This is a genomic window from Paracoccus aminophilus JCM 7686 (genome assembly GCF_000444995.1).
Lineage (GTDB): Bacteria > Pseudomonadota > Alphaproteobacteria > Rhodobacterales > Rhodobacteraceae > Paracoccus > Paracoccus aminophilus.
In genome coordinates, this window is record NC_022041.1 from 214851 (window position 1) to 271989 (window position 57139).

The 57139-nt window shown below is 61.0% G+C and carries 50 protein-coding genes, 1 tRNA gene and 1 pseudogene (2 of these 52 only partly in view); 30 read left to right on the forward strand and 22 right to left on the reverse strand.

Going from position 1 to position 57139, the window contains the following annotated elements; translation table 11 throughout:
* The 6 genes from leuB to JCM7686_RS01115 form a co-directional block, all read left to right on the forward strand.
* On the forward strand, nucleotides 1-562 hold the 3' portion of the coding sequence (gene leuB / locus JCM7686_RS01090; RefSeq protein WP_020949018.1) for a 3-isopropylmalate dehydrogenase. Its footprint begins 560 nt before the window's first position; only the last 562 of its 1122 coding nucleotides appear in the window; its start codon lies off the left edge, out of view; it ends in the stop codon at nucleotides 560-562.
* A gap of 4 nt (nucleotides 563-566) precedes the next feature.
* Nucleotides 567-1466, forward strand: coding sequence for a DMT family transporter (locus JCM7686_RS01095; RefSeq protein ID WP_020949019.1), 900 nt, complete (start codon nucleotides 567-569; stop codon nucleotides 1464-1466).
* A 161-nt stretch (nucleotides 1467-1627) separates the two neighbouring features.
* Complete coding sequence (locus JCM7686_RS01100) at nucleotides 1628-2932, forward strand: hypothetical protein (RefSeq protein ID WP_041527033.1); 1305 nt, start codon at nucleotides 1628-1630, stop codon at nucleotides 2930-2932.
* On the forward strand, nucleotides 2929-4107 hold the full coding sequence (locus JCM7686_RS01105; protein ID WP_020949021.1) for a glycosyltransferase: 1179 nt from the start codon (nucleotides 2929-2931) through the stop codon (nucleotides 4105-4107). Before JCM7686_RS01100 ends, JCM7686_RS01105 begins: the two co-directional genes overlap by 4 nt.
* Nucleotides 4108-4139: 32 nt before the next feature.
* Nucleotides 4140-4991: a sulfotransferase gene (locus JCM7686_RS01110; RefSeq protein ID WP_020949022.1), complete on the forward strand. Its 852-nt coding sequence runs from the start codon at nucleotides 4140-4142 to the stop codon at nucleotides 4989-4991.
* A 271-nt stretch (nucleotides 4992-5262) separates the two neighbouring features.
* A tRNA-Pro gene (locus JCM7686_RS01115) sits at nucleotides 5263-5339 on the forward strand.
* A gap of 238 nt (nucleotides 5340-5577) precedes the next feature.
* On the opposite strand, the gene JCM7686_RS01120 is transcribed toward JCM7686_RS01115, so the two are convergent.
* Nucleotides 5578-7320, reverse strand: coding sequence for a TniQ family protein (locus JCM7686_RS01120; protein WP_020949023.1), 1743 nt, complete (start codon nucleotides 7318-7320; stop codon nucleotides 5578-5580).
* A 363-nt stretch (nucleotides 7321-7683) separates the two neighbouring features.
* On the opposite strand from JCM7686_RS01120, the gene JCM7686_RS01125 reads away from it, so the two are divergent.
* The 3 genes from JCM7686_RS01125 (at nucleotide 7684) to JCM7686_RS01140 (ending at nucleotide 10850) form a co-directional block, all read left to right on the forward strand.
* Complete coding sequence (locus tag JCM7686_RS01125) at nucleotides 7684-8466, forward strand: hypothetical protein (protein ID WP_020949025.1); 783 nt, start codon at nucleotides 7684-7686, stop codon at nucleotides 8464-8466.
* A gap of 86 nt (nucleotides 8467-8552) precedes the next feature.
* Nucleotides 8553-9425 carry a pPIWI-associating nuclease domain-containing protein gene (locus JCM7686_RS01130; protein ID WP_201769413.1) on the forward strand — a complete coding sequence of 291 codons (873 nt, stop codon included), beginning with the start codon at nucleotides 8553-8555 and terminating at the stop codon, nucleotides 9423-9425.
* 337 nt (nucleotides 9426-9762) lie between these two features.
* A protein-coding gene (locus JCM7686_RS01140; protein ID WP_148292561.1) for an IS3 family transposase occupies nucleotides 9763-10850 on the forward strand; the annotation gives its coding sequence in 2 pieces (ribosomal slippage) (nucleotides 9763-10024 and nucleotides 10024-10850; 1089 coding nt in all).
* A gap of 39 nt (nucleotides 10851-10889) precedes the next feature.
* On the opposite strand, the pseudogene JCM7686_RS23780 reads toward JCM7686_RS01140, so the two are convergent.
* The 4 genes and pseudogenes from JCM7686_RS23780 to JCM7686_RS01165 form a co-directional block, all read right to left on the reverse strand.
* Nucleotides 10890-11455, reverse strand: a pseudogene (locus JCM7686_RS23780) (IS3 family transposase); the annotation flags it as partial.
* 254 nt (nucleotides 11456-11709) lie between these two features.
* Nucleotides 11710-13128 carry an exonuclease domain-containing protein gene (locus tag JCM7686_RS01155; protein ID WP_020949031.1) on the reverse strand — a complete coding sequence of 473 codons (1419 nt, stop codon included), beginning with the start codon at nucleotides 13126-13128 and terminating at the stop codon, nucleotides 11710-11712.
* A 7-nt stretch (nucleotides 13129-13135) separates the two neighbouring features.
* On the reverse strand, nucleotides 13136-13657 hold the full coding sequence (locus JCM7686_RS01160; RefSeq protein ID WP_020949032.1) for an ImmA/IrrE family metallo-endopeptidase: 522 nt from the start codon (nucleotides 13655-13657) through the stop codon (nucleotides 13136-13138).
* A 2-nt stretch (nucleotides 13658-13659) separates the two neighbouring features.
* Nucleotides 13660-14019: a helix-turn-helix transcriptional regulator gene (locus tag JCM7686_RS01165; protein WP_020949033.1), complete on the reverse strand. Its 360-nt coding sequence runs from the start codon at nucleotides 14017-14019 to the stop codon at nucleotides 13660-13662.
* A gap of 156 nt (nucleotides 14020-14175) precedes the next feature.
* On the opposite strand from JCM7686_RS01165, the gene JCM7686_RS23785 reads away from it, so the two are divergent.
* The 8 genes from JCM7686_RS23785 to JCM7686_RS01205 all read left to right on the forward strand — a co-directional run bounded on the left by JCM7686_RS23785 (nucleotide 14176) and on the right by JCM7686_RS01205 (nucleotide 25514).
* On the forward strand, nucleotides 14176-14397 hold the full coding sequence (locus tag JCM7686_RS23785; protein WP_084621006.1) for a DUF2188 domain-containing protein: 222 nt from the start codon (nucleotides 14176-14178) through the stop codon (nucleotides 14395-14397).
* Between the two features lie 71 nt (nucleotides 14398-14468).
* Nucleotides 14469-15602, forward strand: a complete 1134-nt coding sequence (locus JCM7686_RS01170; protein ID WP_041527037.1) for a ComEC/Rec2 family competence protein — start codon at nucleotides 14469-14471, stop codon at nucleotides 15600-15602.
* Nucleotides 15603-15604: 2 nt separating this feature from the next.
* Nucleotides 15605-17959 (forward strand): ThiF family adenylyltransferase, encoded by a 2355-nt coding sequence (locus JCM7686_RS23790; protein WP_084621007.1) that lies wholly within the window; start codon nucleotides 15605-15607, stop codon nucleotides 17957-17959.
* Between the two features lie 103 nt (nucleotides 17960-18062).
* Nucleotides 18063-18785: a hypothetical protein gene (locus JCM7686_RS01185; protein ID WP_051201494.1), complete on the forward strand. Its 723-nt coding sequence runs from the start codon at nucleotides 18063-18065 to the stop codon at nucleotides 18783-18785.
* A gap of 681 nt (nucleotides 18786-19466) precedes the next feature.
* Nucleotides 19467-20393 carry an AbiTii domain-containing protein gene (locus tag JCM7686_RS24255; RefSeq protein ID WP_148292562.1) on the forward strand — a complete coding sequence of 309 codons (927 nt, stop codon included), beginning with the start codon at nucleotides 19467-19469 and terminating at the stop codon, nucleotides 20391-20393.
* An 835-nt stretch (nucleotides 20394-21228) separates the two neighbouring features.
* Complete coding sequence (locus JCM7686_RS01190) at nucleotides 21229-22059, forward strand: Ntn hydrolase family protein (RefSeq protein ID WP_020949040.1); 831 nt, start codon at nucleotides 21229-21231, stop codon at nucleotides 22057-22059.
* 905 nt (nucleotides 22060-22964) lie between these two features.
* Entirely contained in the window at nucleotides 22965-24101 is a 1137-nt protein-coding gene (locus tag JCM7686_RS01195; protein WP_041527041.1) for a hypothetical protein, read from the forward strand.
* A 325-nt stretch (nucleotides 24102-24426) separates the two neighbouring features.
* A protein-coding gene (locus JCM7686_RS01205) for an IS3 family transposase (RefSeq protein ID WP_148292561.1) occupies nucleotides 24427-25514 on the forward strand; the annotation gives its coding sequence in 2 pieces (ribosomal slippage) (nucleotides 24427-24688 and nucleotides 24688-25514; 1089 coding nt in all).
* A 3-nt stretch (nucleotides 25515-25517) separates the two neighbouring features.
* Here JCM7686_RS01205 and JCM7686_RS01210 read toward each other — a convergent pair.
* Complete coding sequence (locus JCM7686_RS01210; RefSeq protein WP_051201495.1) at nucleotides 25518-25940, reverse strand: DUF6634 family protein; 423 nt, start codon at nucleotides 25938-25940, stop codon at nucleotides 25518-25520.
* 54 nt (nucleotides 25941-25994) lie between these two features.
* Nucleotides 25995-27089: an AAA family ATPase gene (locus JCM7686_RS01215; RefSeq protein ID WP_020949044.1), complete on the reverse strand. Its 1095-nt coding sequence runs from the start codon at nucleotides 27087-27089 to the stop codon at nucleotides 25995-25997.
* A 387-nt stretch (nucleotides 27090-27476) separates the two neighbouring features.
* On the opposite strand from JCM7686_RS01215, the gene JCM7686_RS01220 reads away from it, so the two are divergent.
* The 3 genes from JCM7686_RS01220 to JCM7686_RS01230 all read left to right on the forward strand — a co-directional run bounded on the left by JCM7686_RS01220 (nucleotide 27477) and on the right by JCM7686_RS01230 (nucleotide 30852).
* Nucleotides 27477-27908 (forward strand): MarR family winged helix-turn-helix transcriptional regulator, encoded by a 432-nt coding sequence (locus tag JCM7686_RS01220; protein ID WP_020949045.1) that lies wholly within the window; start codon nucleotides 27477-27479, stop codon nucleotides 27906-27908.
* A gap of 167 nt (nucleotides 27909-28075) precedes the next feature.
* Nucleotides 28076-29797, forward strand: coding sequence for an efflux MFS transporter permease (locus JCM7686_RS01225; RefSeq protein ID WP_051201601.1), 1722 nt, complete (start codon nucleotides 28076-28078; stop codon nucleotides 29795-29797).
* Nucleotides 29794-30852, forward strand: a complete 1059-nt coding sequence (locus tag JCM7686_RS01230) for an HlyD family secretion protein (protein ID WP_020949047.1) — start codon at nucleotides 29794-29796, stop codon at nucleotides 30850-30852. Before JCM7686_RS01225 ends, JCM7686_RS01230 begins: the two co-directional genes overlap by 4 nt.
* Nucleotides 30853-30924: 72 nt before the next feature.
* Here JCM7686_RS01230 and JCM7686_RS01235 read toward each other — a convergent pair whose 3' ends face one another.
* On the reverse strand, nucleotides 30925-31128 hold the full coding sequence (locus tag JCM7686_RS01235) for a hypothetical protein (RefSeq protein WP_041527042.1): 204 nt from the start codon (nucleotides 31126-31128) through the stop codon (nucleotides 30925-30927).
* A 111-nt stretch (nucleotides 31129-31239) separates the two neighbouring features.
* Here JCM7686_RS01235 and JCM7686_RS01240 point away from each other — a divergent pair, with 111 nt between their 5' ends.
* Nucleotides 31240-32136, forward strand: a complete 897-nt coding sequence (locus JCM7686_RS01240; protein ID WP_020949048.1) for a LysR substrate-binding domain-containing protein — start codon at nucleotides 31240-31242, stop codon at nucleotides 32134-32136.
* Nucleotides 32137-32150: 14 nt separating this feature from the next.
* Here the strand turns inward: JCM7686_RS01240 and JCM7686_RS01245 are convergent, their stop codons facing one another.
* Nucleotides 32151-32948: a helix-turn-helix transcriptional regulator gene (locus JCM7686_RS01245; RefSeq protein WP_041527043.1), complete on the reverse strand. Its 798-nt coding sequence runs from the start codon at nucleotides 32946-32948 to the stop codon at nucleotides 32151-32153.
* Between the two features lie 151 nt (nucleotides 32949-33099).
* Here JCM7686_RS01245 and JCM7686_RS01250 point away from each other — a divergent pair, with 151 nt between their 5' ends.
* From JCM7686_RS01250 to eutH, 3 genes are all read left to right on the forward strand, one after another.
* Entirely contained in the window at nucleotides 33100-33867 is a 768-nt protein-coding gene (locus tag JCM7686_RS01250) for an SDR family NAD(P)-dependent oxidoreductase (protein WP_020949049.1), read from the forward strand.
* A 27-nt stretch (nucleotides 33868-33894) separates the two neighbouring features.
* On the forward strand, nucleotides 33895-35166 hold the full coding sequence (locus JCM7686_RS01255; RefSeq protein ID WP_020949051.1) for a D-arabinono-1,4-lactone oxidase: 1272 nt from the start codon (nucleotides 33895-33897) through the stop codon (nucleotides 35164-35166).
* A 61-nt stretch (nucleotides 35167-35227) separates the two neighbouring features.
* Nucleotides 35228-36430 carry an ethanolamine utilization protein EutH gene (gene eutH / locus JCM7686_RS01260; RefSeq protein WP_020949052.1) on the forward strand — a complete coding sequence of 401 codons (1203 nt, stop codon included), beginning with the start codon at nucleotides 35228-35230 and terminating at the stop codon, nucleotides 36428-36430.
* 44 nt (nucleotides 36431-36474) lie between these two features.
* Here the strand turns inward: eutH and JCM7686_RS01265 are convergent, their stop codons facing one another.
* Nucleotides 36475-37656: an MFS transporter gene (locus tag JCM7686_RS01265; RefSeq protein ID WP_020949053.1), complete on the reverse strand. Its 1182-nt coding sequence runs from the start codon at nucleotides 37654-37656 to the stop codon at nucleotides 36475-36477.
* Between the two features lie 117 nt (nucleotides 37657-37773).
* Here JCM7686_RS01265 and JCM7686_RS01270 point away from each other — a divergent pair, with 117 nt between their 5' ends.
* Together JCM7686_RS01270 and JCM7686_RS01275 are read left to right on the forward strand one after the other, a co-directional pair.
* Nucleotides 37774-38712, forward strand: coding sequence for a LysR family transcriptional regulator (locus tag JCM7686_RS01270; protein ID WP_020949054.1), 939 nt, complete (start codon nucleotides 37774-37776; stop codon nucleotides 38710-38712).
* 136 nt (nucleotides 38713-38848) lie between these two features.
* Complete coding sequence (locus JCM7686_RS01275) at nucleotides 38849-39349, forward strand: cell wall hydrolase (RefSeq protein ID WP_020949055.1); 501 nt, start codon at nucleotides 38849-38851, stop codon at nucleotides 39347-39349.
* An 89-nt stretch (nucleotides 39350-39438) separates the two neighbouring features.
* On the opposite strand, the gene JCM7686_RS01280 is transcribed toward JCM7686_RS01275, so the two are convergent.
* The 3 genes from JCM7686_RS01280 to JCM7686_RS01290 form a co-directional block, all read right to left on the reverse strand.
* Entirely contained in the window at nucleotides 39439-42261 is a 2823-nt protein-coding gene (locus JCM7686_RS01280) for a DNA translocase FtsK (RefSeq protein WP_020949056.1), read from the reverse strand.
* A 2-nt stretch (nucleotides 42262-42263) separates the two neighbouring features.
* Nucleotides 42264-43469 (reverse strand): aminotransferase class I/II-fold pyridoxal phosphate-dependent enzyme, encoded by a 1206-nt coding sequence (locus tag JCM7686_RS01285; protein ID WP_020949057.1) that lies wholly within the window; start codon nucleotides 43467-43469, stop codon nucleotides 42264-42266.
* A gap of 167 nt (nucleotides 43470-43636) precedes the next feature.
* Nucleotides 43637-44965, reverse strand: a complete 1329-nt coding sequence (locus JCM7686_RS01290; RefSeq protein ID WP_020949058.1) for an amidase — start codon at nucleotides 44963-44965, stop codon at nucleotides 43637-43639.
* A 121-nt stretch (nucleotides 44966-45086) separates the two neighbouring features.
* Here JCM7686_RS01290 and JCM7686_RS01295 point away from each other — a divergent pair, with 121 nt between their 5' ends.
* Together JCM7686_RS01295 and JCM7686_RS01300 are read left to right on the forward strand one after the other, a co-directional pair.
* Complete coding sequence (locus JCM7686_RS01295; protein WP_020949059.1) at nucleotides 45087-46310, forward strand: UbiH/UbiF/VisC/COQ6 family ubiquinone biosynthesis hydroxylase; 1224 nt, start codon at nucleotides 45087-45089, stop codon at nucleotides 46308-46310.
* A 115-nt stretch (nucleotides 46311-46425) separates the two neighbouring features.
* The gene (locus JCM7686_RS01300) at nucleotides 46426-47028 is read left to right on the forward strand and encodes a LolA family protein (RefSeq protein WP_020949060.1); all 603 of its coding nucleotides are present in this window, start codon (nucleotides 46426-46428) and stop codon (nucleotides 47026-47028) included.
* Between the two features lie 81 nt (nucleotides 47029-47109).
* On the opposite strand, the gene JCM7686_RS01305 is transcribed toward JCM7686_RS01300, so the two are convergent.
* From JCM7686_RS01305 to JCM7686_RS01325, 5 genes are all read right to left on the reverse strand, one after another.
* Nucleotides 47110-47697: a transglycosylase SLT domain-containing protein gene (locus JCM7686_RS01305; RefSeq protein ID WP_041527485.1), complete on the reverse strand. Its 588-nt coding sequence runs from the start codon at nucleotides 47695-47697 to the stop codon at nucleotides 47110-47112.
* Between the two features lie 89 nt (nucleotides 47698-47786).
* Entirely contained in the window at nucleotides 47787-48842 is a 1056-nt protein-coding gene (gene modC / locus JCM7686_RS01310; RefSeq protein WP_020949062.1) for a molybdenum ABC transporter ATP-binding protein, read from the reverse strand.
* Nucleotides 48839-49522: a molybdate ABC transporter permease subunit gene (gene modB / locus JCM7686_RS01315; RefSeq protein ID WP_020949063.1), complete on the reverse strand. Its 684-nt coding sequence runs from the start codon at nucleotides 49520-49522 to the stop codon at nucleotides 48839-48841. The genes modC and modB overlap by 4 nt, the downstream gene beginning before the upstream one ends.
* 16 nt (nucleotides 49523-49538) lie before the next feature.
* Nucleotides 49539-50282 carry a molybdate ABC transporter substrate-binding protein gene (gene modA, locus JCM7686_RS01320; RefSeq protein WP_020949064.1) on the reverse strand — a complete coding sequence of 248 codons (744 nt, stop codon included), beginning with the start codon at nucleotides 50280-50282 and terminating at the stop codon, nucleotides 49539-49541.
* A 74-nt stretch (nucleotides 50283-50356) separates the two neighbouring features.
* Nucleotides 50357-50791 (reverse strand): winged helix-turn-helix domain-containing protein, encoded by a 435-nt coding sequence (locus JCM7686_RS01325; protein WP_084621009.1) that lies wholly within the window; start codon nucleotides 50789-50791, stop codon nucleotides 50357-50359.
* 116 nt (nucleotides 50792-50907) lie between these two features.
* Between JCM7686_RS01325 and JCM7686_RS01330 the strand changes: the two genes are divergently transcribed.
* Nucleotides 50908-52089: an acetyl-CoA C-acyltransferase family protein gene (locus JCM7686_RS01330; RefSeq protein ID WP_020949066.1), complete on the forward strand. Its 1182-nt coding sequence runs from the start codon at nucleotides 50908-50910 to the stop codon at nucleotides 52087-52089.
* 97 nt (nucleotides 52090-52186) lie between these two features.
* Here the strand turns inward: JCM7686_RS01330 and betC are convergent, their stop codons facing one another.
* Nucleotides 52187-53686 carry a choline-sulfatase gene (betC, locus tag JCM7686_RS01335; RefSeq protein ID WP_020949067.1) on the reverse strand — a complete coding sequence of 500 codons (1500 nt, stop codon included), beginning with the start codon at nucleotides 53684-53686 and terminating at the stop codon, nucleotides 52187-52189.
* Between the two features lie 10 nt (nucleotides 53687-53696).
* Nucleotides 53697-54635, reverse strand: a complete 939-nt coding sequence (gene choX / locus JCM7686_RS01340) for a choline ABC transporter substrate-binding protein (RefSeq protein ID WP_041527487.1) — start codon at nucleotides 54633-54635, stop codon at nucleotides 53697-53699.
* A 187-nt stretch (nucleotides 54636-54822) separates the two neighbouring features.
* On the opposite strand from choX, the gene JCM7686_RS01345 reads away from it, so the two are divergent.
* A complete protein-coding gene (locus tag JCM7686_RS01345) occupies nucleotides 54823-55644 on the forward strand; it encodes a DUF1003 domain-containing protein (protein WP_236635862.1) in 822 nt (273 codons plus the stop codon).
* 446 nt (nucleotides 55645-56090) lie between these two features.
* Here JCM7686_RS01345 and JCM7686_RS01350 read toward each other — a convergent pair whose 3' ends face one another.
* Together JCM7686_RS01350 and JCM7686_RS01355 are read right to left on the reverse strand one after the other, a co-directional pair.
* Entirely contained in the window at nucleotides 56091-56702 is a 612-nt protein-coding gene (locus JCM7686_RS01350) for a VUT family protein (protein ID WP_020949070.1), read from the reverse strand.
* A 116-nt stretch (nucleotides 56703-56818) separates the two neighbouring features.
* Nucleotides 56819-57139, reverse strand: partial view of a serine hydrolase domain-containing protein gene (locus JCM7686_RS01355; RefSeq protein WP_020949071.1) — the 3' end only. It continues 816 nt past the right edge of the window; 321 of the gene's 1137 nt are visible here — the last part of the coding sequence; its start codon lies off the right edge, out of view; it ends in the stop codon at nucleotides 56819-56821.

The following is a 57139-nucleotide window of genomic DNA, read 5'->3' on the forward strand; positions in this document are numbered from 1 at the left end:
GCGCGGCAACCGCGTCTGCTCGATGGAAAAAGCCAACGTGATGGAATCCGGCATCCTCTGGCGCGAGGAAGTGCAATGGGTCCATGACAACGAATATCCCGATGTCGAGCTCTCGCATATGTATGCCGACAACGGCGCGATGCAGCTGGTGCGCAATCCGCGCCAGTTCGACGTGATCGTGACCGACAACCTCTTCGGCGACATCCTGTCGGATGCGGCGGCGATGCTGACCGGCTCGCTTGGGATGCTGCCCTCGGCCTCGCTTGGCGCGCCGATGGAGAATGGCCGTCCGAAAGCCATGTATGAGCCCGTCCACGGCTCGGCCCCGGATATTGCCGGTCAGGGCAAGGCCAACCCGATCGCCTGTATCCTCAGCTTCGCCATGGCGCTGCGCTATTCCTACAATGAAGGCGATAATGCCGCGCTGCTGGAAAAGGCCATCGAGAAAGTGCTGGCTGACGGCGTGCGCACCGGCGATCTCATGGGGGCAGAGGGCGGCGTGCCGGTCTCGACCTCGGGCATGGGCGATGCGATTCTCGCCGCACTGACTGCGCTGAAGTAAGTCCGTGTCAGCGAGGGACAACCTGCGCGGCGCGTTGGTGGCCCTGCTGAGCATGGGCATCTACACGACGCATGACGTGATCATCAAACATCTCGGGGCGGAATATGCCGCCCTGCAGATCCTTTTCTTCACCTCGCTGTTGTCCTTCCCGCTGCTGTCGGTCGTGCTGCTGAGCGATCCGACCCCCGGCCCGCTGCGCCCGAAGAAGCCGCTTTGGGTCGCGGTGCGCGCCTGTTCGACGATGGGCGCGATGATCTGCGGCTTTTATGCCTTCTCGCATCTGCCGCTGGCGCAGGTCTACGCACTGCTTTTCGCCTCTCCCTTGCTGATCACGCTGCTGACCGTCCCCTTTCTGGGAGAGACGGTCGGGCCGCATCGGCTGGGCGCGGTCGTGGTCGGGCTTGCGGGGGTGCTGGTGGTGCTGCGTCCCGGACAATCCGCGCTTGAGTTCGCCCATCTGGCGGCGTTCGGCGGGGCCTGCTGCACCGCCATGGGGGCGATTGCGCTGCGCAAGCTTGGGCGGGGAGAGCGGCGGGTGGTTCTGCTGCTGTGGCCGATTCTCGGCAATCTCGTGCTGGCTGGCGTGTCGCTGGCCTTTACCTATCGCCCGATGGAGCTGCCGCATCTGGCGCTGGCGGGGGTGATCGCGTTTCTGAGCCTTTGTGCCGGTTTCCTGATGATCCTGGCCTATCAGCTGGGCGAGGCCACCGTGGTCGCGCCGATGCAATATTCCCAGATCATCTGGGCCTCGGTCTATGGCTGGCTCTTTTTCAGCGAAACCATGGACGGCATGACGCTGATTGGCTCGGCGCTGATCATCGCCTCGGGGCTTTACATCCTGATGCGAGAGCGCGGCGCCGGTGCACGTGCGACCGCTGTCGGGGCAAGATTGGGCCCGGGCTGACAGCGCGCGGGGCAGGGGGCGCGGTTGTCGCTGTCGCTATGTGGCGATTCTCGCTCAATTTCGACGCCGACTATTCCGCCATATTGCCTGCGCCGAGACTGCCCGGTATGAGAATGCGTTCGCGCCCTCCCGCCAACCAAGCCAGAAAGCCCACTTCGGATATGCCTGAAGTCCTGCGCAAAGTGCTGCATTACTACCGGGTCTTCAAGGACACGTCGAAATTGCAGGGACGCGCCTATGCGTTCAAACGCTCGGCCGCCTTCATCTCGACCCGGCTGCGTGCCCGCATGGGGCAGCGTCGCATCGGCGAGATCCGACGCACGGACGCGGCCAAGGATATCATCCGTCTGGTCAGCACTCTGCCCAAGGCGCCGACCGCCCGTCCGCTTTTGCTGATCATTTCGGATCTCCAGATCCGGCAATGCATCCATTACCGGGTCGATCAAAAGCTGCGCGTTCTCGAGAGCATCGGGGTCAAGGCGCAGTTCGTGCGCCCCGATGAGATCGGCCATGTCGCCTCGCTGCTGCCCTTTGCCGGGACGGTCATCATCTACCGCACCGTCGTGCCCGCCAAGCAGATCGAAGAGATGAAGGCCGCAGGCATCCGCGTGATCTTTGAATTCGACGATCTGGTCGTCGGAGCCGAGGCCGTGCGCAAATCCGGCATTCTGGGCGAGATCACCGACAATCAGGGCAAGAACCTGTGCCAGCTGGCCGATCAGTTTCTGGCGACCGCGCAGCTCTGCGACGAGATCATTGTCTCGACCGATTTCCTTGGCCAGCTTTACGAGCGCCCCGCGCATGGGCTGGCGGGCAAGCCGATCCACGTCATCCCGAACTTCCTGGAGCGCGATTGCGACGCTGCAGAACAGGGCATGGTCTGGACCTTTGCCTATACCACGCCGTCGGGCTCGATCCGCAGCGAGCTTGAGATGCTCAAGGCCTTCCTGCGCAGCTATGATGCGGTGGTCGATCACAGCTGGTCGATTCTGGTCATGGGCAACCCGCTGGCTGCGACCGAGCTGACGCAAGCCGGTTTCCAGCGTGGCCGCATCGAGACCCTGCCTTTCGCGGAATACGACGATTACATTCAACGCATCGGCAGCGCGGGCTGCGTGCTGATCCCGCTGTCGGACACGCCGTTCAATGCCTCGAAAACGCCGATCCGCGCGATGGATGCGGCTTTGGCCGGGACGACGGCGATCTTTTCGCCGGTCGGCGCCTTTGCGCAGATCCACAAGGAACTGAACAGCCACGCGCTCACCGTCGATCACGAGGATTGGAGCGGGGCGGGCACCTATGCCGGTTCGGTGTTCGAGGCGCGCGACATCTATGTGCGCGGGCTGCAACGTGCCGTGAATAAGCTCTACGGCCCCCAAACGGCGCGGCAGAGCTATCACGATCTCTTCGTCGAAAGGTTCGGTTTGCCGGCTTGCGAAGCGTCGAAAACGGAGTGGTCGGCGTGAAGATCCTGAACCTGAACCTGCATTTCTTCCCCGATTCCATCGGGGGGGCGACGGTGGTTGCCGAAAAGCTGGCCTGGGGGCTGGTCGCGGCCGGACATGATGTCACGAATATCTATCTCTCGCGCGCCGCCTCGCGGCAGGAGATGACGGTCGAGGACACGCCCTTCGGTCGTTCGGTCGCGCTCAACAACATCTACCCGACCGGGGGAAACCGCTTTTCGAGCCCCTTGGGCAGCTCGATGATTTCCGAAGTGGCCGAGATGGTGCAGCCCGATCTCATCGTCGTCCATGCCGCCCAGAGCCTTGGCGTGCAGGACTTCCTGCGCGACCGCAAATGGCTGTCGCGCACCAAGATCGTCGCGCATGACTTTTTCTGGTCCTGCATTCAGGGCTTTCGCACCCTGCCGGATGGCAGCCGCTGCACCCGCTCGATCGGCGTGGCGAATTGCCGTCAATGCGCCTGGTATCCGGGGTTGATCGATCAGGTCTACCGCGAGAACTGGGAGATCCTGAACCATTGCCGCGAAGTGATCTTCCCCTCAGAGTTCCTGCGTAAGGGCTATGCCGAGATCTTTGGCCGCGAGCCGGACAACGTCCGCGTGCTCTCGAACCCCGACAGCGCCGAGCTGATCCTGCCGTCAGACGCGCCTTTGCCGCCCGCTCCGGGGCAGGCGGCCCATGCGGCGGGCAAGACGGTCTATGGCTTTGTCGGCGGCCCGGGCGAGACCAAAGGCTGGGGCCTCGTGCGCGATTTCATGGCCTTGGCCGAGGACCCGGCGGCGAAGACGCATGTGGTTTTGTTCGACATTGGCCGCACCATCGGCACGCCTTGGTATCCGCGCAAATCGACCGAGGCCGTCACCATCGCCGCACCCTATCATTGGACCTATGCCGCGCAGGCGCTGGGGCAGATTGATGTCATGCTCATGCCCAGCAATGTGCAGGAAAGCTTCGGCCTCGCCGCGCGTGAAATCCTGGCACTTGGCGGCAAGACCCTGATCCGCCGCTCGGGCGCGCTGGCCGAGCTGGAAGGCTATGCCAATGTCGTTGTGGCCGAACCGGGACAGGATGCCGCAACCTTGGCCAGCCGGTTGGCCTTACTGCCCGGGCACGATAATAAAACTTGGATACCCACTACGGTCGAGGCCTATGCCGCGCAAATCGTCGGCAACTGAAACCCCTTGATCCCGAGCAGGCAGAAAAAACGATGAGCACAAAGCTGCACCGACTCTATCTCAACGCCGGTCAGATGAAGGCGGGGACGACCTATCTCTATTCGATCCTCAAGACCCATCGGCACATCTATTTTTCGCCTGAAAAAGAGATCCAATATCTCTCGCAGACCTATGGCACCTTTCGCATTCTCAGCGATGAGATGCGGCTGAAGAAGGCCAAAAGTCTGGTCGCGCACGGCAGCAAGCTCGACCGTCCGATCTATCGCTACCAGCATCTGCTGCGGTGGGCGGTGAATTACCTGCGCCCGGTCAATACGCCGAATTGGTATCAGGATCTGTTCGAGGGCATTCAGGACCGGCAATGGGCGGCGGATTTCTCGAACCTCACCTGCACGATTCCGGTCGAAGGCATGAAGCGGGTGCGCGAGCTCGCTGACGATGTCCGCGTGACCTATTGCTTCCGCGATCCGGTCGCGCGCGCCTTCAGCCATGCCAAGTTCCACCTGCGCTTTGCGGGCCAAAACACCGATCTGGCCGCGATGGATCCGGGCAAGCTGGAAACGCTGCTGCGCTCGGCCAATATCTATCCGCAATCCGAAACCGAGACCCATGTCGAGAACTTGATTGCCGGTTTCGGGCGCGATCGCGTGCGCCTGATCTCGTGCGAGGACATGTGGGCGGATCCGCGCAAGACGACGGAAAACATCTGCCGTTTCCTCGAGATCCCGACGATCGAGACCGAGATCTCGGCCGAGCCGGTCAATGTCGGTCCCGAAGCCAAGATGACGCCCGAGCTTGCCGCGCTCTTCACCGAGATCTTCGCGCCGCTGCGTGAGGCCAATGCCCGCGTCGCCGAGAAATACCGCGACCTGATCGCCTCGTAGGGCGCTCGCTGAGCCGAGGGCAGGGGAGTTGACTTGGGGCAGGCGGCTGGCGCCTCTCTTGGCGGTTGCCTGCCGTTGGTGCGCGGGGGACCCGTCCTTGGACCATGCTGTGGCGCTGAGCCCGGCCCCCGCCGCACCACAGATCCCGCCGCGAAACCGCTCTGAAACCTCTCCGAAACGACCCGGCCGCGCAGCCCCGGGTGCCGGACAAAGTTTCTGAAGTTTTCCCCTTGCATTCCCCCCGCCCAAAGGGTACTCGCCACTCCACGGTCGGAGCGTAGCGCAGCCTGGTAGCGCACCTGCTTCGGGAGCAGGGGGTCGGAGGTTCGAATCCTCTCGCTCCGACCAATTTCCCGATGAATGTGTCGTCCGACATCGAAACACCGACTTTTCGACAAAAGTCGGCTTTTTGATTCATCAGCAAAATAGTTGTTCCACCTGTTGAGGCCGAACCAAGGTCTTGTCAGTCTTCGCTGGGTCGCAAAATCGGCTCGACGTATCGGCGCTCATAGAGCGGGCCAAATTCCTGGTCATCCTTTGTGAATGGTGGCACGCCCGCCTTGCGCAATTCGACCATACATTTCTGCTAGCTCACTCCGAATTCGGCCTGCATCGTCATTGGCGTCATGAAGCGCGCGTGAAACGCTGCGATATCTTCGTTGGTCAGGTAGAGAACCTCTGTGCCATTGGTCGGATGAGGAACCCACCGGGCCGAGACATGCCCGGCGGTGAAGAGTTTTTGAAACCACGCCCTTAAGGAGATGCCCAGCTTCACGGCATGGTCCGAGGCAAGTTCGCCGGCAGGAAGCGATTCGTCGCGACGGCGGCGACGGGGCTGCCGGCCTGTGAGCTGGTCGACCTCGTCTTTCAGGACCATGTAGCTGCGATAACCCTCAAGGCCGGTGTCGCGGCCAAGCTGCAATTGCTTGCTGCGAATGGCAGCGACCAGGTTTCCAACGTTCAGGCCCGAGCGCCGGCTTGCCAGCTGGAGTTGCTCCCAACTCGTCGAAGGTGGGCTCAAGGGAGTTGCCACAGCATCGAATTCGGCCAGCAGCGCCAAGCCATCGGAAAGCCGCCAAGGCGATCTCACCTTAGGGTGACGGATGAAGGGGCGAAGTATTCCGGCGTCAGACAGCGCCTTGAGCTGAATCGCCGTTGCGCCAATGGCGTCCCTCATCTCCGGCACGCCAACCAGCGACGGTATCTCCTTCAGGAAGCTGTCATATTCCGGCGCGCTGAAGGTTTGCAACGCAGGTGGCCTGGGATCAACCTCCGGGACAGCGCCCACGTCAATCAGGCACATCTCTACAAGCTTCTTGTCTGTCCCGATTTCGATAGCAGCAGAGGCCGGGGTGTGAAGAAGCCGCGTCGACAGGGTTTGGCCCAACACCGCATCCCCAACTGCGAATGGCCAAGTCTCCAGAATACATTCTCGCAGGATGCTCCGAAATGGATCGAAGCCATCGTTCTTGAGGTAATCGGCTAGCCCGTCATAAAGCCTGCCATAGGCCCCCCGGAGCGAGACCCATTTTGACGTGGTCGAGGCAGCCAAAGCCTTGAATGCCGCCCGAAGCGCGGTCTCTCCTTTGGATAGCACCTCGAATCCGGCAGCTTGGGCTCTTGCCTGAAGGTCGGTCGGGCTTTCTGCTTGAGCCGCATTGTCGCGGATCAGCAACTCCCCGAGTAGGTTGCACATGGTCGTCGCAACAAACAGGCCATGTTCAGCAAGCCACGTCGGGTCTTCTCCCGTCGTCAAACGCGCATCGAGCCAGAGATCATATGGTGAGGGTGCTCGTCGAGGCTGGTCAAACTCTCCGGCAATGATCGTGGACGCGAGATCGCGGAGATGGGCCGCGCTATCGAAACGCTTCTCCGGCTTTCCTTCCTGCCAAAGTGGCACCAGCTCGTGCTCGTGATGGCAACAGATGGTAACATCGCGCAGCAACCAGTCGCCGCGCATCACCATCGCCGAGACTGGATCGTTCGGGTTGACCTTTGCATCCTCGCGAAGACAAATCGGGCAACCGCGCATGACGGGGCTGCGCACCGCCTTTGAGGGGAAGCGCTCTTGCCGGAACTCCATCCAGGCATCGCCCACTGGCGTTCCTGTCCAAGACTGCAGATTATGGAGCGCCTGACGGTCGAGCGCTGCCGTTTCACACAGCCGATTGAGCGCAGCTTGCTCGAACTGAGCGAACCGCTTCATCCCGAATCCGAGATCCACTGCGATATCAGTCGCCGTCGCGGCGTTCATCGCCGCGAATCGCGACAGAAATGAGAAAACCGTCTCGCGTGGAGCCGGAACCGGACGAAGGGGAAGTGCGGGCATGAAGATTAATCTGTGTTAGGCAGAAAGACGACCATGCCTATTGCCTCGGCGGCTGTCCATCCAACTATCCGTTGCTCAGCAAGGCGAGAACACCACCCGCGCTGTGGGGTTGGAAGAACGTCGATATGGGCGCAAAGCGGTTTGACGGTGGTGCGGCATGGCCGCCGCAGAATCTTGAAAGAGCGGACATTCACGCAGAACGCAACGAGGCCCAGGATAGACATCTCCCTAGGTAGAAAGGTAACTGATCCGGCACATGTTGACACGTTTAAATTGCCGCTAGAAACAGAGACTGCGTTTCACGGCAGTGAGAATGACAAGAATGACATCGAACCGCCAACAGAGCGGTTAAAGGAGTAGGTCATGGGGGTACGAGATGAGTTCTCACTCAGCACCAAACGAATCCTCGCAGAAAGAGCGGCGCACTTCTGCTCGAATCCTGACTGTAGAAAGCTCACAACCGGACCACATTCTGATCCGCAGAAAAGTTTGAAAACTGGCCATGCCGCTCACTTATGTGCCGCCGCGAGTAATGGGCCGCGATATGATGCGAGCCAGACCCCGCAGCAGCGCAAGCACATAGCAAACGGCTTGTGGCTCTGCAGGGAATGCGGTGACATCGTCGATAAAGATACTGCGCCGTACACGCCCGCAATTCTCCATCAGTGGAAGAGCGACCACGAGACCCTAGTCGCCGAAGTGCGCACGAAAGGGTATGCGCAGAGCCTCGTCCTTCTCCAAACTCGGCGGCAAGAACCCCAGCTTGCAAAAGACATAGTTGCAGAATTTGAGGACCATCGTGCGCTTTGGGAGGCATTTGACGCGGAGTTCCCTGATCGGGTTCGCCAATCTCTTGATCGGCTTCGCGTCAGATTGGGCGACATGCGAAAGGGTCTGCCTCAAGGAGGTGCATTAGATCAGGTGCTTCAATCGCTTAGGAAAACCATCTTGGCCTTCTTCATCCAAGTGGAAGAATTAGACTTGTTGACGCTGCGTTGCGACGGAAACGATCCCAATTGGTTGCGGTTTCAGGGCGCGCTAGCGGCACTGCGAAAATCGGTCGGCCTACAGCTTTTCTACCTCTGCAACGCTTACGGGGTTGTTCCGATCCAGGAGTTCGTGAACCTGATGCCACAGCCTGACTGAGAAAACTCCAATTGACTTGCGGCTTTAGGGGAGCTCCGCAACGTTGAGGACATCTTTTAACAGGCTGCTGCATAAAAAGTATACAGGTGGGACAAATTTTGGAGGCGAAAAAGTCAAACTGGAAACCCGTAAATGAGTTGCGTGAGAAGCTCACCGAAAAATTTCCTAGGGATTCTTTTTTAAAAGCATTGCTTGAAGGTGCATGGCGCGTTGCGCGCGACAAATCAAACCCTATAAGGGGCAATCTTGTTGCTAGCGCGCTCAGGGAAATATTTGGCCATATTCTGCATTCGCTCGCTCCTGACGCGGATGTTCGAAAGTGCACATGGTTTGAACAAGCGAAGGATACAAAGACGGTAACGAGGCGGCAAAAAGCGCATTTTATTGTGCATGCTGGTTTGCCTCCCGACTTTGTCGAGAAAGACTTGAATCTCGTAATCTCCGACTATGTCGACCCGCTCCTAGATGCCTTCGACAATCTAAACAAGGCTACGCATGTCCGAGCTGGAACAATCCTTTTCAAAGGAAAGGAAGTTCGCCAACTCTTAAGCGATGTTATACGAGGAATTTTGAATCTCCTGAACGCAACTGTTGATGCACGCTCGGATCTTGAGGAAAGAGTCGAGGAAACGATGCATCATGCCGTTTTTGAGAATTTAATTTCTGAAACTATTCAAGAACTCGATGAACTCTCAACACATACTATGGTGGACGGTCACTTCATAGATAAAGTCAAAGTTATAAAACTTGACGCGGAGCAGGTTGTTTATGAAGTTACTGGAGAAGTTGATGTCGAGCTTCAGTATGGGTCCAATTCAGACGTCAGAAATGACATCGGGGCACGGATCGGTGATTCATACCCCTATAGGGCGACTGTTTTTTCGCGCGCTGCAAAACCCATGGAAATGCACTCAGAGGACATTGAGCTAAAGGTTGACAACCGTAGTTTCTACGAATGAGCGCTAAGTGTCGATTTCTGAATGCCGTTGCGGCGGCTATTTTTTGCTCCGGCACCGCCTGAGCGACTGCTCTAGGGATCGTCGCTCTGCAGCGAGGAGTGGGCTCAATCGCCCTCCATGGGCCGTCCTTGCTCGGTGCGGCCCGGCTAGGCCGAGCCCGCCAAACCTGCGGGTTGCTGTGATGCAGCATGTTGCTCCGAGCCTATCACCGACATTCGAGCCTATTGTAGCGTCGTTCGACAGTTTGCATGGGGAGCGGAATTGTCGGGTAATCCTCCCCATGGTTAAGGGGCTGCATAAGTAGAATTTTCTCGTAGCGTGAGCTGAGGAGATTCGAATGAGAAAGAGCCGTTTCACCGAGCCGCAGATCATGGCCGTGCTTCGTCAGGCCGAGAGCGGCGTGGCCGTGCCTGAACTTTGCCGCGAGCATGGGATCAGCACAGCGAGCTTTTACAAATGGCGCTCGAAGTATGGCGGCATGGACGCGTCCATGATGAGCCAGATGAAGACGCTTGAGGACGAGAACCGGCGGTTGAAGCGCATGTTTGCGGACCTGAGCATGCAGGCCGAACTGCTCAAGGAAGCACTAGGAAAAAAATGACACGGCCAGTTCAACGCCGGGAGCTGGCCGAGAAGGCTGTGGCGACGAAGGGGGTCAGCATCGCGCTGGCCTGCCGGGCCTTTGGCGTGAGCGAGACCTGCTTTCGCTACAGCCCGAAGCGCGATGCCGAGAACGAGTTTATCGCGGACCTGTTGGAAGGGCTGACCAAGGTGCACCGGACCTGGGGCTTTGGGCTATGTTTCCTGCACATGCGCAACGTCCAAGGGCATCCTTGGAACCACAAGCGCGTCCATCGGATCTATTGCGAGTTGGAACTGAACCTGCGGATCAAGCCGCGGCGGCGGATCAAGCGTGACAAGCCTGAAGAGCTTAGCGTCCCTGACGCGCCGAACACGGTCTGGTCAATGGACTTCATGGCTGATCGATTGGCCGATGGCCGTCAATTCCGCCTCTTGAACGTGCTGGACGACTTCAACCGTGAGGGCCTCGGCATTGAGGTCGACTTCTCGCTCCCGGCCGAGCGGGTGGTCCGGTCCCTCAATCAGATCATCGAGTGGCGCGGAAAGCCCCTGGCCATCAGGGTAGACAATGGCCCTGAATACATCAGCTCCACGCTGATGATCTGGGCCGAGAAGCAGGGCATTGCCCACAACCACATCCAGCCTGGGAAACCACAGCAGAACGCCTACGTCGAGCGTTACAACAGGACAGTCCGCAATGAATGGCTGGACCTATACATCTTTGAAACCATCGAGGAGGCGCAGGAGATCGCAACCGACTGGCTATGGACTTACAACAATGAGCGCCCCAACATGGGCATCGGCGGCATCACACCCGCCCAGAAACTGAAGATGGCTGCCTGAAGTCTACTTCTGCACCCCGTTAAAACGGGGAGGATTACCCTTTACCGGCACTTTTAGCCCCTCACGCCGCCATAACCGCGAGACACGCTTGTCGTTCACCTGCCATCCGGCATCCCGCAACAGAGCCGCAATCCGGCGATAGCCGTAGCGGCCATATTGCCGGGCCAGCGCGATCATGTCGGCGACTAAACGGTCCTCGTCCGCTTGGCCCCTCGGCAACTTGCGCTGCGTGGAGCGATGCTGGCGCAGCACCTGGCAGGTCCGACGTTCGGAAACGCCCAACTCACCCCGGACATGATCGATGCAGGCCCGGCGGCGAGCGGGGCTCAGAAGTTTCCCCTGGCGGCCTCAGTCAGGATCAGCTTGTCCAGCGTCAGGTCTGATACCGCACGCCTGAGCCTCTCATTCTCCTGCTGAAGTCGCTTCAGTTCCTTCAGCTGATCCACGCCCATCCCACCGTATTGCTTCCGCCATCGGTAATAGGTCTGTTCGACAACACCGATCCGCCTGATCGCATCAAGACGGGACAGACCTTGCCCCATCAGAACCTCAACCTGCCGTAACTTCGAGACAATCTCTTCCGGCTTTGGACGCTTGTTTGCCATTCTCGATCCTCCGTTTCCTAAGAATAACGGTGGACCACTTCAGTGGGGGCATTCCAGAGTAGCCCCGAGTTTCTTAGACGCCTTCGCGTCTCATCTTCTGCTGCCGTTCGAACTAGGCGGGCGACAGCATCCCGTTCCTCGTATGCTTGCACCTTGGATTGCCGCTATTGACCTCGGCCTTCCTGATCTATGCACACGGCGGCGGGCACAACCAAGCTTTGCGAGAATTGACCGGGCTGCCCTACTATCGCAATTCAGACCGCCCCTCGAAGGTTCTTCTGTTCTCTCAAGGTCGCAGCTCTCGCACTACGATCCCGCAAATATGCGCTGTATCGAAAGAGCCGATCATCGTGGTCTGTCCCTCCTGTTGTAAGCTTTTCCGTTTCGGCTAAAGCTAGGTCGTATGTGAGGCAACCGGACCCGTCTCCCAGCAGTTGTTCTGCCAAGCGATGCTCTATCTCCACCTTTAACACTGGTGGAAGAACTCCGCGGGCTTCAGAGTACATCAAGCGCAACCCAAACCACCGCAGGCGCTCGTCCTCCAAGCCTTGCACGATAGCGAGGCGGTCCGGCCATGAGGCTTGGTGAAAATCCCTCATGCGCCGCTCGTCATCCGGTCCTGGAAAACCGTTGTAGATTCGTTCCTCAAGGTGAGGCGACAGTGGATATGGCTCTCGGGAGGCGACATACGCGGCGAGTATCCGCGCACATAGATGTGCGTCCGCTTTCACACGCCGAGCTTGGTTCTCAATGTGATCGATCAACCCGCCATCCAACATGTCCTCTGGAGCATCGAAGAATGCGGTAAGCGTAGGCGATGCATTGACCCTGAACCGGCGGATCGGACTGGGCTTCTGAGATAGATAGGCCTGCAGTTCTGTGTCGCTCATTGTAGCAAGTTGGTCGACATCTTGATTAAGGCGCAGACAAATCCTGCCGTTGGCTTGGTCAGGATCTACACCGACACAGACTACCGGAGCGTGATAGGCCCGCCCGCCGAAGAACTCGGTTAGTACGAAGCCATCTTCCGATTCAACGAAATCCGCAACGGCCGCCTTGTTCGAAAAGCGAACAAACCGCTGCCACAACTCCGGTGACCGTTGATATACCAGCCTGCACAGCTCGACCGTAGCAAGCACGTCAGACATGGCGTCATGCGCGTGATTATGGGCGACGCCGTTCGCCGAAGCCAGATGATGCAAACGAAATGTCCGCTGCCCCTCCTCGCCGATTGGAACAACAAGCCGTTCGGGCGACACAGCATTAACTGCCATCACCAGGCTAAGGGCGTCAGCTCGGCAGTTGCGATGATTGCTGGTCAAGTAGGCAGGATATAGGGATTGAAAGAGTGCATGCCGCAACATCTCTTCGTCGAAGCGGATAGAATTAAAGCCAACGAAGATGGCCGGGCTCCACGACATAAGGGTCCGGCGAATATCCCCTACCATCGAGTAGTGCGACGGCAAGTTGGTGTCGATCAGCCGTTCAATGGGCAGCCCGTTGACATGCATCGCCAAGGGATGAGGAAGTACATGCGGTTGCAGGCGCGAGCGGGTTTCGAAGCGCGCCACCTCATTAAGATTTGCATCGGTAAGAATAGCCGCGAAGTGAATGATCTGATCAAACCCGCGCCTAAGCCCTGTCGTCTCGGTATCGAAGAAGACAAAGCTCACGGGCGTTCTACCAACGAGTAAGCCGAAAGCGCATCGCAGCCGGGCTTACTCTGAACCGGCGTGCTAACGCTTCGATCGCAGTCTCATCCTCGAGGTCTACTCCCTCTCCCTCTAACGCGGCTGCCAAAAGATCTTCCGGGATCAGCAGTTCCGAAGCAAACGCATTTGCTTCGACTTCCATTGGCTCTGTTCCGAGAGCCGAAACATCATTCCGAAACAGAACACGGATGCCCTTGTCTACATGGACGGCCCGACTGATCTCAGAAGCGTGCAGCACGTGATGGCCAAGCTCATGGGCTGCCGAGAAGCGCTGCCGGTTGGGGTGGTGAAGCGCATTCACTCCAATGATACCTACGCCCTCCTTGATGTAAGCCATGCCCGATAGGTCTTCATCAAGAGGCGCGTATTGGAGAGCGATCTTTCGAGACTTGATTATTCGATCCACCGGGACTGGCGGCGTCGACACACCAAACTCTTGCAAAATCGAGCGTGCAAATCTGCGCGCACGTTCGGTATCCGCGTCAGCCATGATCAGGACTTACCGCGTCGCGGCTGCAATGCGGATGAAATCAGGTCGGCGACTTGAGCTTCGGCGTCTTGCGAAAGCGTTTTCCTGGACAGCGTCTGATTGGAAAGCGTCATCTTCAGCTCCTCCCCTAAAGGTTTTTGCGGCATCGGCGGTAACAGTTCTGACACCTTGGCAAAATCGAGCGCAGCAGCGAGCGCGTAAGCATGATGCAACAGTACGTTCTGTCGACCACTCTCGATATTGGCGATCGAAGCGCGCGACATATTCACCTTACCCGCCAGGTCCGCCTGCGTGAGGTCAAGCGCCTTCCGCCGGGTCGAAACCGCGCTTCCAAAAGCCCTGTAGAGTGCATCGCCTGCCATGTGTCATGTTTGCGCCCTCCCCACACGGATGTCAACATCACAAACAAGGTGTGCATAATACAAACATATACGAGTGATTAATAGTTGACACTCGGAGATGGATTGGGAATCCATAGTGATAGGGCGTGATGCCCGGAATCAGTCGGAGGACCAACAATGTCGAAAAGGATTCACGTAGTTCCCCACAGGGAGGGCTGGGCGACACGCCGCGAAGGTGCCACTCGAGTTGGATCGACCCACGATACGCAGGCCGATGCAACGAAGGCGGCGCGCGGAACCGCTGTTCGCGAACGCGGAGAGGTCATCATCCACCGTCCGGACGGTCGCATCCGGGACTCCAATTCTTACGGCAACGACCCTTTCCCGCCGAAGGGCTAACGGCGCAGAGCCGCTTCCAGGGGCGGTTCTGCTCTGCTGTGCGGGGTTCACAATCACAAGGACTAAGGAACATGACTGCGAAGCTGACCTTCCACCCGCTTGGCAATGCCGACTGCACCAGGATCGATTTTTCTGACGGCAAGAAGATGCTGGTCGACTATGCCGATATGAGGAATGACAATAACCCCTATGACAAGCGGATTGACCTTCCTGTTGAACTCAAGGCGGACCTCAGAGCCGCCAACAGGGACAACTATGACGTTGTCTGCTTTACGCATCTGGACGACGACCACTGCTGCGGAACAGGAGATTTCTTCTGGCTCGACCACGCCGCGAAATACCAGGGCGAGGGCCGCATCAAGATCAAGGAACTTTGGGTGCCGGCTGCCGCTATCCTCGAAGACGGCTGTGACGACAGCGCCCGAATTGTCCGGCAGGAAGCACGGCATCGGCTGCGGCAAGGCTACGGCATCCGTGTCTTCTCCCGTCCGAAAAAGCTGGCCGACTGGCTGGCGAAGCAGGGGCTTTCCCTTGAGTCCCGCGCGCACCTGATTACCGACGCCGGCCAATACGTTCCCGGCTTTTCCAAGTTCGGCCCGGAACGGGCCGAATTCTTCATTCATAGCCCCTTCGGCTGGCGTCAGAATGAGAACGGGATTATTGACCGGAACCAGGACAGCATCGTCTTCCAGGCCACCTTCCTTGAGGGCGGTCGCGAGACCTATGCGCTGTTTATGTCTGATATTCACGCCGACTCTATCGATCAGATTGTCCTGACCACCAAGCGCCACGGGCATGAAGACCGCCTGCTGTGGGACATTTTCAAGGTCCCTCATCACTGTTCCTACACGGCGATTGGCTGGACCAAGGGTGAGGATGAGACCCAACCCACCGAACATGTCGAGTGGCTTTGCGAAACGCAGGGGCGTGATCGCCACATCATGGTTTCTACCAGCAAGCCGATGCCTCTTAAGGGGACCCTCGAAGATGCCGATGTCCAGCCCCCCCACCGCCAGGCCGGCAATTACTACAAAGCAGTCGCACGTCGCGCCGACGGCTCGTTCAAGGTGACGATGGAATCGCCGACGGCGGCTCATCCGAAGCCGATGAGCATTGAGGTGACGAGCCGCGGCGCGCAACTCCTGACTGTCTCGGCTGTGGCCGGCGCGGCCAGCATCATCGCCACGCCGGCGCGGGCGGGTTGAGAATGACAGTGGCACTCCATCCTTGGTGGTCGGTGTTCGGGCAGCCGGTGGCACCGGATGCGGTGACGCCCGATGACGCACGGGCGATCATTGCGTACGTCCTTTCTGGCAGTGCGCCGGCCGTCACTCTCGTCGGAACACGGCAAACCGATGATGGTGCAGTCGCCGCTCTTCACCTCGAAGTTGAGGTTGAACGGCCACAGGACCTAGCCGCTCCTGTCCGCGGTGTGGAACCTCTGGCACTGGTCTGCGGAGCGAAGGGAATGCAGCCGGCAGTTCTGGCTTTACGCCCTGATTTCCCCGAAACCATGCACCAGAACTGGACGCCGGACGGGATGCCGCGCGCCCTATGTGTCGACGACCGGCCGTGGGCAGAAGCGCAACTTACGTTCACGCCGGCTGAATTTATGCGTCGCGTCCAGCTTTGGCTCGCGAAAGCCGCCCGCGGCGAGCTTCATGATACAGCGCAACCCTTGGAGCCCCTCTTCTTCCACAACCCCGCCAAGATCATTCTCCCGACAGCTGCTCTGATACAGGCCAATAATCCTGCCGAATTGGTCGGACATATGCGCAGCGAGCATGCGACAATCATTGTCACCGAAATCGTAAAGCACGGCGACAACAAGAATGAGCCGATGTTCGCGGTTATCCCTTTGCGCGCAGCCCCCCAAGGCATGCGACGGCTGCAACACGCTCCGCAGGCACTCGACGCGCTCGCGCAACAGCTGCATGCGTGCGGCATTGATCTTGTCACAGAACTGCGTAAACGCGTCATAGAGTGGGCTGGCGTGGACTCCGCAGCCGTCCGGCGTCTTCAGGCACGTATTGCGCTTGTCATCGCTTTTCCGGTCGCTAGTCATGATGGTCGACACGTCGATGACCTGCGCGCATTCATCACCCACGATACCGCCGGAGATCTCGGTATCGCCCTCGGCGCTCTTGCACGAAACGAGAGCAACGTAGGCTCCGGAAGCGGCTATGTTCGGATGGTCGGCGCGGCCACCGACACGATCATCCCCAATCTCGCTATTGAGCCCGCGGACGTCCATCTGGATTTTGATCGGGCGGCCGGCGCGACGATCAGCGGGCAGACCCAGCCCGACACCCGCCGCTGTGTACTTATCGGCGCAGGGTCTCTGGGGTCTCAGGTAGCCATCAACTTGGCACGTGAGGGCCGGTTTCAGTGGACGATCATCGACGACGACCACCTGATGCCGCATAACCTTGCCCGTCACGCCCTGTATCCCATCGATGTTGGTCGCCCCAAGGTCGACGGGCTTGCGCATCGTATCCATGCCTTGATCGACGACCCTGTCACCGTTTTGGAGGCAGACTTTCTCCACCCGCCAATTGAACTCGCGGCGAATCTGGAGGAAGCGATAGCCAACGCGGATGTAATTATCGACGCCTCTGCTTCCGTTGCCGTGTCGCGCCGGCTCGCCGATTTGCCGCATACGGGTGCGCGGCGCCTGTCGGTTTTCTTCAACCCAGCGGGGACAGCGGTGATCCTTCTAGCGGAAGGACATGATTGCGGGCTCACCTTGCATGACCTCGAAGCGCAATACCACTCGCTGATCCAGGCTAACCCTGAGCTCGCGCATCACCTGCAAGCAGAAAGCGGCGTACGCTACAGCGGCTCCTGCCGAGCAGCGACCAACCGCATTCCTGCCAGCCGGGCGGCGCAGATGAGCGCTATTGCATCTCAAGCCATTGTGGACGCGCTCTCCGGCGATGACGCAGCTGTGCGCGTCTGGACCCTCGCCAACGATCACAGCGTCAGCCTGACGGAAGCGCCGGCACTGCCGATCCAAAAAATCATGTTCGGCAGTTGGACTGTAACCTATGACGAGGGCTTTGCCGGGCAGGTCGCGGCACTGCGCACAGAATGCCTGCCGCATGAAACCGGCGGCGTACTACTTGGGATCACCGACACAGGTCGTCGCTCCATCCACATCGTTTCAGCTCTGCCGGCGCCGAGGGACAGCTCTGGCAGCGTCACCGCTTTTGAGCGCGGCGTGTCCGGCCTTGCCGCCGCCGTTAAGGAGGCAACGGAGCGCTCCTTGCATCAGATCCGCTATGTGGGCGAATGGCATTCCCACCCACGGGGCTCATCGACGCGCCCCAGTTCGACGGATATCCAGCAGCTATGCTGGCTGACTGATGAGCTGGAAAGCGAGGGCGTTCCCGCCCTGATGGCGATTGCCGGTGATTGCGGTCAACTCAGCGTGATGCTCGCGGGCAGAGATTCCCTGACGACGGAGGGAAATATGGGTGCTGAAAGCGCCGATAAGATGCTTCAAGCGGCAAGTGGCGAAAGCCATTTTGATATTGGCACGTTGCAGAGTCGCCTGGCGTAGAAAATGCAGTGATCGCTCTACCCGAATACGGCTTTCGACGGTTCCCGCCGGCCATAATGAAGTAGCGGAAATCACGCTATCTGGAACGAAAGAGGTATCTGAAATGGATTTGCTTGATGCCTATGTGGTTCGGGCGCGACTTTTCCCTGCAGTGATTGCCGTTGTTCCGGCACTCACCCTGCTTCTGCTGGCAGGCAACTGGACCGCCCCAAACATCCCAGCGATAATTAGTTCAGTCGGCATCGGCGTCTTGCTATTCGCAGGCGCGGATCTCGCCCGACGGGCAGGATTACGTAAGGAGCGGCAGCTTTTTAGTGCAACCGGTGGACGCCCATACATCTCAGAACTCACTCGGGCAGACAACAGTCTATTCGACGAGGTGTCCAAGGCAGAATACCGTGCCTTTCTTGCCGCAAAGATCAACCGACAGGTCCCGTCTGCGGCGGAGGAAACTGCTGATACGGACGGCGCGAAGGAGTTCTACAATGCGTGCTCCCGATGGCTGCGAGAAAACACGCGGGACAAGGAGCGTTTCCACGTCCTGCTAGGTGAGAACATCTCCTACGGTTTCCGCCGAAATATGTGGGGGCTCAAATGGTTTGGAATTGCGGTTAACCTAAGTACTGTGATCGCCGCGTACGCAATTTATCGATACCAGCCTCAGTTTATGTCGGTGAGCGATGGGAAGCTAATAACCCAAAGCGGTATCGCTGCCATCCATGTGATCTACTTACTCGTCGGCGTGTCCAAACGTGCTGTGCTTGAGGCTTCTAGGACTTATGCACGTCAGCTGGTTTTGAGCGTTGAAACTCTTGAATCTGCCTAAGGGCCGACCTGTCCCGGAGTTGAAATTTGTAACGCTTCTGATCACGCTCTAACATGTAGCAGATTTCTCCCCAGCAAAGAGTAGTTCGCAACCCTCGGCGAACGCTCGTCTTTCTCCACTCAGATCGCAGGACAGGACCCTAAACATAGTGCATATACGGCACCTTCCGCAGGCTAGGTGCTCTCGTATTGTTAGGCCTGAATGAAACTGCCCGAAAGTTTTGTCCCGCATTGGTATCATAATGGGTGAATCTTTGCTGCGCTTACTGTGCCGCGGCATGTTGCTCGGAGACCATCAGCGATGTTCGACCGCAGTGTGGCAACAGCTCTTCCTCGCAGGCGAAACGCGAGTCTAGGCCCGCAACAGTTGGCCAGTCCAAAAGGCATCCTGCGACGTAGCGCTCCCTCCACGCAGTCGTTAAGGAGTAGAAATCCAGATAAATAAAAGAACTCCGGGTGAACATTTTGGCAGGAACACTTGCCGATCCCACCCTAGACCTGAGCACCCCAGGTGTGCAATCTGTCCCACGGAATAGCTTTCCGTGGGGCAAACGATTGCTAACCCTTCCGAACGGAAAAAAAGTAGCCGGCCCCTGACGTGGGTGGAAAGGGCCAATCGCCGGTCATATACCTAAAAGCTGATGGATCGGCCGACTAAAAATTAGTGTTTATGGAGGTAAAATTGGCAGAGCAAAGCAATGCAGGCGGTTTGATTGGAGAAATTCTAGAGGGAGCCATTACAAATACGAGAAGCTTGTCAGAGTTGCTTAGAATGGTCAAAGTAGCTGCCCATCGACTCAGTCTTCCTGTCATTGAGGATTGGGTCAGCAAAGAGTTGGATGGCTATGAAGATGGCAGTGATGTGCCAGAATATCGCAGAGTATCAGGGCAGGTTGTCGCTAAACATGTAATGCATGGATGGCACCCGATTGGTGGTGATCCTACGATAATAGCTATGCTCCAGGAAAGGAACTTGGGCGGCTCTGTAGCTACACTTGAGGCGATGTTTCTTGAGGCGAAATCTTCTGGCAGCACAGGGAGTTTTACGATGTTCATGTCGCCAGAGAGTGTTCCGAAAATTCTAGGGGATAAATCCTTTGCATATGTGGCCATGGGGACGAGGTTTCCTGTGGCTGCCATATCTTCGGTATTGGACCGAGTCCGCGGCAAGATATTAGATTGGGCGATTGAAATGGAAAAACAAGGTATAGTAGGCCAAGGGATGTCCTTTAGCACTAGAGAAAAAGAAAGTGCCGCACGTGCCACAACGAACATTACGTTCTCTGGCCCAGTTGGAACAATTGCTGGGAATTTTGGCGCTGGAAATTCGTCAGGGGATATCAGCATAGCCGGGTCGAACATTGCTGAGGCTTTGGAGCTTGCTATGATCCTTCAAAGAGAATCGCGCGAGCTTATTAAATCTGGAGCTGATGACAGCCTTTCAGAAGCTATAGACAATCTAACCAGAGAGCTTGCTTTAGCGTCTCCGGACAAAGGGAAGATTCGTGGTTTTGTAGCTCATGTGAAAACTGCCCTCGCTGGCGCTTCTGGCAATCTGCTCGCGTCGGGGGCAACTCAGGTTATCAATCATATCAGCACACTTATTTAACATCATAATCCAAATTCTACCGCACTACCTTACTCACAATTGGAACGCTCCAACGGCTGATATTTTCAATTTGAAGCGCTACCACACTGAGCTGCCATCTGCGAGGATCCCCCCTAATCGGACGATCAAGCTTCGGTAAATATGGTTCTGGCTCTGCTGCTGCAAGCGAACGCTTCATCCGCATAGCAGATCACCGCGGCGCGTTCTCGCCGACCTTCCCACTGACGGCTTTCTGCGACATTTGTCGAACGTCGGCTCACGGGAATGCGGCTATGCAGCATATCTCGCGGTCGACCGTCGGCTCTGGGCCGCCAGCTCCGCTGCAACTGCGAAGCACTGTGGCATGCTGCGACTTAGTCGAACGTCTGCGATGGGCTCGGAGAGACATGCTGCGGCACAGCAACCGCCAGGTTGGAGCCCTCAGCCTTGCGGCTGGCCACGACAGGCGAGGCCGGCCCATAGCCGTCCTTCATCAAGTGACCTCGCTGCGGCGCAGCGGCGATATTTTAGACCCAATGATCGCTGAGTGAGCTGACTGTGCGTGTTGCCTCTCCCACTGCATTCTGCATGCGAGGGTTGCTCCAGTTTGGCTGGTGCCGAGCATCAAGAATGGGGGAGAGACCACATGCAACGTAACAGATTCATCGGACTGCTAATTTTGTCCCATGCTGGTTCGGCGAACGTAAGTGCTTGCGTTCCAGTTGAGTTTCAACTTTGTTCCAACAGGAATGCAGTCCGCCGAGTGGGTCGTCAGCTGAAAGCGGTTAAATTTGCGGCTGAGAATGTGCGCGACTCACTTCTTGGCGTTTAATGTAATATTGGATACCCTTGGCTCATGACAATCTCTCTTGTTTGGCAAAGAAAGTTCGCAGGAATTGATGAGATATTATTCGCGTCTGACAGCAGGCTTTCGGCCGGTTATCGCTGGGACTGTGCTCAGAAAATTTTTCCCATAGATGGTCCAAATTTTTGCATTTCTTTTGCGGGAAGTACTGACTTCGCGTTTCCTTGCATCTTTCATTTTCAGAGAATGGTGAGGAACTACCCAAGGTTCTCCAATGGGGCCGCTCCCATTTCTGTCTTTGCAAAAGACTTCGTCGCCATCGTTAATCAGCTCCGAACACTTGTTGATGACAAGTTATTGGCTCAGTTCCATATGACGGAATTCCTACTTGCCGGATACGATTTTGTCACCGGAGAGTTCTATGGGCGGTCGATAAGATACGACACTAAATCTGATAGATATCAAGCCTTCCACCTTGGAGGCATTAGAAGTGGTGGCGTCGAAGCTACGGTCGGCTTCGCAGGCGACAAGAAAGCGGAGTATTTCAAAGGGCTCGGGATAATCCTCGACAAACAGAGGACGGAGTTGAATTACCAGCCCTTAGAAGCGCTTAGTGAGATCCTAGGCAAGCAGGATCAGTCTTCTCCTATTGGGGGAAGTCCGCAAGTTGTCAAAGTGTATAGACATAGAAATTACCTGCCATATGCAGTGAGGAAAAATTCCTCTGATCCTATCAGCCTATTTGGAAGGCCTCTCCTGGATTATGAGCAGACATTGTATCCAATAATGGAGATTGACAAGTTTGGAGGCGAAGGATTCATTCACTACCCAACGGGCGAAAATAGTCGCAGACTCACACCGCCAAAGGGGACACAAATTTAACCTCGCCCCTAGAGGATTTGGTACTTGAAAACTCCCAGTCTTGGCTGTTCTCATACTTGGTATGAGGTTTGGCGGTAGATACATCGGAGTTCTGATCACATCTTTTAAAGCACAATGACCCGACAGATGGCGAGCCGAACGATCAACAATGGTCGTTCTTGGTCCTGACCGGACATAGAGAACAGCTCGGATGATTGCGACGCACCTTTCCGATAGTGGCCACTGATCAATGGCTCGATATCCTCTTTGCGTTAAGACGCATTAATGGAATAACGCACAAGATGGCGCTTAATGTAACGAGTAAAGATGGTGGTGAGCAGAATTGAAAAGATTCAAGATGGCAAGGTGACAAAAACTGCCGAGAGATACCCCCGAGACGGAGGGCATTTCTTTGAATGCTTCGAGCCAGGGCAAACAATGAATCCGGTCTGGCTAAACTCTCTGGAGGATGTGGCGGATTTCCTTCGTGCGATGCCGAACCGACGCGTTAGGATGGAACCTGGTGCTGCCATGACATCTAGGCATATTTTCATTGATGGAGAACCGATCTGATATCTTGGCCCAAAGCAGCCATGGGGTGGAATGAACTGAGGTCCGCTTCGTTCTATTAGGGTTGGTGGAAACCCTCATACGGATGATCGCGAGAAACCCTCCCTCCTGGACCAGGCTAGACCTACGAATTCCCTCGACTTGTCTCAGTCTCCATGTCATCCCTGTGTTTTCAGTCGCATAACTTTCGTCTAAGGTATGTGTCGGCAAAGGGCACCAAACCATTGGCCGCTGGGTGCGGTTCTGATAATAGATCTTCTTAGTTGAATTCAAAATAGTTAGGCCAAGGAATGCGAGTCATTTTGCTGGGAGCTGGGGCATCGAAGAGCTATGGCGCTTCGCCAACTGGGCAAAGGATGCCAATCGCCAATGATTTTTTTCCTACCTTCTTCAAATTGGACGCAGCGGCTAACCCTTGGGTTTTGCGTGACGGGCTAATCGACTACCTTCAGTCGCAGAAGGGCATCACGGACACAGATGCCTACCTCGAAGCAGGCGTGGATATCGAAGAGATACATAGTGAGATTGCTTCAAAATTGGCGAGTGTTGAAAAAGAAATAGGAAGCTACGATCGCATAGTCCTTTCAAAGCCCTATAATCAATTGATATTTCTTTTCGCGACAACACTGAATGAGATCGCCAATGGTCCAATATCGCAAAGTCATATCGATCTTGCGAATTCTCTTCAGCCAGAAGATGTTGTTCTGACATTTAACTGGGACACTCTTATGGATCGTGCACTGATGAGTGCGACTGACTGGGTGCCTGATAGTGGATATGGAATTGCCCCACATCGAATATTCCGCGATGGTTGGGTCATTCCAGATGTAAAGTCTTCGTCCAATAAGATAATAAAATTACATGGCTCGGTGAACTGGCTGACTGCTCACCCGATATACGAGGGCGAGGAACTGGTTCTGACGCACGGGCTTCCGGCGGACTCATTATTTGTCTATGAGCATGCTACGCGTCCCTACGCGACACATGCGGGCAGATATGCAGACGGCTATGCCCCAATGACTTACGGCTACTACCCACCCAATCTGACTGATGTTCCAGGTCGCTCAGCTCCTGAGGGCTACGCCATTGTTAAGGTTCAGCCCAAAATGCCATGGATGCCAGAAGGACAAGCAGGGAAGCAGGGTCTTCCTTCGATGCCGTTGATCATCCCACCGGTAAAGGAGAAGAGCTACCAGTTCTTCGGCGGCTTGTTCGAGAAGCTTTGGCGCAAGGCAAGCGAAGCTCTGGAAATTTGCGATGAGGTGCTCGTGATCGGCTATTCATTTCCCAAGACGGACCTAAAAAGCCTTGACCTATTTAGGGACGCTTTTCTTCGGCGTGTATCTGTCCCTCGCGTCACGATAATTGACCCCAACCCAAAGCGCCCGAAAGAGGTTTTTCAACTGGACCTCGGCATCCCTGAAAGTCATTTGAGAGTGGTAGCAAGTCCTTTTCTGGGTGCGGAAACGATTGACCCCTTATTTGGGAACTGATGACGCGGCGGATGCGACGCGTAGTCATAGACATTTGAATGGCAATGCCACTCGAAGTTTCGCTTCGGCGACCTCCGACGTTGGCCATGCTGCGATGCGCAAAGTCCGCTTCCCGCCCTTAGTGACGATTTTGGGAATGTCGCGTCGACGAATGGCCTGAGCCTCATCGCGGCATCAGTATCTAGGCCGCCTCATTCATATTCGAGAGAGATTCTCCGGATAAGGGCGACGTAGGCGGCAAGCAGCTGGTCCAGCGGTAATCCTCCCCATGGTTAAGGGGCTGCATAAGTAGAATTTTCTCGTAGCGTGAGCTGAGGAGATTCGAATGAGAAAGAGCCGTTTCACCGAGCCGCAGATCATGGCCGTGCTTCGTCAGGCCGAGAGCGGCGTGGCCGTGCCTGAACTTTGCCGCGAGCATGGGATCAGCACAGCGAGCTTTTACAAATGGCGCTCGAAGTATGGCGGCATGGACGCGTCCATGATGAGCCAGATGAAGACGCTTGAGGACGAGAACCGGCGGTTGAAGCGCATGTTTGCGGACCTGAGCATGCAGGCCGAACTGCTCAAGGAAGCACTAGGAAAAAAATGACACGGCCAGTTCAACGCCGGGAGCTGGCCGAGAAGGCTGTGGCGACGAAGGGGGTCAGCATCGCGCTGGCCTGCCGGGCCTTTGGCGTGAGCGAGACCTGCTTTCGCTACAGCCCGAAGCGCGATGCCGAGAACGAGTTTATCGCGGACCTGTTGGAAGGGCTGACCAAGGTGCACCGGACCTGGGGCTTTGGGCTATGTTTCCTGCACATGCGCAACGTCCAAGGGCATCCTTGGAACCACAAGCGCGTCCATCGGATCTATTGCGAGTTGGAACTGAACCTGCGGATCAAGCCGCGGCGGCGGATCAAGCGTGACAAGCCTGAAGAGCTTAGCGTCCCTGACGCGCCGAACACGGTCTGGTCAATGGACTTCATGGCTGATCGATTGGCCGATGGCCGTCAATTCCGCCTCTTGAACGTGCTGGACGACTTCAACCGTGAGGGCCTCGGCATTGAGGTCGACTTCTCGCTCCCGGCCGAGCGGGTGGTCCGGTCCCTCAATCAGATCATCGAGTGGCGCGGAAAGCCCCTGGCCATCAGGGTAGACAATGGCCCTGAATACATCAGCTCCACGCTGATGATCTGGGCCGAGAAGCAGGGCATTGCCCACAACCACATCCAGCCTGGGAAACCACAGCAGAACGCCTACGTCGAGCGTTACAACAGGACAGTCCGCAATGAATGGCTGGACCTATACATCTTTGAAACCATCGAGGAGGCGCAGGAGATCGCAACCGACTGGCTATGGACTTACAACAATGAGCGCCCCAACATGGGCATCGGCGGCATCACACCCGCCCAGAAACTGAAGATGGCTGCCTGAAGTCTACTTCTGCACCCCGTTAAAACGGGGAGGATTACCCAGCTTCGCGTCATCGACAATTGGCACGAACGGCGCAAATTCGAAACTGGCAGAGCGGATGTCGTATCCAGATTTCTGGCATGTCTCGATCGCCTCTGCCTCGAAGTCAGCGAAAGGGCGATCAAGGCAATACCAGCGGCTGATCGTCCTTGCCCAGCCAGCTTTGCGGTCGATCGCGATCAGGCGGGATGAGGTCATTGTGGTTGTGCCAAGTTTTGGGTGGTCGGTGACCTCACCGAAGAGGAGCGGCATTGCCCCTGGGTCGAGCAGAGGTTGCCAAAAGTCGAGGCGCGGCGCGCTGGCAAGTTCCTCCGATGTTGGTCCGCGCTCTGCTGCGCTGATGGCCGCGATGGCTCGATTGAGTTCGTTGCGCTGTTTCGGTGTCATCGCTGGCTCCTGAATGAATTGAGGAATGGGGAAACGTGAAGCAAGCCCGCGTCGCTATTGCAGCGGCGGCGTGTTCTCGAGGTCGGCGGCGCGTTGCAGCATGCGCGAGGCAAGCCGAAGGCTCGGGCGGCGACGGCGGAGCGAGGGATGCGCCAAGGCATCTAGAATGGTCTCGACGGCCAGTTGCGACAGCTGGCGCTGAGGCCCTTCGCGACGGATAAAGCCCGCGAGTTCCTCGGAGGTGAGGTTTCTCAGCCGGATCGGTGGGCAACGGCTCAGCAGCGGTTCGGGAAGCCGCCGATAGTCATTGCTGGTCAAGACCCAGTTGACCCAACTCATGTCGAAGCGAATGTTGAAATAAGGACAGTTCCAGCGCCGGGCTGTCAGCGGCTCGAGAAGCGGCAGCAAGGACTCAGCCAGACTGAAGGCTGTTCCCTTAGTCGACGTGACGGTGCCTGCCTTTTCGACCTCGTCGATCACGAGGATCGGATTGGCGATGAGGCTGTCCAAAATTGTCTCGATCAAGCGACCGGGATGGGCGCTACCCCAACCGCGTTGGGACCCGACAAGCCCGAAGGACGCGCTTTCGCTGGTGGCTTCTACGACGGTAGTTGGAAGCGCAAGCAACACTCCCAATCGCCGCGCCCAGTGGCTTTTGCCAATGCCTGGAGGGCCGTCGAGCAGCAGGGGCGGTAGGCGCACCCCCGGCCATCCTTCGCGAACGGAACGGCGCATCGCCTGCCAGACCACTTCAGCCGCGGGCGCCATCCATGGTGCTTCGGCATGAAGCGCGGCTGCGATCTCATCGGCGCGGTGTTCAGTCGGGATGCACACAAGCTGAACACCGTGCTTCAGCACCTCGATGCGTTCACGGTCCTCGCGCTTCAGATGGCTCAAGCCGCTGGCTGCGTTGCGGCGGTCGAGGAGGCGGCTGACTCGGCGCTGGATCTTCTTTGAATCCTGAAAGGTGCTGGAAGCGTCAGGTCGATGCTTTGCCGCGAGGTTGGCGAAAGCTTCGTCCGCTTTGGCATCATCAATATCCGGATAGCCACGGAGGCGTCGAAGATGGTTCTCGAGACGGTCCTCAAGGGTCACACGCGTCTCGGAGGGATCGAAAATGCGAATCTCTGCGAAGGGAAAATGGGGCATGGCAGGGTTCCTCTCGGCAAGGCTCGACTGGCGGCCCGAAGCGGTGCTTGGGCGGGACAGGGCGGGCTGGCCTGACGTGATCGGGGTGACGGTTCGGGGCCTTCTGGAACGAAGGAAGAACCCAGTGGGTCAAACCGTCAAGCGTTCTGGGACTGATTCGACTGCCAGACCTGAGCTCGAGTGTCGAAAATGGGCAGATTCATTATATGACTGATATCAAACGATATTGCTGAGATCGCCAATTCCAGCGGCAGCCTTTTGCGTGGCACAGCGGCAATGACGCCGCCTTAGCGGACGTTTTATGTGGGGTCCCATATAAGCGCCAATCTTGACAGCGCGGGGCAGGACCATTAGCTAGCTAACGAAATGATTAGCTAGCTAACGATAATGCCGACTCATTCGCAATCTCTCTTCGAAGTCTTCCTGACGCTCTCGCGGATCATGCGGGGGCTTTTTGACAATCGCGCGCAGGACATGGGGCTGACCTATGCGCGGGCGCGGCTTTTGGTGACCATTGCGCGGCAAGAGGGCGCGACGCAGACCGAGCTCGCCAATCTGCTCCAGATCGAGACGCCGACGCTCAAGCGCCAGCTCGATGCGCTGGAAGAGATGCAGCTTGCCGAGCGGCGGCCCTCGCCCGGGGATGCGCGGAAATATACGATTTACTTGACCGGCAAGGCCCGGCTGGCCCGGCTCGTGCGGTTTCGCGAAGAGATCGAGGCCTCGGTTTTCGAGGGCATTTCGGCTGAGGATATCGAGACCACGCGCGAGGTTCTGGCGCGGATGTCAGCCAATGCCGAGAGGCTCGGCGCGAAATGAACAAGAGCCCGGCAGCTGAGGATCCGACCCGCGCGCCTGCGCTGCCCGCAGAGGGACAGAGCGCGGAGCCCGCGGATGCCGCGCAAGGCCCGCGCGTGGCAGATCGGGCGGAAGATCGGGTGGAGGACGCCCCCGCACATGCGAGCAGCGCAAGCGGCGCTGAGCCCGTGACAGCCCCGTCAGACCCAAGCCCGGCATCGGCCCCGGCGGCGCCCGCAGCTCCGCCCGCTTTCGTGCCGATGAGCATGATGATGACCCTGTGTTACATGGGGGCTGCGGCGCTGATTTCGATCACGCAGGGGCTGGGGCAGGGCTTTATCACCGCCAATATCGCCCAGATCGCGGGCGAGCTTGGCGCGACCCAGACCCAGGCGAGCTGGCTTCTGGCGGCCTATCTGATCCCGCGCGCGTCGCTGCCCTTGATGCTCATCAAGATCCGGATGCAATACGGGCTGCGCAGCTTTTGCGAGATTGCGATTGCGATCTATCTGGTACTGGCGATCGTGTCCTTGTGGATCACCGATCTGCGCTCGGCGGTTGTCGTGCAATTCTTCAACGGCATGGCCTCGGCGCCGCTGTCGACGCTGGCCTTCCTTTACATGATCGAGCCCCTGTCGCCGCAATGGAAGATGCGGCTGGGGATGCCTTTGGTCATGGCTTTGTCGAGCGTCGGGCCCTCGCTCGCCCGGGTGATCTCGCCCGCGCTTTTCGGGGATGCGGGCTGGACCGGGGTCCATCTGATGACGCTTGGCATGGCCGGGGTGGCGCTGGCTCTGGTCTTTCTGCTGCCGCTGCGCCCGACGCCCAAGGCCAAGGTCCTGGCGCTGATGGATGTGGTGAGTTGGCTTTTCATCGCCACGGGCTTTGGCGGCTTCACCGTCGCTTTCGTCATGGGCTCGATCTATTGGTGGACCGAGGCGCCGTGGATCGGCTGGATGCTGATCCTCGGCATCGCGAGCCTGACCATCGCCGTGGTGATCGAGCTGCACCGCAAATCGCCGCTGCTCGATATTCGCTGGCTGGCGAGCCCCGCGATCGTCCATCTGACGATCACGCTGCTGATCTTCCGGCTGATCCTGTCCGAGCAAAGCTCGGGCGCGCCGCGGATGTTTCAGGTGCTCGGGGTGACGCAGGACCAGCTTGTGCCGTTGTTTGCGGTGATCTGCTTCTTCTGCCTGCTCGGCGGCTTTGCCTGCGCGCCCTTCCTCAAGCTTGAACGGGTGCCGCAGTTTCACGTCGTCGCGCTGATCTTGATCGCGACCGGCGCCTGGATGGACAGTCATTCGACCATCGACACCCGGCCTCAGCAAATGATGCTGTCGCAGGCGATGATTGCCTTCGCGGGCACGATCTTCATTGGCCCGGCGCTGCTCCGCGGGCTGATGGCGGCGCTGGCGCGGGGGCCGAATTACATCCTGTCCTTCTTCGTGGTCTTCTTGTCGACGCAAAGCCTTGGCGGCTCGGTCGGTTCGGGGCTGTTCACCGGGGTTATCAACCACCGGCAGGCCTTCCATATGCAGGTCCTGCAAGAAGAGCTGACCACGACCTCGCCGCTGGCTGCTGCGTCGCTGACCGCGCGAATGGCCGCGCTTGGGCCGCAGATCACCGACCCGGCGTTGCGCAAGGCCGAGGCCGCCGCGCTGCTCGCCAGCGATGTCTCGAACCAAGCCTATGTCATGGCCTATAATGACGTCTATTTCCTGACCTTCCTGATCGCGGCTTTCGCCTTGGCGGCGTTGCTTTTGCACATCTTCCGCGATTGGCTCGCCGCCCGGATCGAGCGAATCTTTCCGCCCCCGGCCAAGGCCTCTGCCGATCCTGAAGTTGCCCCCGCGATTGCCCCTGCGATTGTCTCCGCATCCACCTCTGCTCCCGAGCCTGCAAAATGACGAAAAAGCATCTCTTTCCGACACTTGTTGCCGTCCTGATCGGGATCGTGGGGATCTTGATCATTCTGTTTGCCTGGCATCTGCCGCCCTTCAAACCGGCCGAGCCGGTGACCGAAAACGCCTATATCCGCGGTCGGGTCACCACGCTGGCGCCCCAGCTTTCGGGCTATATCGCCGAGGTCGATGTCAATGATTTCGACACGGTCAAGAAGGGCCAGATCATCGCGCGGATCGACGACCGCCAATATCGCCAGCGTCTGGCGCAAGCCGAGGCTGCGCAAGCCGAAGCCGAGGCGGCGCTCAAGATCGGCGAGCAAAATATTCTGAGCGCCGAGGCCGGGGTCAAATCCGCCGAGGCCGCGTTAAGCGCCGCCAATGCCACCCGCGCCACCGCAGAGCAGGATTGGCACCGCGCCAGCCAGCTGCAATCGCGCGGGGTCACGGCGCAAAGCTCGGCCGATCAAAGCGAGCTGGCGCTGCGGCAGGCCGAGGCGGCGGTGACGCAGGCCGAAAGCCAGATCGCGGTCACGCGTGAGGCGGTCAATGGCGCCAAGGTCGGTTTGGCCGCGAAACAGGCCGATATCGCGGCGGCGAAGGCCGCGGTCGAGCTCGCGCAGATTGATCTCGACAACACCACCATCCACGCGCCCTCGGACGGGCGCCTCGGGCAGGTCTCGGCGCGGCTTGGGCAATATGTCACCGCAGGCACCGCGCTCGTCAGCCATATCGGCAAGGAGGTCTGGGTGGTCGCGAACTTCAAGGAGACCGAGCTCCACGGCATGCGCGTCGGCAACCCCGTGCGCTTCACGGTCGACGCGATGCAGGGACGCAGCTTCACCGGGCGGGTGCAAAGCTTCTCGCCCGCGACGGCCTCGGAGTTCTCGCTCTTGTCGGGCACCAATGCCACCGGCAACTTCACCAAGATCGCGCAGCGCCTGCCGGTGCGGATCTCGATCGATCCGGGCCAAGAGATGCACCAGTTCCTGACGCCGGGCCTGTCGGTCGTGGCCCACGTCAACACCAAGGAGGGCGGCCAGCCCTTCCCAGAGAATTGAGATCCTGAATGCTCTGTTCAGGCAGGAAAAAGCCGGGCGCTCTGCCCGGCTTTTTTCATTCGGACCTGCGCATCACAGCCATCGCATCGGCGTGCCGACCAACCGCCAAGCCTCGGAGCGGTTGTGTTGGTCGAGCAGGGCGCGCTCACGCTGCTCAAGCTCGCTTGTCTCGGTGGCCACGGGGGACGGACGCCTGCGAAACAGCAGCCGCGCCACACGCGATAAGGCATCAGTTTTTCTGGCGCCCAAAAGGCCGCCGGACAGGGTCTGCAACATGGTTTGATTCCTTCAATCAGAGGATTTCCTCTGGATTTCTTCGGAAATACCCGAGACTCTGGGGCAAGCTCCAATGAAATAACCGGGGCGATGGATCAAGAGGGCTTATCCATGAAACCGTCGCGAAAGATCCCGCTCAACGCCCTGCGCGCCTTTGAGGCGACGGCGCGGCTGATGAGCTTCACCAAAGCGGGCGAAGAGCTTGGCATGACCCAGACCGCGATCAGCTATCAGATCCGCTTGCTGGAGGATCAGCTCGGAGAGCCGCTTTTCCTGCGCCGCCCGCGCCATCTTGCCCTCAGCGATGCCGGGGCGAAGCTGCATCCGAAGATCGCGCAGGCCTTTGCGCTGATCGACGAGGCGGTGGCCGGTGTCGAGACGCAATCGCGCTCGGCTCTGGTCATCCACACCAATGCGACCTTCGCCTCGCGCTGGCTCGCGGCTCATATCGGCACCTTCCAGCTCGAGCATCCCGAGATCGCCGTCCGGTTGGAGCTGTCGAATGATCTGGTCGATTTCAGCGCCTCGGACGCCGATGTCGCGATCCGGGCGGGGCGTGGGCAATGGCCGGGGCTGACCAGCCATTTCGTGATGAAAGGCCATTTCACGCCCATGCTCAGCCCGGCTTTGGCCGCGACCATCGGCGGCGTGCATGAACCGGCCGATCTCTTGAAACTGCGCATCATCGACCCCGGCGATCCGTGGTGGCGGATGTGGTTCACTGCCGCCGGGCTGCCGGATGCCGATCTCGACAGCCGCGCGCGTAGCCGGATGGGCGCGCAGGTTTTCGAGGCAGCCGCGGCGATCGCAGGGCAGGGGGTCGGCATTCTCAACCCCGATTTCTACGCCGATGACGTGGCTTTGGGGCGGCTCATTCAGCCCTTCGATCTGATCGAGGACAGCGGCTATCACTATTGGTTCGTCTATCCCGAAAGCCGCGCCAATGTTCCGAAGATCCGCGCCTTTCGCGCTTTCATGCGCAAGGCCATGCCCAGCTTTCGCGACTGAGCCGCCACCGAGCGTTATTCGGCCAACTGGTCGATAAAGCGCTGAAAAAGCTCGCTCTGGCTGGAGATCCCCAAGCGGCGATAGATGTTCGAGCGGTGGATTTTCACCGTGCCCTCGGTAATCCCCAGATGCGCGGCGATCGAGATATTGCTGTGCCCGCGCAGGATCAGCTTCGTCACCGCATGTTGGGCAGGCGTCAGCAATTCGCCGAAGGCCTGACGAAAGACGGTTTCGGGATCGGGGCGCTGGCTTTGGCTACGCGCCTCGGCAGAGAGCACGCTGAGCCAATGCTGGCGCAGGCTGGCGGCTATGATCGGGGTCAGCCGGGCGAGCGCCGCGAATTCGGTCTCGTCAAAGGGCGCGCCGCCGCGATTGCGCATTAGCGAATAAGTCGCGGCGAAGCCTTCCGACAGCGGAATGGTAAAGCCGAGCTCCTCGACCAAGGTGCCCGCCTCGTCCGAGATGCAGGGATGGACCTCGCGCGACCAGGCGAATTCGGATTCGTAAAACCCGTCCGGGGCCAGATCGCGCATCCGCCACAGCCCCTCGCGGCAATCTCCGACGCAGGCCGAATAGAACGGATCGAGCAGATAGGCCCCGCGCAGGTAAGACCGAAGCGCGCGGCGGTCGACGGTCGCGGAATAGCCGTCATGGATCACCACCGGCGCGCGATCCGCGCTGAAGGCGAAGGCGCAGCTCATGTCAAAGGGCGCGGCCAGCGCGGCCAACCCGTCGAGCGCCGCGCCATAGCCCGTGCCGCCGCCGGATGCGATCAGCGCAGCCACGGCCTTAGCCTCGAGCGCCGCGATCACCGCTGGCCTCTTTGGCGTATAACTTTCGCCATATGGAAAATCATCTCCCGCCCCATAGGCTTTCCCCATCCGGCCATGGGAGAGACCGGACCCAAGGCCCCAGTTGATACGCAAAGACGCCGGGCAGGCAAGCCTTGGCGGGGAGGTTGATGTGACGGGACGATTGACAGGAAAAGTGGCGCTGATCACCGGCGGCGCGGGCGGATGCGGCCTGGCGGCCTCTGAGCTTTTTGCCGCAGAGGGCGCAAAGGTCGGCATCGTCGATCTGCCGCGCAGCGAGGGCGAGGCGGTCGCGGCACGGCTGCGCGCGGCGGGCCATGACGCGATTTTCGCGCCCGCCGATGTCTCGGATGCGGGCCAAGTCGCGGCGGCGGTTCAGGCAGTGCGCGCGGCCTTTGGCCCGATCACCGTCTTGATGAACCATGCGGGTATTCTGGCCGCAGTGCCCTTCCTCGAGACCTCGGAAGAGGAATGGGACCGCGTGATGGCGGTGAATGTCAAAAGCATGTTTTTGGTCACCAAGGCGGTCCTGCCCGACATGATCGCGGCGGGCGCGGGCAGCATTGTCTCGACCTCGTCGATCTCGGCGGTGGTCGGCACGCCGATGGAGGTGCTTTATTGCACCTCGAAAGGCGCCTGCCACATGTTCGCCCGCGCGATTGCCGTCGAGTTCCGCGACCGCGGCATCCGCTCGAATGCGATCTGTCCGGGCTTCATCGCCACCGCACATGGCTTGCGCGAGATCGAGACGCTTTCGAAATACGGCGTCGATGTCTCGCAAGAGGCGATTGCCTCGGCGCAGGGGCGGCTTTGCAAACCCGAGGAGGTCGCCTCGGCCGCGCTCTTTCTGGCCAGCGATGACGCGAGTTTCGTCAATGGCGCGCATCTCTTCGCAGACAATGCCTATACGGCGATCTGACCGATAAAACCAACGGGGAACAACAAGATGAGCACATCATCGCATAATATGACGATCAACGAATTCGGGGTCGAGCAGCCGCATTGGCGCAACTGGGTCGGCAACCAATCCTGTATCCGCGCCGAGCGTGCCGCGCCGCAAAGCGAGGACGAACTGTGTGCCATGGTGCGCGACGCGACATCGCGCGGGCTGAATGTGCGCGCCGCCGGTTCGGGGCATTCCTTCACGCCGGTTGCGCTGACCAGCGGGCTGCATCTGACGCTGTCGGGGATGCAGGGCGTCAAGCACATCGACCATGACAAGCGCCGGGTGACGGCGGCGGCGGGCACGACGATCAACCAGCTTGCGAAGGTCCTGAAGGCCGAGGGCCTGTCGATGGTCAACCAGGGCGACATCGACAGTCAGGCCTTGGCGGGCGCGCTGACCACCGGCACGCATGGCACCGGCGCGACGCTTGGCAACCTCGCCTCGTCGATCGTCGGCATGAAGCTGGTGCAGCCGAATGGCGATGTGATCACGGTCGATGAATCGACGCCGGACCTGCTTCTCGCGGGTCGGGTCTCGCTTGGCACGCTTGGCGTGATTTCCGAGCTGACGCTGCAATTGATGGACAGCTACAACCTTTACGAACGCATCTGGCGCGAGGATTTCGAGAGCGCGATGGAGATGCATGACGAGCTTGCCGCCAAGCATCGTCATTTCAGCTTCTTCTGGTGCCCGAAGCCGGAAAGCCGCCATCTTTATTGCCTGCCCGACACCGCGGCGACCTCGAAATCGGGGCGCGACCATGATGTCTGCGAAATGAAGATCATGGACTTCACCGACCGCGCGCCCTTCGAATCCGAATTCGAGAAGGTCGCCTACTCCTCGGATATCTATCCGATCGAATATGTCCCGAACTTCCACGAGCTCGAATATGCGGTCCCGGTCGCGCATGGCAAAGAGGCGGTGTGCGCGGTGCGCAAGCTGATGCTCGAGGATTTCCCCGAGGCGCTTTATCCGATCGAATACCGCTTTACCGCAGGCGACGGCGCCTGGATGAGCCCGTTTTACGAGCAGGACAGCGTCACGGTTTCGGTCTCGGGTCAGCCGGGGCTCGATTACTGGGATTACCTGCGCGCGGTCGACAAGATCCTGCGCGGTTTCGGCGCGCGTCCGCATTGGGGCAAGCTGCATTTCCTGACCGGCGCCGATGTCACTGCGATCTATCCCAAAGCCGGAGAGTTCCGTGCCTTGCGCCGCAAGCTCGACCCCGAGGGCTTCTATCTCAACGACCACCTCACCCAGCTTTTCCGCTGAAACCGCGCCGGGGACGGTCCGCCAGAAGACCGCTCCGGCCCTTCCAACAGGGAAAATCACAATGGCCCATATCGGCACATTCGTCGTTTATATCATCATGATATGCGCGGTGATCGGTGCGATTGCCTCGATCATCGACAGCGAAAGCGAGCTTGGCCGCGAGTTCAACGCAGGCCTTCACGCCATCGGCTATATCTTCATTCCCGTGGCCGGGATCATGGCCTCGATCCCCTATCTTTCCGCCTTCATCATCGCCTTTGTCGGCCCGATCTTTCAGGCGGTGAACGCGGATCCCGCGATGGCCGCGACCTCGATCATCGCGACGGATATGGGCGGCTATCAGCTGGCTCAGGCGCTCGCGCTTTCGAAAGAGGGCTGGATCATGGCGACCGTCACCGGCTTCATGGCGGGGGCGACGATCATCTTCTCGATCCCGGTCGGGCTGGCGATGCTGGACAAGGAGGACCACCAATATATGGCGGTCGGCATTATGTGCGGCGTCTTGGCGATCCCGGTCGGGGTGCTGGTCTCGTGCCTCGCGATGGGGATCATGGATGTCTCGATCCGGCCCGACATCAATGCGGCGGGCGAGGCGAGCACGCAGCTCGCGCTCAATACGCTCGAGGTCTTGCGCAATATCGCGCCGCTGATCGTCTTCTGCCTCGTGCTCGCGACCTGCCTCAAGCTGTTCCCCAAGGCGATGATCCGCGGCTTTCTGGCCTTTGGCCGAGTGATGTATGCGGCGATCACGCTGGTTCTGGTCTGCTCGATCGTCGAATATTTCACCGGTTTCTTCAGCGCCACCTTCGGCAGCTGGGGCTTTGATCCGATCATCGCCGATGAAAAGGACCAGTTCCGCGCTCTGGAGATCGCGGGTTACATCGGCATCATGCTTTCTGGCGCTTTCCCGATGGTTTGGCTGATGAACCGCTTCCTGCAACGCCCGATGCAATGGGTCGGCGGGCGGCTCGGCCTCTCCTCGGCGGGGACGGCGGGGCTCTTGGCGGCCTCGGCCAATGTGCTCGCGATGTTCCGTCTCATCAAGGACATGCCGCCGCGCGACAAGGTGCTGGTGATTTCCTTCGCGGTCTGCGGCGCCTTCATGTTCGGCGACCATCTGGCTTTTTCCGCAAACTTCCAGCCGACGCTGATCTTGCCGCTGCTTCTGGGCAAGCTCGCAGGCGGGATCACCGGCTTTGTCTTCGCGATCTGGCTTCAAGGTTCGCGCGAGCGGGCCGAGCGGAAAGAGGCCCTTCGCCTTTGACGACAAAGCCCCGGCGTCCGCTTTTGGGGACGCCGGGGCCGAGATTAGGGCTGAAGCGCGGCGGTGCCCCGGCGTGGGGCTTTGCGCCCGCCAAGCCAGACAAAGCCCAGCCCGGCCAGCGCCAAAGCCACCCCGACCAGCGGCACCGCGCCATAGCCGAGATTGGCGCTGATCGCCGCGCCGCCCAAGGCCGCGCCAAGCGCATTGCCCAGATTGAAGGCGCCGATATTGACCGAAGAGGCCAGCCCGGGCGCTTCAGAAGCGGCCTTCATCACCCGCATCTGGATCGGGGGCACGATGGCAAAGGCGGCCGCGCCCCAGATCGGCAGGATCAGCGCCGCGCCGGTCAGGCTGTGCAGGGCCAGCGGCGAGATCAGCATGATCGCGGCGAGAAGGCCGAGAAAGAGCACGGTCGCGCCCTGCGGCGACCAGTCTGCCGCACGCCCGCCGAGCCAATTGCCAAGGGTGAACCCCAGCCCGATCAGCATCAGCGCGAGCGTGACAAAGCCGGTCGATGCGCCAGCCAAGGTCTCGAGGACCGGGGCGATATAGGTGTAAAGCGCAAACATTGCGCCCGCGCCCATCACCGTCGTCAGCAGAGCGGTGATGACTTCGGGTCGGGTCAGCACGGCAAGCTCGCGGCGCAGATCGGGCCGGGCTCCGGGCTCGCCCTTGGGTAGCGCCAGCGCGAGCGCGGTCATGGTCAAGAGGCCAAGCCCCGCCGTCGCCGCAAAGGACGCGCGCCAGCCGATGGTCTGGCCAAGCCATGTCGCCAAGGGCACCCCGCCGACATTGGCGATGGTCAGGCCCATGAACATGGTCGCGACCGCGCTCGCCTGCCGTTCCGGGCGCACGACGCTGGTCGCGACCACCGCGCCGAAGCCGAAGAAGGCACCGTGGTTGAGGCTGGTGACCAGACGCGAGGCGAGCAGCGTCCAGTAATCGGGCGAGAGCGCCGATAGCAGGTTGCCAAGCGTAAAAATCGCCATCAGCGCCATCAGCGCGCCGCGTTTGCCGAAGCGCGCGAAAAGCAGCGTCATGACCGGCGCGCCGATCATCACGCCGATGGCATAGGCGCTGACCAAAAGCCCGGCCGAGGGGATCGAGACCCCGACGCCCTCGGCGATCACCGGCAGCATGCCCATGGGCGAGAATTCGGTGACGCCGATGGCAAAGGCACCGGTGGCGAGGGCCAGCAAGGGCCAGTTGAAGCTGCGGGTCTCCATGTCGATTGTCCTGATCTGTTGTCCGGCTGCTCAGGTAATCCCGCAGGGCCGCCTTGATAATCACCGCGCGCGCCACCTTATCTGTGAACCGTTTTCACAGATCGGAGCCTCACGCCCATGGACAATCGCGCTGGAGAGATGGATGTCTTCATCCGCGTCGTGGAAAGCGGCAGCTTTTCCGAGGCGGCGCGCGCCTTGCGCATGACACCCTCGACGGTCTCGAAACTCATCGGCCGGATCGAGGCGCGGCTGGGGGTGCGGCTTCTGGAACGCTCGACCCGCCGCCTGTCGCTGACCGCTGAGGGGCGGCTATATTATGAGCGCAGTCTTGCGCTTTTGTCCGGGCTCGATGCGGTCGAGCGCGAGCTCTCGCAGGGCTCGGCCTCGTTTGGCGGCACGGTGCGCGTCACCGCCTCGGTCGGAGTGGGTGTCGTTGGGATCGAGCCTTTGCTGCCTGCCTTCTGGAAGAAATACCCCAATATCGTGGTCGATCTCTCGCTTTCGGATGAAATCGTTGATCTTTACCTCGACCGCACCGATGTCGCTTTTCGCGTCGGGCAGCTGTCGAGCTCTGGCCTGACGGCGGTCAAGCTGGGGGTGACCGCGCGCAAGATCGTGGCCTCGCCCGCTTATCTGGCGCGGCACGGCGTGCCGCTTCGGATCGAGGATCTGGCCCAGCACGCCTGTCTGGGCTTCAACTTTCGCCGCTCGGCCCCGGTCTGGCCGCTGCGCGATTCCGGGCGCATCATCGACCGCGCGGTGCAGGGCCCGCTGCTCGCGAACAATGGCGAAACCGTCCGGCGCATGGCTTTGGCCGGGATCGGGCTGGGGCGGATTGGTGAATTCCACGCCCGGTCCGATCTGCGCAGCGGCGCGCTGGTCGAGGTTCTGTCCGAGGCCGTCGCGGGCGATACCGAGGATGTCCATGCGCTCTATCTGGGCGGCGAGCGCCTGCCGCATCGCGTCCGCGCCTTTCTGGATTTCATGACGCCGCGCCTGCGCGCCTATCTGTCGCCGCGTGCCGCCGAGGAAAGCTGGGAGATCCGCGCCGATTAGGGCAGGGCGGTTGACCCCACATCCGCGTGAGCAGACGTGACTCATTGGGCTCGACGGTTGAGACCCGGCCCGCGAATCTGCTATTTTGACCGCGATGAGAGCGAAAAAAGCTCCACGAGCAGAAAAGGGGCAGATCATGGGATCGTCGAGGCAGACGGCACGGCTTGCCGTCGTGTTCGGTCTAGTCGCAGCGGGTTTGTCGGGCTGCGGCGCCCGTCACACCGAACTCGAATGTATGGAGCGGGCGATGTATTTCGAATCGAACCGCTCGAGCCGCGACGGCATGGTCGCGGTCGGCTCGGTGGTGATGAACCGGGTCGAATCCGGGAAGTATCCGCGCTCGGTTTGCGGCGTCGTTGGCCAGCGCGGCCAGTTTGCCAGCGGGGTGATGTCGAAGCGGATGGATCTGCGCTCATCGCCCAAGATCCGTGATGCGGCGCGCTCGGTTCTGCGCGGCGAGCGTCATCCGATGATCGGCAATGCCCAGTTCTTCCATACGGCGGGCTACAGCTTTCCTTACAACAACATGCATTACGTCCTCGTGACCGGCGGCAATGCCTTTTACGAAAAGCGCAAAAGCGAGTTTGTCACCCAGCCGGTGCCGCCGCCTTCGGTCGAGGGCATGACCGGCTATTGAGCGGGACATGAAAAAGGGGGCCACGCGGGCCCCCTTTTTGCATCGGTGGATCGGCTGAGACTTAGGTCCCGGGGCTCAGATCCCGGGGCTTAGACCTCGGGGATCAGGACCTCGCGCTTGCCGACATGGTTGGCCGAGCTGACGACGCCCTGTTCCTCCATCTGCTCGACCAGACGCGCGGCCTTGTTATAGCCGATCGCCAGTTTGCGCTGGATGTAAGAGGTCGAGCATTTGCGATCCTTGGCGACGATGGCGACGGCCATGTCGTAAAGCTCGGCATCGCCGCCCTCGCCGGTCGAGAGACCCAAAACCATGTCGATATTGTCGGCGCGCTCGTCATCCGGGCCTTCGACAACGCCCGACATATAGGTCGGCGGGCCGAAGGATTTGAGGTGGCGCACGATTTCCTCGACCTCTTCATCGCTGACGAAGGGGCCGTGGACGCGGGTGATTTTCGAGCCGCCCGCCATGTAAAGCATGTCGCCCTGACCCAGAAGCTGCTCGGCACCCTGTTCGCCCAAAATGGTGCGGCTGTCGATTTTCGAGGTCACCTGGAAGGAAATCCGGGTCGGGAAGTTCGCCTTGATCGTGCCGGTGATGACATCGACCGAAGGCCGCTGCGTCGCCATGATCAGGTGGATCCCCGAGGCCCGCGCCATCTGCGCCAGACGCTGGATGCAGGCCTCGATTTCCTTGCCCGCGACCATCATCAGATCGGCCATCTCGTCGACGATGACGACGATATAGGGGAAGGTTTCGGGCTTGAATTCTTCGGTCTCGAAAACCGGCTCGCCGGTGTCCTCGTCAAAGCCGGTCTGAACGGTGCGCTTGAAAAGCTCGTTTTTGGACAAAGCCTCGCGGACGCGGCCGTTATAGCCCTCGATGTTGCGCACGCCCATCTTGGACATCTTGCGATAGCGCTCTTCCATCTCGCCGACGACCCATTTGAGCGCGACGACCGCCTTTTTCGGGTCGGTGACGACGGGCGAGAGCAGATGCGGGATGCCGTCATAAACCGAGAGCTCCAGCATCTTCGGATCGATCATGATCAGCCGGCATTCCTCTGGCGTCAGCTTGTAAAGCAGCGACAGGATCATGGTGTTGATCGCGACCGATTTGCCCGAGCCGGTGGTGCCCGCGATCAGCAGGTGAGGCATCTTGGCGAGGTTGGCGACAACCGGGCCGCCGCCGATGTCCTTGCCAAGCGCAAGGGGCAGCGGGAAGGTGCCGTCGCCATAGGCGCGCGAGGCGAGGATTTCGCGTAGCACGACCTTTTCGCGCCGCGCATTCGGCAATTCGATCCCGATCACCGTGCGGCCGGGCACGGTCGAGACGCGCGCCGACAGCGCCGACATCGAGCGCGCGATGTCATCGGCGAGACCGATCACGCGGCTGGCTTTCAGACCGGGCGCGGGTTCCAGCTCGTAAAGCGTGACGACCGGGCCGGGGCGAACCTCGGTGATCTGACCCTTGACGCCGTAATCGTCGAGCACGGCTTCCAGCATCCGCGCGTTTTCCGTCAGCGCCTCTTCGGAAAGCTGATGCCGCTCGACCGTCGCGGGCGCTTCGAGAAGCGCAAGCGGCGGGTGCTCGTAATGGGGACGGCTGGTGTCCTCGAAGGACGCGCGCGGCTGCGCCTCGGCCATAGCCTGACGCGAGGGCTGGACCGGCGGCGCAGGCGGAACGATCCGGCGCGACGGCTCGCCTTGAGGCGCCGGGCGGTCCGCGGCGGTGATGCCGAAATCGGTGTCGAGATCATCGCCATCGAGATCGCCGTTCAGATCGCCGTCAAAGTTCCCGTCCAGATCGGTGCCGAAATCGCGGTTGAAGGCCTCGGCATTCGGGCGGGCATGGCCGGTCTCATCGCCCAGACCGTCGTCATCCAGCGCAAGCTCGGTCGAAATCGGCGGCTCGTGGCGCGGGGGCGTCTCGCCCTTGCCGCTCAGACGCGCGGCCACCGTCGCCATCATCGAGGGTTTCTCGTTGCGGCTGCGGATCGCATCGGTGATGCGCGCGCTGATCTCGGCATTCGAGGGCGCTTCGGTATCGGCCCAATTGCCCTCGCGGTCGTAAAGTTCGGCCGGGGGCAGGTCGTCTTGGGGCAGCGCCGGGCCATTGCGGCGCAGGCGGCTCATAAAGCCTGCGCGCGGCGCATCGGGAGCCGCAAATTCATCGGCAATCGCCGCCGATCCCGCGCGGGCGGTGCGTTCGCGCCGCGCCGCCGAGCGCGAGCGGATCTCGCCTGCGGCATGGGTCGAAAGCACCGCGCCCCCGGCCAGCAGCTTGAGCAGCAAGATCCGCGCCGTGCGCAACCCGTCGCGCAGGAAGAGCGCAAAGCGCGCGACTTCCTTTTTGCTGAAGCCGAAGACGAAGGTCGAAAAGGCGACCGCGCCAATGGCAACCGCGAAGGCCAGAATCTTGATCGCGATCGCGGCCTTCATCGGCATGATCGACAGCATCGCGCCCATCAGCATATCGCCAAGATGGCCGCCAAGACCGAAGCTCTGGCGCCAATCCGGCGGCGGCGTCAGCGAGGTTGCATAGATCGAGACCAGCACCATGGCGAGCGGCAGGAAGATGCCGCGCATGATGCGGTCCTCGCCCCGATGCAGCACCAGCCGCAACCCCCAGACCATCGCGCCAAGCGGCAGCATGTAAGAGCCGAAACCGGCGATCATGAAGAGCGCCGAGGAGATATAGGCACCGGGCCGGCCCAGCAGGTTCGCCGCAGGCTGATCGGTCGCGGACATGATCGAGGGGTCATCGGGCGTATAGCTGATGAGCATCATCGCGATCAGCACGCCCAGAACCACAAGGCCCGCGCCCAGAAGCTCTTTGCCGCGTCGTTCCAGCGCCGCTTGCGTCGATTGATCGAACAACGGGTCGCGGTGTTTCGCCTGCCAGCTCGCCATGCTCAACCCCCTTGATACAAACAGTTTTTGAGACGGTTCAGCGCCGCCTCGGTTTTCTCGGCATCATCGACCAGCGCCACGCGGATGAAGTCGCGCCCGGGATTTCCGGCGGCGCTGTCGCGGGCGAGATAGCCGCCCGGCAGAACCTGCACCCCGGCCTCGCCCCAAAGCTTCTTCGCGGCGGCCTCACCGTCGCCGATCTCGGCGGGCACGGGCAGCCACAGGAAAAACCCGCCCTGCGGCGCGAAATAGCCCGGGATATTGCCGAAGATGCGGTCGGCGATTGCGTATTTCTGCAAGTAAAGCTGACGGTTCGCCTCGGCATGGGCGTCATCGGACCAGGCCTTGGTGCTGACGCGCTGTGCGGGCAGCGGGATCGGTGCGCCGGAATAACTGCGCAGCGTGCGGATGCGCTTGATCGCATCGGCCCCGCCCGCCGCAAAGCCCGAGCGCAGCCCCGGCAGGTTCGAGCGTTTCGACAGCGAATTGAACATCACGACGCGGTCGGTCAGCCCCATCCGCGCGGCGACGGCCAAGGCGCTTGGCGGCGGCACGTCGCGGTAGATCTCGGAATAGCATTCATCCGAGAAGATGACGAAATCGTGGGTTTCGGCCAGCGTGAGCAGCTCTTCGAGATAGTCCTCGCTCGCAATCGCACCCTGCGGATTGGCGGGCGAGCACAGATAGGCGATGGCGGTGCGCGCCAGCGTCTCGGCGGGCAGGCCCGCGAAATCGGGCAGGTGGCCCGTGGCGAAGGTCGCGGGCACGAAGACCGCATCGGCATCGACCGCAGCGGCGGCGACGGCATAGACCTGATAGAACGGGTTCGGCACAAGGATCGCCGGGCGCGCGCCGTTCTTGGTTTCCGGGCACAGCGCAATCGCCGCGTTGAACAACCCCTCGCGCGAGCCGTTGAGCGTGCAGATCTGCGCGGGTGGGATCTCGAGGCGATGGCGGCGGCGGATCCAGTCGGAGATTGCCTGAAGCAGCTCGGGCGCGCCTTCGTTCGGCGGGTATTTCCCGAATTCCGCGATGGTTTCGGCCAGAATGGGCGCGACGAAATCAGGCAAAGCATGACGCGGCTCGCCAATGGTCATCACCACCGGCTGGGCCTGATCGGCAAGGCCGGGTTCGATCCCGGTCAAAAGGCTCCGCAAACGCGGAAAGGCGTATTCGGGCAGGTTCGAGAACCGCTCGCTCTGTGTCATGACTGCCTCTCAGATCGGGGTCGTCTCGCCCCGTTTGCTCGCAGACTACCGGCAAAGGCTGGTTTCGTCCAGTCAATCGGCAGCTTTGCCGGGGCGGTGGTCGGCTTTTGCTCAAATGCCCGAGCAGCGTGCCCGCCGGGAAAGGGCCGCGCTGACATCACCCAGCCTCAGACCGCAAGCGCGGCCTCGGCCCCGGCGGCGCTGACCAGAAGCGCGCGGTCACGCCTTGCGTGGCCCATCAGCATGAGCCCACAGCCGGGATGGCCGGTCGGCAGCGAAATCGCGGGCAGGCCAAGGAAGTTTCCGATCCGGGTGTTGCGCAAAGCCAGCAGGTTCTCGCGGGCGAAATATTCGGGATCGGCGAGAAGCAGGGCGACATCGGGCGGCAGGATCGGCGAGGTCGGCAGCGCCACGACATCATAGCCCGCGACCGCCTCGGCATAGGCCGCGCGCAATTCGTCGATCTTGATCCAGGCGGCGACATAATCGGTCGCGAGCACATCCTTGCCGCCGCGAAAGCGGGCGAGGATCGGCGGATACATCAGCTCGGGCGCGGCCTCGATCTGATCGCGCCAGATGCCATAGGCCTCGGGCGCAAAGGCCGTCGCGGCATTTTGCATGATCTCGGTCACGACGGGCAAAGTGGCGCGGGTGATCTGGGCGCCCGCTTTGCCAAGGCGGTGAATGGCATCCTCGAAGGCCGCAACCGGCGCCTCGCGCGCCTCGTCGAAGGGCAGCCCTTCGAGCACCAAAACGCGCAGCTTGCGGTTCGGCGTCTCGGAAAGATCGACCGCTGCGGTCTGGGTCAGGGCCGAGAACAGCAAAGCGCAATCCTCGACCGTGCGCGCGATCGGACCAGCGGTGTCAAAGCGCAGGCACAGCGGCACGATGCCCTGACCAGAGATCGCGCCATGGGTGGGCTTGAAGCCGACAAGCCCGTTCCAGGCCGCCGGAAGCCGGATCGAGCCGCCGGTGTCCGAGCCGATCGCTGCGGCCGCCAGCCCGAGCGCGACCGAGACCGCCGCGCCCGAGGACGAGCCCCCCGGCGCCAGCGCCGCATCATAGGCATTGGGCGGGGTCGCGGTCATCGGGTTGAGGCCCAGTCCCGAAAAGGCGAGCTCGGTCAGATGGGTCTTGCCAAGACAGATCAGCCCCTCGCCGGTGGCATTGGCCAGAACGCGGGCGTCCTCGGTTGGGATACGGCCTTCCAGCAGGCGCGAGCCCGCCTCGGTCGCAACGCCTGCCGTGTCGAAATTGTCCTTCCAGCTCAGTGCCACGCCATCGAGCAACCCGCGCCGCCGTCCGGTCCGGGCGCGATCATGGGCCGCCACCGATTCCTTGCGCGCCCGCTCTGGCGTCATGCGCGCATAGATCCGTTCGCCGTAAGGATGGCGCAGCGCGGCATCGAGATAGGCTTCGGTTTGCTCAAGCGGGCTAATCAGCCCAGCCATGATGGCGCGTCCCTGTTCGGCCGCCGAAGCGCGCAACCAATCCATCATGACCTCCGTCGTCGTTCTGGGTTAAGGCTACTCCGCTCGGCAGCCTCCTTCAATGGCGGGCTTTACGCTTGTATTCATGCCACATGGACATTGCCCGGGCGCCGGAGATACTGCCGCTATGAAACAGAATTTTGATGTCGTGATCGCGGGCGGTGGCCTCAATGGCCCGATGCTTGGACTGGCGCTCGCGGATGCGGGGCTCAGCGTGGCCGTGGTTGACGCCCGCCCCGCCGATCTGCGCGCGGGCGAGAGCTTTGACGGGCGTGCCTATGCTCTGGCTTTGGCCTCGCAGCGGCTGCTGGCCGCGCTGGGGCTCTGGCGGGATCTCGCCGACAAGGCGCAACCGATCAACGAGGTGCGCGCCTCGCAGGGCCATGCAGGCGAAGGCGCGGGGCCGCTTTGGCTGCATTTCGACAGCGCCGAGCTGGAGGAGGGGCGTCTGGGCTATATGCTCGAAGACCGTTTCCTCTATCGCGCCCTCTTGTCGGGCATGGCGGGCAAGGTGACGCATATTCCGGCCGCCGAGGTCGTCTCGCAAGAGCTGCGCGGCCCCCATATCGCGGTCGGGCTGAAGGACGGGCGCGAGCTTCTGGCCTCGCTGCTGGTTGGCGCGGATGGGCGGGCCTCGGGCACGGCCACGCGCGCGGGGATCGGGCGGCAGGGCCATGATTATGGCCAGATCGCGCTGGTCGCGGCGATTGACCACGCCTTGCCTCATGGCGGCATTGCGCATCAGTATTTCCTGCCGACCGGCCCTCTGGCGATCCTGCCCTTGCCGGGCAACCGCTCCTCCATCGTCTGGTCCGAGGCCGCCGACCGCGCGCGAGAGATCCGCGCACTGGGAGATGACGATTTCCTCGAGGTGCTGCGCCCGCGATTCGGCGATTTTCTGGGCGAGATCCGATTGGCCGGGCCGCGCTTTTCCTATCCGCTCGGGCTGACGCTCGCCGATGATTACATGGCCGAGCGCGTTGCGCTGGTCGGAGACGCCGCGCATGGCGTGCATCCGATCGCGGGGCAGGGGCTGAACCTTGGCCTGCGCGATGTCGCCTCTTTGGCCGAGGTGCTGGTCGAGGCACGCCGGCGGGGCGAGGATATCGGCAGCACGGCGGTTCTGGCGCGCTATGAGCGCTGGCGCAGGCCCGATGCGACCGCGCTGGCGCTGGGCATGGATGCGGTCAATGCGATCTTTTCCAACGACAATCCGCTGCTGCGCCTGGGCCGCTCGCTTGGCATGGGCGTGGTCAATGGCGTGCCCGGCTTGCGTCGTCGCTTCATGCGGCAGGCGGCAGGGCTGGGGCTTGATCCGATGCCTCGTCTTTTGACGGGGCGGCGCCTGTAACCATGACGTCATCGCGGCGTGAGGCGGGAACGCTCACGCCCGCGCGAGAGTTGAGCCGCAGCATATCCGGCGAACGTGATGTGCAAGCCTTTGGGGATCCGATAATATTCTGGTTATGAAAAAGCTTCTCGCCCTCGCTCTTGCGCCCGTCCTTTCCTTGGCCCTCGCCCTTCCGGCTTTGGCCGACAAGATCCCCTTGACCGAAATCTCGCGCTATCTGAACAGCCTTCAGACCGCGCAGTCGGATTTCACCCAGATCAATGCCGATGGCACGATCTCGACCGGGACGGTCTATATCCAGCGGCCGAACCGGGTGCGCTTCGAATATCGCGGCGACAAGACGCTGGTTTTGGCCTCGTCGGGTCAGGTCGCGATTTTTGACGGCAAATCGAACGGCGGCCCGCAGCAATATCCGCTGTCGAAAACCCCGCTCTCGATCATTCTGGCGCCCAATGTGAACCTGTCGCAGGACCGCATGGTGACGGGCTATACCGAGGCGAAGAACTCGACCGTGGTGACGGCGCAGGATCCGAGCCATCCCGAATATGGCAATATCCAGATGGCCTTTACCGCCAATCCGACCCAGCTGCGGCAATGGGTCGTGACCGATGATCGCGGCCAGCGCACCACGGTGATTCTCGGCGAGATGAAAACCGGGGTCAGCTTTGCGCCCTCGACCTTCGTCATCCAGAACGAGATCGATCGCCGCCGCCGCTGATCGACGAGGCCTGATTGACTACGAAAAACCCCCGGGCGCGGAAGCATCCGGGGGTTTTTCGTAGCTGTGCGCGGGCTGGCCTCAGCGGGCCTTGCCGCAGGCGATCAGCTGCGCGCGATAGGTTTCCGCGCGCTGACCGACCTTCGAGGCCACTGTCAAAAGCCACGGCTTGCCGTTATGCGAGCCGTTGACAAAGCCGGTGCGGCCTTCGTGATAGGCGAGATATTGCGATTGCGCGTCCCATTTCGAAACGCCGAGCCGTTTCGCCGTGCCATCCATATACCAGCCCATGAAATCGGTGGCGTCGCGGATGTTGTCTCGCTTGGCACGGCGGTTGCCGGTCTCTTTCTGGTATTCCTCCCAAGTGCCGTCCAGCGCCTGGCTATAGCCGTAAGCCGAGCTCTGGCGGCCGACCGGGATGATGCCCAGAACATATTGATGGGGAGTGCGGGCATCGCCGATGAATTTCGATTCCTGATGGATCGAGGCCATCTGGACATGGACCGGAATGCCCCAGCGCCGTTCCGTCGCCTGCATCGCGCTGAAATAGGCTGGACGCTCGGCCACGATGGCGCAGGCGTTTTCCAGATTGCGCGGCGCCTTGTAGTTCCCGCCGCCGCCACAGGAAGCAACCAGCCCGACGATGGCCAGTTTCAGATACCTGTTCATTCTGCCCTCATGGTCTTTTTTTGTGACGCCTTTTGCACCGACCATAGACAAAACCCGGCCTTTCGCCAATGACAAACCCGAGAAGGCGCTCAAGATCGGACCATTGCCGCCGATTTGATGATCGCATGGCAGGGGATCCCGGGCGCCAACCCCAGCGCTGCAACCGATCTTTCGGTGATCTGGGCGAGCAGGCGCGACTCACCCACGGCCAGCTCGACAAAGCCGCCGCTGACCTTTTCGACCCGCGCGGGCAGCACGTTCAGCGCCGAGAGCCCCTCGGGCGGGGTCAGTGACAGAATGACCTCATGGGCGAGGATACGCAGCCGGATCTCGGCGCCTTCGGGCTCGTTTTGCGCGGGCAGAAGCAGCGCGCCGGCAGGGGTGGCGACGCGGCACATGCTATCGGGCTCGATCCGCTCGATCCGGCCGGGCAGAAGCGCGCCCGCTTCGCGCAGGCCGAAGGCCGGGCCGGTGGCGGCATCCGACAGCGCCTCGGCGACCGGGCCGGAATAGATCACGCGGCCTTGCTGCATCATCACGAGGGTCGTCGCCAGCCGCACAACCTCGGCGGTCGAATGGCTGACATAGAGGATCGGCAGATTGACCTCGTCGCGCAGCCGTTCGAGCCAAGGCATGATCTCAGCCTTGCGCGCCTCGTCGAGCGCGGCCAGAGGCTCGTCCATGACCAAAAGCTCCGGCCCCGACAGCAGTGCGCGCCCGATGGCGGTGCGCTGCTTTTCCCCGCCCGAGAGATTGCGCGGACGACGCTTGAGCAGCGGCCCGAGCGCGAGCATCTCGACGATGCGGTCGAAATCCGCGCGCGCGCCGCGGCGAAAGCGCCACGAATAGCGCAGGTTTGAGGCGACGGTCAGATGCGGGAACAGCCGGGCATCCTGAAAGACATAGCCGATGCGGCGGTCCTTGACCGGCAGATTAACCCCGGCGGTGCTGTCAAAGAGCACGCGCTCATTGACGGCAATCCGCCCGCTTTCGGGCGTCATCAACCCCGCCACCGCATTGATGGTCGAGGTCTTGCCGCAGCCCGAGGGGCCGAAAAGCGCGGTCACGCCCGAGGGCGCCTCGAAGGCGATATCAAGGCCAAGCGTCGGGAACTGGCGCCGGATCGCAACCGAAACCGCCGTCATGTCCGCGCGGCCCGCCGCGCCAGCACTTCCGAGATGATGACCGCGCCCATGGCGATCACGACCGAGATCAGCACCAGCCGCATCGCCGCCGCATCGCCTCCGGGAGATTGCAGCAGGGCGTAGATCGCCGAAGGGATGGTCTGGGTCTGGCCGGGAATGTTCGACACGAAGGTAATGGTGGCCCCGAATTCGCCCATCGCCTTGGCAAAGCCAAGCGTTGCCCCGGCGAGAAGCGCGGGAAAGATCAGCGGCAGGGTTACGGTCAGAAACACCCAAAAGCGCGGCGCACCAAGCGTGGCGGCGGCTTCTTCAAGCTTGGGATCAACCGCCTCGAAGCCCAGCCGGATCGCGCGCACGGTCAGCGGGAAGGCCATGACGGCGGCGGCCAGCGCGGCTCCGGTCCAGCGGAAGGCCAGAACGATGCCCAGCTCCTTCAGAACCGAGCCGATCGGGCCTTTGGTGCCGAAGTTCAACAGCAGAATATAGCCGGTGACGACCGGCGGCAGGATCAGCGGCAGATGGACAATGCCGCTGAGAATCCCGTGGCCCGGAAAGCGCTTGCGCGCCAGAACCCAGGCCACGGCGACGGCAAACGGCAGGCTGAGCACTGTCGCGACGATCGAGACTTGGATGGACAGCGCAACCGCCTGCCATTCCTGTGGGCTCAGCCAATCCGTCATGGGTCAGAGGCTCGGATCAGGGCAGAACCGTGAAGCCGAAATCCTCGAAGACCTTCTTGGCGGGATCGGTCTTGAGGCTGGACAGGAACTTGCCCGCCTCGGCCGATTTGGTGCCCTTGATCAGCGCGGCCGGATAGACGATCGCATCATGGCTGTCCTCGGGGAAGGTCGCGACGACCTTCACGTCCTTCTCGGCCACGGCGTCGCTGCCGTAAACGATTCCGAGCGGCGCCTCGCCGGTCGCGACCAGCGCCAGCGCGGCGCGGACGTTGTCGGCCTGTGCGACCTGACCCTCGACCTTCGACCAGAGGTTCAGCTTCTCCAGCGCCTGCTTGCCATATTGGCCTGCGGGCACCGAATCGATCAGCGCCATCGCCAGCTTGCCGCCATTGAGCGCCTCGGGCAGCTTGTCGAGCTCGGTCAGCGCGGGGGCATCCTTGCCGACGATCACCAGCGTATTGCCCAGGAGATCGGTGCGGGTGCTCTTGTCGATATTGTCGGATTTCTCGAGCGCATCCATCCAGTTCACCGCTGCCGAGATGAAGATATCGGCCGGGGCACCTTGCTGGATCTGTTTGGCCAGCTGCGAGCTGCCTGCATAGGAAATCGTGACGGTGTCGCCGGTCTGGGCTTTCCAGTCCTCGGCCACCTTGTCGAGAGCGTCCTTAAGGCTTGCTGCGGCGAAAATCGTGAAATCCTCGGCCAGCGCAGGCGTGGCGACAAGGGCGCAGAAAGCTGCCGTAATCAGGGAAAAGCGCATGTAGGGCTCCGATACTTGCAACGGTTCGTTGTGTCCTTTCGGACATAAGCAAACCGCAGAGTGCGGGGCAAGCGCTATTTCTCCCCCGATACAACGGTCTGAGGGGCGGTCTGAGACGCGGTTTGCGGGGCATCGTCGGCGCTCGCTTCCGGCGCGGGCGGCGCGGGTTTCAGCCCGGCCCGCAGCGAGGCCAGATGCGGCTCGCCCTGATGGCGCAGCACGGCTTCAAGCGCGCGATAATCGCGCAAGACCTGCTCGCCCCGCGCGGTCAGATGGGCGCCGCCGCCGCCGCTGCCGCCGCGCGCGCTGTCGACCAAAGGCTCGGTAAAGGCCAGGTTCATTTCCTCGACCAGCGCCCAGGCGCGGCGATAGCTCATATCCATGGCGCGGCCCGCCGCCGAGATCGAGCCCTCGTCGGCAATCGCTTGCAGCAAATCCGCCTTGCCACGGCCAAAGGTCAATCCCTGCGCGAAATGCAGGCGGAGGCTCAATCTGGGATCATCACTCATGCGCTCATCTTCAATGGCTTTTCTGCGCGACGCAAGTGTCACGGGGCTTTCCCGCCGCAGCGCAGCAAGCTAGCATCCGCGCGATTGAGACCGGAATGGGATTCGGGGAGGAAACCATGTCAGAGAATGAAATCGTCATCCTGTCGGGCGCGCGCACGGCCATCGGCGCTTTCGGCGGCAGCCTTGCGGGAGTGACGCCGATCGAGCTTGCGACGACGGTGACCAAGGCCGCGCTCGAGCGCGCTGGGGTTTCGCCCGAGAAAATCGGCACGGTGGTTTTCGGCCATGTTCTGAACACCGAGCCGCGCGACATGTATCTCAGCCGCGTGGCGATGCTGGACGCGGGCGTGCCGAACACGACGCCGGCGATGAACGTGAACCGGCTCTGCGGCTCGGGCGTGCAGGCGATTGTCTCGGCCGTGCAGGCGCTGACGCTTGGCGACGCCGATTTCGCCGTGGCCGGCGGCGCAGAATCCATGAGCCGCGCGCCCTATACGGTGCCCGCGGCGCGCTTCGGTGCGAAAATGGGCGATGTGAAGATGGTCGATATGATGGTCGGCGCGCTGACCTGCCCGATGGGCACCGGCCATATGGGCGTGACGGCGGAAAACGTCTCGAAAGAGAACGAGATCTCGCGCGAGGCGCAGGATGCTTTCGCGCTGGAAAGCCAGACCCGCGCCGCCAAGGCGATTGCCGAGGGCCGGTTCAAGGACCAGATCGTCCCGATCGAGATCAAGACCCGCAAGGGCGTCGTGGCCTTTGACACCGACGAGCATCCCAAGGCGACCGATCTCGAGAAGCTCGCGGCACTGCGCCCGGCCTTCCAGAAGGACGGCACCGTGACGGCGGGCAATGCCTCGGGGCTGAACGATGGCGCGGGCGCGATCGTGCTGGCGCGGGCGGATGCGGCGAAAGCGGCGGGGCTCACGCCGAAATTCCGCGTGCTCGGCTATGCGGTCGCGGGCGTGCGTCCCGAAGTCATGGGCATCGGCCCGATCCCGGCGGTCGAGGCGGTGCTGAAGAAAACCGGCCTGACCGCTGCCGATTTCGACGTGATCGAATCAAACGAGGCTTTCGCGGCGCAGGCTCTGGCGGTGAACAAGGGCCTCGGCCTCGATCCGGCCAAGGTGAACCCGAATGGCGGCGCGATCGCACTGGGCCATCCGATCGGCGCGACCGGCGCGATCATCACCGTCAAGGCGATGTATGAACTGGAACGGACCCAAGGCAAGAAAGCCCTGATCACCATGTGCATCGGCGGCGGACAGGGCATCGCTCTGGCAATCGAGCGCATCTGAACGCGGCAGATCGAAAGACTGCAGATCGAAAGACTGTGCATCTGACGAAGAAGGGCGGGGATTTCCCCGCCCTTTCTCATTGCTCTCAACCTCAGGACTATTCCCCGCGCGGAAAGCGCTTGGAGTCCTCAAGGATATTCAGATCCATGTGGTTCCTCATATAGCGCTCGGATGCCTGCATCAGCGGCTGATAATCCCACGGATAATAGCTGCCATTGCGAAGCGCCTCGTAAACGATCCAGCGCCGCGCCTGACTTTCGCGCACCTCCCGATCATAGGCGCCCAGATCCCAGCGCGCCGCCGCCATCGCCCGCATGCGCTCCAGCTGATCGGCATGACCGGGATCGCTTGCCAGATTGACGCGCTCGCCCGGATCATCGCCCAGATGGAAGAGCATCTCGGGATCGGCGGGGCAGGCGATATATTTCCACGGCCCATCGACCAGCGCCACCAAAGGCGTGATCGAGCCCTCGGCCGCATATTCCATCGCCACCGGCCCCCGATCGGCCCCGCCACCGGCGAGGCTTTCGCCATCGGTCCAAGGCGCAATCTCCGTCATGGAAATACCCACCAGATCGCAAACCGTCGGCAGAACGTCGATGGTCGAGACCGGCCGCTCAACCAGCCCCGGCTCCATCCCCGGCGCCGAGATCATCAAAGGCACCCGCGCCGAGCCCTCGAAGAAGTTCATCTTGAACCAAAGCCCCCGCTCGCCCAGCATCTCGCCATGATCGGACAGGAAGAGGATGATCGCCTCTTGCCGGGTGCGTTCGAGCACGTCGAGGATCTCGCCGACCTTGTCGTCGATATAAGAGATATTGGCGAAATAGGCCTGACGCGAGCGGCGGATATTCTCCTCGGTCACCTCCAGCCCGGTCCAGTCGCAGGCATCGAGCAGACGCTGCGAATGCGGATCCTGATCGGCGTAAGCAATCGGGGCAGGGGCGGCGAGCTCCGGGATACGCTCGTAAAGATCCCAGTATTTGCGCCGCGCCACGAAGGGGTCATGGGGATGGGTGAAGCTGACGGTCAGGCACCAAGGCCGCTCATCCGCGCCCCGCGACAGATCGTAAAGCTTGCGGCAAGCGTTATAGGCGACCTCATCGTCATATTCATATTGGTTGGTGATCTCGGCGACTCCCGCGCCGGTGACAGAGCCCAGATTGTGATACCACCAGTCAATCCGCTCGCCCGGCTTGCGATAATCCGGCGTCCAGCCGAAATCGGCGGGATAAATGTCGGTGGTCAGACGCTCCTCGAACCCGTGCAATTGATCGGGCCCGACGAAATGCATCTTGCCCGACAGCGTGGTTTGATAGCCCGCCCGGCGCAGGTGATGGGCATAGGTCGGGATATCCGAGGCGAATTCGGCGGCATTGTCATAGACCCGCGTGCGGCGCGGCAATTGCCCCGACATGAAGCTCGCCCGCCCCGGCGCGCAGAGCGGGCTGCCGGTGTAGGCATTCTTGAACCGGGTCGAGCGCGCCGCCAGCCGCTTCAGGTTCGGCGTGTGCAGAAAATCGGCCGGGCCGTCGGGGAAAAGCACCCCCGACAGCTGATCGGCCATGAGAATCAAGACATTGGGTCGTTTCGTCACGTCGCTCTACTCACTTCACCGAGGCCAGAACCGCATCCGCGCCCGGTTTGCCGTCAAGCGTCGTGACACCTTCGAGCCAGGTCGTCACGCGCTCGGGATTGGCGGCGATCCAGCCCTTGGCCGCCACCTGCGGATCCATCCCGTCGTCGAGGATCTTGCCCATCAGCTGGTTCTCCATATCCACGTCGAAGACCATCTGCGTCAGCAGCTTCGCCGCATTCGGGCATTGCGCCACCCAATGCTTGCGCGCCAGCGTATGCACGGTCGCGCCGCCGAAATCGGGGCCGAATTCCTCGTCGCCGCCCGCGAGATAGGTGATCGCCAGCTTGACGTTCATCGGATGCGGCGCCCAGGCGAGAAAGACCGTGGGCACGCCCGCCGCATCGTTTTTCTGCACCTGCGCCAACATGCCCTGTTCGCTCGATTCGACAAGCTGCCAATCGCCCAGCCCGAATTTGTCGGCATCGATCATCTTGGTGATCGACTGGTTCGCCGGAGCGCCCGGCTCGATGCCGTAGATCTTGCCCTGAAACGCATCCTTATGCGCATCGAGATCGGCGAAATCCTTGACGTTGAGATCCTTCGCCGTGCCAGTCACCGCCAGCGTGAACTTCGCGCCGGTGAGATTGGTCACCAGCTCTTCGACCTTGCCCGAAGCGTTCAGATCGTCGCGGAACTTCTGCTGCGCGGGCATCCAATTGCCGAGGAAGAAATCGATCTCACCAGATTTCAGCGCCTCATAGCCGATCGGGACCGACAAAGTGCGAATGTCGGGCTTGTAGCCCAGCCCTGCGAAGACCACGGCGGCCACGCCATCGGTCGAGGTGATATCGGTCCAGCCCGGATCAGAGGTCCGGATCGTGGCGCAGCTCGCCGGATCATTGGCGAAAGCGGGCAGGGCCGTGGTCAGACCAGCGGCAAGCAGACAGAGCGACAGGGTTTTCGACATGGCATCCTCACGCGGCTCGGGGCCGCCCGCAGGACGCTGGCGGCTGATCTTTATCAAGCCCTGCGCCCGTCCCGGGATCAAGCCCGGATGCAAAGCGCCCGCAGATTTCACCGTCTTGGCGGCATGGCACGGCTCGGCTACGGTCGCCAGAATGGACGAATCGAGCAAAATTACGAATGAGCGCCCCATGTCAGAGCCGCGCCACATGCCAGAGGACGAAACGCCCCAAAAGCCCTGCTCGGTCTGCCACAGGGACTATCCCGCCCGGCTGCTGACCCCAGACAGCGACATCCGCAACTCGCTGACCGCGCTCATCCGCAAGGATGTGCCCGATTGGAACGAGGACAGCGCCGTCTGCGCCGATTGCCTGCTGAAATACCGCCAGCTCTACCTCACCCATGTGCTCGCCGATGAAACCGGAGAGCTGGGCGAGCTCGAATCCGAAGTCGCCGAGGCCCTGCGCACCGGCCGCCTGCTGACCCTGCAAACCGCGCCCGAGGATATCGAGGAAGAGCAGACCGTCGGCCAGAACGTCGCCGATGTCGTGGCCGAATGGGGCGGCTCCTGGACCTTCATCCTGCTCTTTTGCGGCGTCTTGGTCCTGTGGATGGGCATGAATGCCATCGGCATCCTGTCACAGCCCTTCGACCCCTATCCGTTCATCCTGCTCAACCTGCTTCTGTCCTGCGTCGCCGCCTTTCAGGCCCCGATCATTATGATGAGCCAGCGCCGCCAGGAGGCCAAGGATCGGCTGCGCGCGGAAAACGACTATCAGGTCAATCTCAAGGCAGAGCTCGAATTGCGGCTCTTGCACGACAAGATCGACCATCAGCTCAGCCATCAATGGCGACGTCTGCTCGAAATCCAGCGCATCCAGATCGACCTGCTCCATGAAATGCAGCGCGAGGCTCCGATGTCGCGTCTGGGTCTGCACCACGCCCGCAGCGAGCCCGCCGCGCCTGATCAACCTGAAGCCCCGCCAGAAACCACCGATCCCAAATCGCTCTAACTGAGCTCACCCCGGCCCAAAGTCGGCGGACCCAACATCGGCCAGCTTCAAAACCGCCAGCCCCGTCTTTCATGCCCCAAATATCCCCGCCGGAGGCATCGCAGCGCGCGCCAACCGCCGCGCCTCCCACATCGGGCTCCCCCCAAAAGCCGGCCCCTAAGAACCGGCGCGACATACCGCATCCGACCAGTTCCCGACCATTCCGATGGCGGGCAAAGCAAAACGGGCCGCCCTTTCGGTACGGCCCGCGAGATCTACGGAGATGGTCCGGTTAGGGCTGGAGACCTACCGTCCCAGTCAGGGCTTACGACCCACGGGTCTGCCCTCAGGCCACGGCCCCCCTGACTGTCCCGACACCTCTCTCCAATATCACTCTCGACACTGGACCACCTCCTTTCAATACGTTGCCGTTGAGTTGAGCGTGCCACATATCGGGCATCTGTCAATCAGATTTGCGCCCGCCGCTCGAGAAGATTTCCGACAATGATACGGAACGGCACCAGCGCCACAATCGCCTGCGCCATCTTGACCGACCAGTCGGCGAGAGCCAGCGACACCCAAAGCGGCTGGACCGGGCCATGACCCAGAAGCGGCACCAGCGCATTGGCCCAGGCGACATCGTCATGGGGGAAAAGCCCGCTCAGCGCGCCGGAAAAGGCGATGCCGAAAAACACTGCCGTATCCAGAACCGATCCGGCCAAAGTCGCGGCCAGAGGCGGCAGCCACCAGTTCAGGCGCCGCAGCCGGTTGAAGATCGCGATATCGAGAAGCTGCGCCGACAAGAACGCCGCGCCCGAGGCGATGGCGATGCGCAGCGTGGTCTTGTCCATGCCAGCCGCGACGATCGAACAGGCGATGCCGGTCAGAAAGCCCGCAAAGACGACCTTGCGTGCGGCGGCCGGACCATAGATCCGGTTCATGATATCGGTGACGAGGAAGGCCACGGGATAGGTCAGCGCCCCCCAGGTCAGCCAGTCGCCCAGCAGATGCTGGACCAGAATATTCGAGGCCACCACAACGATGGCCATGGCAAGAATGCCGGGCAGAAGGCGGGTCATGTCGGATTCCGTTTTGACAAGGTAGCGGAGACTCGGCCCGCTCTTGCGGGCAAGGCGGGCGGATACGCCTCGCCTTGCCCTCTGTCAAGCGCCGCGCGGGCGCGACAGGCGCGGGCCTAGGGCCGGGAGATCGCGGCCATGGCCTCCAGCGAGAGCTGCCCCGCCATGCCCTCGACGGCGGTATTGGTCATCACCAGAACCGTGCGGCGGCGCGTCGGATCAATGAACCAGCTATGACCATAGATGCCGCCCCAACTGAAACTGCCCGGCGACAGATCGATGCCCGCCAGCGCCGGATCGGTCACGATCGCCCCCGCCCAGCCATGGCTCATGCCGGGGCCGCGCATCGGATGGGGATAGGCAAAGCGCGGCTCGGTCGCGGCGCGGCGCCATTCGGGCGCGATGAAATCGCCCGCGCGCAGGGTCTCGAGCAGCGT

Excerpts from the sequence above, each read along its gene's own strand:
- JCM7686_RS01275 (WP_020949055.1), top strand. The coding sequence starts at position 38,849 with ATGGGATCGTCGAGGCAGACGGCACGGCTTGCCGTCGTGTTCGGTCTA.
- JCM7686_RS01345 (WP_236635862.1), top strand. The coding sequence starts at position 54,823 with ATGTCAGAGCCGCGCCACATGCCAGAGGACGAAACGCCCCAAAAGCCC.
- JCM7686_RS01330 (WP_020949066.1), top strand. The coding sequence starts at position 50,908 with ATGTCAGAGAATGAAATCGTCATCCTGTCGGGCGCGCGCACGGCCATC.
- JCM7686_RS23785 (WP_084621006.1), top strand. The coding sequence starts at position 14,176 with ATGTCGAAAAGGATTCACGTAGTTCCCCACAGGGAGGGCTGGGCGACA.
- JCM7686_RS01210 (WP_051201495.1), bottom strand. The coding sequence starts at position 25,940 with ATGACACCGAAACAGCGCAACGAACTCAATCGAGCCATCGCGGCCATC.
- JCM7686_RS01120 (WP_020949023.1), bottom strand. The coding sequence starts at position 7,320 with ATGCCCGCACTTCCCCTTCGTCCGGTTCCGGCTCCACGCGAGACGGTT.
- modA (WP_020949064.1), bottom strand. The coding sequence starts at position 50,282 with ATGCGCTTTTCCCTGATTACGGCAGCTTTCTGCGCCCTTGTCGCCACG.
- JCM7686_RS01125 (WP_020949025.1), top strand. The coding sequence starts at position 7,684 with ATGGGGGTACGAGATGAGTTCTCACTCAGCACCAAACGAATCCTCGCA.
- JCM7686_RS01325 (WP_084621009.1), bottom strand. The coding sequence starts at position 50,791 with ATGAGTGATGATCCCAGATTGAGCCTCCGCCTGCATTTCGCGCAGGGA.
- JCM7686_RS23790 (WP_084621007.1), top strand. The coding sequence starts at position 15,605 with ATGACAGTGGCACTCCATCCTTGGTGGTCGGTGTTCGGGCAGCCGGTG.
- JCM7686_RS01280 (WP_020949056.1), bottom strand. The coding sequence starts at position 42,261 with ATGGCGAGCTGGCAGGCGAAACACCGCGACCCGTTGTTCGATCAATCG.
- JCM7686_RS01165 (WP_020949033.1), bottom strand. The coding sequence starts at position 14,019 with ATGGCAGGCGATGCACTCTACAGGGCTTTTGGAAGCGCGGTTTCGACC.
- JCM7686_RS01285 (WP_020949057.1), bottom strand. The coding sequence starts at position 43,469 with ATGACACAGAGCGAGCGGTTCTCGAACCTGCCCGAATACGCCTTTCCG.
- modB (WP_020949063.1), bottom strand. The coding sequence starts at position 49,522 with ATGACGGATTGGCTGAGCCCACAGGAATGGCAGGCGGTTGCGCTGTCC.
- JCM7686_RS01265 (WP_020949053.1), bottom strand. The coding sequence starts at position 37,656 with ATGGAGACCCGCAGCTTCAACTGGCCCTTGCTGGCCCTCGCCACCGGT.
- JCM7686_RS01190 (WP_020949040.1), top strand. The coding sequence starts at position 21,229 with ATGACAATCTCTCTTGTTTGGCAAAGAAAGTTCGCAGGAATTGATGAG.
- JCM7686_RS01195 (WP_041527041.1), top strand. The coding sequence starts at position 22,965 with ATGCCAATCGCCAATGATTTTTTTCCTACCTTCTTCAAATTGGACGCA.
- JCM7686_RS01235 (WP_041527042.1), bottom strand. The coding sequence starts at position 31,128 with ATGTTGCAGACCCTGTCCGGCGGCCTTTTGGGCGCCAGAAAAACTGAT.
- JCM7686_RS01215 (WP_020949044.1), bottom strand. The coding sequence starts at position 27,089 with ATGCCCCATTTTCCCTTCGCAGAGATTCGCATTTTCGATCCCTCCGAG.
- JCM7686_RS01230 (WP_020949047.1), top strand. The coding sequence starts at position 29,794 with ATGACGAAAAAGCATCTCTTTCCGACACTTGTTGCCGTCCTGATCGGG.
- JCM7686_RS01305 (WP_041527485.1), bottom strand. The coding sequence starts at position 47,697 with ATGAACAGGTATCTGAAACTGGCCATCGTCGGGCTGGTTGCTTCCTGT.
- JCM7686_RS01160 (WP_020949032.1), bottom strand. The coding sequence starts at position 13,657 with ATGGCTGACGCGGATACCGAACGTGCGCGCAGATTTGCACGCTCGATT.
- JCM7686_RS01170 (WP_041527037.1), top strand. The coding sequence starts at position 14,469 with ATGACTGCGAAGCTGACCTTCCACCCGCTTGGCAATGCCGACTGCACC.
- JCM7686_RS01290 (WP_020949058.1), bottom strand. The coding sequence starts at position 44,965 with ATGGATTGGTTGCGCGCTTCGGCGGCCGAACAGGGACGCGCCATCATG.
- JCM7686_RS01100 (WP_041527033.1), top strand. The coding sequence starts at position 1,628 with ATGCCTGAAGTCCTGCGCAAAGTGCTGCATTACTACCGGGTCTTCAAG.
- JCM7686_RS01300 (WP_020949060.1), top strand. The coding sequence starts at position 46,426 with ATGAAAAAGCTTCTCGCCCTCGCTCTTGCGCCCGTCCTTTCCTTGGCC.
- modC (WP_020949062.1), bottom strand. The coding sequence starts at position 48,842 with ATGACGGCGGTTTCGGTTGCGATCCGGCGCCAGTTCCCGACGCTTGGC.
- JCM7686_RS01255 (WP_020949051.1), top strand. The coding sequence starts at position 33,895 with ATGAGCACATCATCGCATAATATGACGATCAACGAATTCGGGGTCGAG.
- JCM7686_RS01240 (WP_020949048.1), top strand. The coding sequence starts at position 31,240 with ATGAAACCGTCGCGAAAGATCCCGCTCAACGCCCTGCGCGCCTTTGAG.
- JCM7686_RS01110 (WP_020949022.1), top strand. The coding sequence starts at position 4,140 with ATGAGCACAAAGCTGCACCGACTCTATCTCAACGCCGGTCAGATGAAG.
- eutH (WP_020949052.1), top strand. The coding sequence starts at position 35,228 with ATGGCCCATATCGGCACATTCGTCGTTTATATCATCATGATATGCGCG.
- JCM7686_RS01270 (WP_020949054.1), top strand. The coding sequence starts at position 37,774 with ATGGACAATCGCGCTGGAGAGATGGATGTCTTCATCCGCGTCGTGGAA.
- JCM7686_RS01295 (WP_020949059.1), top strand. The coding sequence starts at position 45,087 with ATGAAACAGAATTTTGATGTCGTGATCGCGGGCGGTGGCCTCAATGGC.
- JCM7686_RS01220 (WP_020949045.1), top strand. The coding sequence starts at position 27,477 with ATGCCGACTCATTCGCAATCTCTCTTCGAAGTCTTCCTGACGCTCTCG.
- choX (WP_041527487.1), bottom strand. The coding sequence starts at position 54,635 with ATGTCGAAAACCCTGTCGCTCTGTCTGCTTGCCGCTGGTCTGACCACG.
- JCM7686_RS01350 (WP_020949070.1), bottom strand. The coding sequence starts at position 56,702 with ATGACCCGCCTTCTGCCCGGCATTCTTGCCATGGCCATCGTTGTGGTG.
- JCM7686_RS01185 (WP_051201494.1), top strand. The coding sequence starts at position 18,063 with ATGGATTTGCTTGATGCCTATGTGGTTCGGGCGCGACTTTTCCCTGCA.